Genomic DNA, 57,671 nt, shown 5'->3' with positions numbered 1-57,671 from the left:
CCGCCTTGCCGGGGCGACCGCTCTTCAGCGCCGCCACCAAAGCGCCCGGCTGGATCAGTTCGGCACGGCTGGTGTTCACAAGCAAAGCGGTCGGCTTCATCAAGGCCAGGTCGTCAGGCCCAATCGCGCCGCTGGTCTCGGCATTCAGCCGCAGATGCAAGCTGAGAACATCCGACAGCCTGAACAGGGACGGCTTGTCTTGTGCCACGCTGAAACCCTCGGCCTTAGCGCGATCCAACGAGCCTTGGCGCCCCCAGATCAGCACCTCCATGCCGAAGGCCTTGCCGATCCGCGCCACCATCGAGCCCAACCGGCCGAAACCATAGATGCCGAGGACGCGGCCGCGCAGGCCGAGGCCTATGGTGGTCTGCCAACGGCCTTGCCGCAGCGACGCGCTCTCGAAAGGAATGTTGCGCATCGCCGCAAGAATAAGCCCCCAGGTGAGTTCGACGGTCGAATAGGACGGACGCGACGTCAGAGCGGACGAAACGACGACACCGTGCCTGTCGCAGGCCGCCAGATCGATGTGGGGAATGTGGCCGTTCTGGCTTATGAGCTTCAGCTTGGGAAGGCGGCTCAGCAAAGCTTCGTCGATCTTGGTGCGCTCGCGCATCAGCACCAGGACGTCCGCCTCCGCCAGGCGATCTGCCAGAATGTCGACATCCTCGACGATATCGGTCCAGATCGTGACGTCGTGGCCGTCCAGCCTGGAGAAGCAGTCCAGCGTGCGGACCACGTCCTGGTAGTCGTTGATGATGGCGACGCGAAGCTTTCTCACGGGGTGACCTATCGCCTCATGCATTGCCCGGCAGATCCGCAACGGAGGTACCGGCGTCGATTGCTTCGCACTTGGCCTCTTCAAGCGCCGACTTCCTCAGCGCCTTTGCCAGAACTTCGGCGGCCCGGGCAATCGGGATGAAGCAGACGCCGGTTTCGTCCGCAACGACGATATCGCCTGGAGCAACGCGCACGCCGGCGACTTGGATTTCGCCGTTGATCTCCACGGTCTCGATGCGCCATTTGCCTGTGACAGGCGTTATCTCGGTGGCCCAAAGCGGATATCCGACCCGCCGCGAATGCCCGAGGTCGCGAACGCCTCCGTCCACGATTGCTCCGGCCTCGCCCTGCCGTTTTCCGGTCTGGGCCGAAATTCCGCCCATGTTCGAAACGCCGGCAACGCCCTCGATCACCACAACGTCGCCCGGCAGCGCCAGGTTGTGGGCCTCGAACTCCGCCATCCGGTTGACTTGGTTTTTCGCCGTTTCGTAGACATGCTCGCGTTGCAGGATGTTGCGCACCGTAAGCGCCGGACCGACGATCGACACCGAAGGCAGGGTCGGCTTCAGAACCGATGCGCCAACCGCGCCGGTGATACCGAGCTCATCCATAATGTCCGAGATGACGCTGGTGGCGTCGCCGATCCGCTTGAAGCCGTCGATCAGATCCTTCGGCGGGCGCGGTACCCGCATCAGTCGAATGCGGTCGCGACTGATCTTGCCGGTGAGCTTCGGCAGCACATCCGCGAGAGCTATATCATTCATGCCTTATCCTCCGATCAGCGGCATCAGGATGGCTTGCCGCCATCAATGCGTCCAATTTAGAATCGACCAATGCATCATTTGCTGGGTGAATAACGTGCGCCTTGATCTGAACCTGATTGCCGTCCTTGAGGCCATCATGCTGGAGAGGAATGTGACACGTGCGGCCTCGAGCCTGGCGATGAGCCAGCCGGCGGTGAGCAATGCGTTGCGTCGAGCCCGCCGCCTCACTAAAGATCAACTTTTCCTCAAGACGGCAACGGGGGTCCAGCCCACCGCTCGCATGGTCGCGATGTGGCCCGACCTTCATCGCTCGCTCACGGCAATTCGCGCTTCTTTCGCGCCCGACGAGTTCGATCCCGCGTCGGATGCGACCAGTTTTCGCATTGCCGTCACCGACAGTCTCGCGATGGAAGGCGTCAGCGAAATTACGCTGAAATTGCAGGCCGCGTCGCCGCGCGCCCGCGTTTCCTTCGCGGTGCATACCCATGAAGGCTCGCTGGAAGGAATCGATCGCGGCACCCTTGACTGCGCCGTGGGCATGTTTGCCTCGCTGCCAAGAGAAATGCATGTACGGAGCCTGCGGACGGATCGCTATGTCTGCGTCATGCGCGGCGGACATGACCTGGCCGATTGCCTGACGCTCGATCGATTCACCGCCGCGGCACACGTCTTGGCGACCCCGTCCGGTCTGGAACGCGGCTTGGTGGATGGCTGGCTCAGCCTGACGGGACGGACAAGGACGATCGCCGTTGTGGTCAATCACTTTGCCGACGCACTGAAGATTGCCTCGCGTAGCGACCTCCTCACCTGCGTGCCGCTCGGCTTCTTCAATGGACCGTGGCGAACGATTGCGGATGGACGTGACCTGGTGGTGTGCGAGTTGCCGTTCGAAACCGAGAAGCTGCTCTACAAGCTGATCTGGCACGAACGACTGCAGCAGCACCCCGCCCACCAATGGTTTCGCGCGCTCGTGACGGACGCCTGCGGTTCGTCCTTCGATGGCCAGCTGGTTGGAGAAGCGCCGCTCGTGGGAACGACATGATCTTACGGCGGAAGCGACATCCAGGATGTCACTGGCGCAGATGGATCCGGCTTCCTCGCGGCACCAGTTCTAACCGTTCAGGGGCACATATGAGTAGACGTTCGCGGCGTCGCGCCGGACACGGCCAAGCCCAGGAAACGATATGTGGGCGCCGCCAACGATATAGCCGCTGTCAGCCGCATCGGCGAAGGCGCGCTCGTGCACGCGCTCGGCTTCCGATGCGTCGGCGTCATACTGGATCGTGACGGACGGGTCCTTGAATTGTACCGCGGCGACATGCACGACGTCGCCCCACAGGACGATCTTCTCGCCCTTGCTCTCGACCACATACATTGTATGTCCGGGTGTGTGGCCATAGGCGGTTTGTGCGCGCACGCCAGGCACAAGATCGGTGTTGCCATCGAATACGGCGAGCTTGCCGGCTTGCAGATATGGCCCGATCGATGCCATGGCGGCCTGAAAAAACCGCTTCGCTTCAGCGGGAGCCGCGTGCATGCTTGCCTCGCTCAGCCAGTAGTCGGTGTCGCGCTTTTCGACACGCACGACGGCGTTGGGGAAGGCTCTCTGGCCGTCGACCATGAGACCGCCGACGTGGTCGGTGTGCAGGTGCGTGAGGTAGATCTCATCGATCTGCTCCGGCCGATAGCCTGATGCGCTGAGATTGCTTAGCAGGTGGCCGGTGCCTGGGCCTAACAGGGACCCGGCACCAGCGTCGATCAGCACCAGCCTGGCTCCGGTATTGACGAGAAAGGAATTGTGCGACGTCTCGACGACATCGGTGAGATAGTTGCGTTTGAGTGCTTCCTCGATCCGCGCCGGGTCGCCCTGCAGCAACTTCGTCGCGGGGAGCATATTGCTGCCATCGGACAGCGCCGTTACCTCAAAATCGCCGAGCGTCAAACGATGGAACCGGGGCGCCTGGCTTTTGGCCATGGGCGCGCCAGCGAACAACGGCGTCGCCAGGCCGCAGGCCAGACAAAAGCAGCCGGCGGCCAAAAATGCGCGGCGGCTCGGATTGACGATGTCGCCGCTGGTCAGCCGGGGCTCCGCACCTCCGGTGCCGTCGAACAGGTAATCGAGAATCTTGCAAGGGGCGGTCATCCCAGAGCTCCATGTGCTTTTCGTCGAGGCCGCGACCGGCGTCCGTACGCTCGTTCTCGTCGCGGAGAACGTTTGCGCCGAGGCCGGTTTGCGCGCATAGCGTTCCCGAGACGGGTTACGCCGTCCAATTCAGAGTTCGCCGTCAGCATCATCACCCAGTTGAATAACGACTGATGATCATCATCCACCTAAAGCTCGCGATCGGTCCGTTCCTTCAGCCTCGCGGCTCGGAGCGGTCGCGCTGTTCCGGCATTTGAAATCACATCTCCACGGGCTGGGCGTCGGCCTGATCCTTGTTGAACCGCGGCAGCAGCCCGGTGCACAGGACCAGCATGACGACAATGACGAACTGACATGCGATGACTGTGCCGAAGGCGTGCGAAATGCTCGCCGGCTCCAGTGCCAGGTAGAGCGTGCCCAAGGTTGCGACCCCGAGCGCCAGGCCCGACTGCTGTAGGGTGATGAGGACGCCGCTGCCGACGCCCGCCAGATGCTTGGGGACATCGGCGAGCACGGCCCGGAACAAGCCCGAAAACAACATCGATTGTCCGGCCCCGATCACGACCAGCGGCACGGCAAATTCGAGGAGGCTCACCCTTGGCCAACTGGACACGGTGATTGCGATCAACGTGACCAGTCCAAGCGCCTGCAGGAGACCGCCGGCCGCGAGCGCCCCACGACCGAAGCGGCCGATGATGCGCGGGCTGACCACTGAACCGATGAAGAACATCGCCGCCATCGGCAGGATTGCGAGGCCGCTTTCGAGCGGGTTGGCGCCGAGCCCGTTCTGGACGGTGAGCGCGAAGACGAACATGAAGGCGCCGAAGCCGACGCTGAACAGCGTGATCATGGCCAGGCCGCGCGACATCGAGGGCAGCTTGAGCAGCGACGGCGGCAGCAATGGCATCTCGCCGCGCGCTTCGGCGGCCCTTTCGACGGTGACCGTCGCGACGGCAAGCAAGACGGCTGCAGCCAGCATTGTCCACGTCCATGCCGGCCAGCCGAGCGAGTGACCTTCGGTCAGCGGCACCAGCAGAGCCGTCAGCGTGGCGGCGAAAAGTACAGTGCCGGCGACGTCGATGCCCGAGGGGTGCGGCGAGCGGTTGGCTGGCACGACCGCCCGCGAGGCGAAGAACACGATGACGCCGAGCGGAATGTTGATCAGGAAGATCGGCCGCCAGGAGGTGCCGAACAGATTGGCGCTGACCAGCAGTCCGCCGGCGAGTTGGCCGACAACCGCGGCGATGCCCGAGGTCGCGCCGTAAAGCGCGATGGCCCGGGTCTTGCGTTCGCCTTCCAGGGTGGCCTGGAAGGTCGCAAGCACCTGCGGCACGAGCATCGCCGCCATTGCGCCCTGGACCAGGCGGGCGGCGATAAGGAGATCGATGGTGGGTGCCAGACCGCAGGCGAGAGAGGCGAGGATAAACCCGGAGAGCCCGACCAAGAACAGGCTATGGCGTCCAAAACGATCGCCCAGCCTGCCGCCGAGAACGAGCATGGCGGCGTAAGCCACACCATAGACTGAAACCACCAGCTCAAGTGCGGCCGGCGTCGCCTGCAGCGAGGTGGCGATGGTCGGCAGCGCCACGTTGACGATGAAAAAGTCGGCGATCGGCAGGAAGGCGCCGGCGAGCAGAACGTACACGCCAATCCCGTGCAGCCCGCCGGCGCGGGCCATGGAACGAGGTGTGTGCCAAGCGTGCCCGGCGGCGGTTGTCGAGTTGGTCATCCGAACCTCCAGATGTGTATGAAAACATAGTTATATGATTATAATGATTATGTTCATATACATAGACGTTGGAAGTCTGTAAACTGCGCCCTATGGAAACCGACCAGGAATCGTCCGCTCGCAAAGCTCCCCCGGCTGTTCGCTGGGCGGACCTGGCCGACTTGATTCTCATCATTGCCCGTGAGATTCAATTTCGCGGTTACCGGGACGAAAAAGCGCTGTCGCTGTCGCAATCGGAGGGCATGGTGATGCGCCACCTCGTTGCGCACGCTTCCGCAACGCCCAGCCAGATCGCGACGGCGACCGGGCTGCAGCGCACCAATGTTTCCACCGTGCTGCGCGACCTGGAAGGCAAGGGGCTGATCGAGCGCCATGTCGACCCGCAAGATCGCCGGGGCGTTAGCGTCCACCGCACCCGGCGGGGAGCCCACAATTACGCCCTGGTGCGCAAGGAGTGGGCAACTGCCGTATCCGAGGCCGCCGGCGACGACACACGCAATCTCAATGCCGCGCTTGAGCTTCTCAGATCCATCGAAGCCGGCCTGACCGCAACGCGACCGATAGACAGCGACGGTCCGGGGCGAGGTTCCGCCCGCCGCCGGAACCTCTAGTCGCGGTCAAACGTGGGGTTCGCCTGTTCAGAACCGGGCCGAGCTGAAGGCGGACAGCAATGTGCTGTCCTTTCCGTGAATCACGTCGGCGACTAGTCGGGCAGTAATTGGTGCGAGGGTGAGTCCGAGGTGACCGTGGCCGAAGGCGTAGATCACGTCCGGCGATTTCCTCGAGGGCCCGATCACAGCGCGCGAGTCCGGCAGGGACGGCCGGAAGCCTAGCCATTGCGACGATGGCTGGCTGAGATCGGGGAAGAACTGCCGCACGCCGCGATCGAGCAGCGCCAGCCGGCGCGGATTGGCCGGTGCTTCGAGCCCACCCAGCTCGACGGTGCCGGCAACTCTCAGCCTGCCGTCCATCGGCGTCATGTAGAAACCGAGATCGACCGGGCAGACCGGCCGGTTGAGCAAAGGTGTCGTGGTCGGAAACTCGAGATGATAGCCGCGCTCGGTCTCCAACGGGATCCGGTCACCGGCCTGGGCAGCGAGCGGCCGTGACCGCGCGCCCGCCGCAATCACTACTTTTTGCGCCGTGACGGCGAGGCCCGGGCCGCTCAGCCGCACGCCGCCTGCCCCCGTTGCGAGGCCGGTGACGCTCGCGCGCATGAGTTGAGCACCCCTGGCGGTAGCGGCTGCCGCCAGCCGCGCCATCACCGCCTTGGGATCGCTGACATTGATCGAATCCGGGAAATAGAGGCCGTGGGTCCCAAACGCCGCCAGCCGCGGCTCCAGCGCGCCCACCTGATCGGCGGTCAGAACCTGCTGATGAACGCCGAGCTCGGCGCGCAAAGCCCGTCCACTCTCGGAGGCGGCAAAATCGCTGTCGCGGCGATAGACATAGAGGCAGCCATTGCGACGCATAAGATCCTGAAGTCCGGCCTCCTGCACCATTTCGCCCCAGGCCGGCAGCGCTTCGGCGAGCAAGCCGGCAAGCGCCAGTGCATTGGCGCGGGTTGCCGCCGGCAGCGACTGGCGGACAAAGCGGATGAGCCATGGCGCGAGCTGGAAAAGCGCTGCCCAGCGCAGCGAGAACGGGCTTTCGGGATCGAGCAGCAGCTTCGGCAACGCGTGCAGCAGGCCGGGATTGCCGACCGGCATGCAGGCATATTCGGCAATCGTGCCGGCATTCCCGAACGAAGCGCCCGAGCCGGGCTCGTGCGGGTCGATGAGCAGGACCTCGCGACCCTCGCCGGCAAGGCGCAAAGCGGTCGCCAGCCCGACGACGCCGGCGCCGATGATGGCGATCTCGACTGATTTCGGCGAGGAGGCCATGGTCTCAGACAAAGCCAGGCAGTTGCAGATGGCCGGCGGCGAGCAGCTCGGCCATGGTGGTGAGCGCCGAGCGCAGATCCTCTTGCGATCGCGCCGCGCCGACATTGATGCGCACGCCGTGCTGGACCGGCTCGCGGCCGACGGCGAAGGCATCACCTGGCAGGACGGCGACGCCGCGCTCCAGGCAGGTGCGGGCAAAGCCCGCGCCGCGCCACGGCTCGGGCAGGCGCAGCCAGGCATGGGTCGAGGTCGGCTGGCTCTGGATGTCGAAGCGGCCGAGGATGTCGCTCAGGATAGCCTGACGCTGGCGCAGTTCCTGTTTCTGGATGTCGATGATGCGGGCGGCGGCGCCCTCCTCGAGCAGCCTGGCTCCGATCAGTGCGGTCAGCGGGCTGATGCTCCAGCAGTTGATGCGCAGCGCCGCGGCGACCTGGCCGGCGATCGGGCGCGGGGCGATGACGAAGCCGAGGCGCAGGCCGGGCGCGACGCATTTTGACAGCGCGCCGAGATGGATCGTCAGCTCCGGCTCGAGGCTGGCGAAGGACGGCGGCGGATCGTCGGCCAGCGGCCGGTAGACGTCGTCCTCGATGATCAGCACGTTGTGGCGCCGGGCGACCGAGGCGAGTTCGCGCCGACGCTCCTGGCTCAACGTGATTGTCGTCGGATTGTGCAGCGTCGGCACGAGGAATACCGCGCGCGGGCGAAGCTGCGCGCAAGCCGCCTCGAAGGCGTCCGGCCGCATCCCACCGCGATCCATGGCAACGCCCCTGAGATCAAGCCCGTGCACGCGGCAGAGGGCATTGATGCCCTGGTAGGTCACCTCGTCGGCCAGCACCACCTCGCCCTGCCGGGTGACGGCGCCAAGAACGCAGTCCAGGCCATGCTGGGCGCCGGCGGCGAGCACGACGCGGCCCGGGTCCCCTTCACCGGCGACGGTTTTGAACCAATCGGCGACCGCGACACGACCCCAAAGCGGTCCCTCCGGCGGATGATAATCCTGCAACGAAGCGTAGTGGCGATCCTTGGAAAGACGCGGCATCAGCGTCGCAACGGCGTCGAGATAGGCTGACGTAGGCGGCCGGTTGACCGAGAGGTCGATGACGCCGCTCTGGTCGCTCGGCGCTGACACGAAGCCCGGCCGCTCGACGATGTCGCGGGCGGCAACCGTGGTGCCGCGTCCGGGACGCGCCTCAAGAAGGCCTTGCTCCTGCAGGGTGGACAACGCCCGCGTCACGGTCGTGACATTGATGCCCAGGGCGCGCGCGATCTCGCGCTGCGGCGGCAGCCGGTCGCCGACGGCAAGCGTGCCGGCTGCGATGCGTTCGGCGATCGCGTCGGCAAGGCGGCGATAGACAGGGCTTTCGTCCTCGGTGAGGCGAAGATTTTCGAGCATGCGGATTTCGAACTGCGGCTGGTACTGAGTTGTCGGGCATTTAGCATAAGACAACGATCCCGACAATAGAAGTTGTCCTACACTCAACTTCGGAAAATTATCACACAATGCCGCATTTTACGGCTTGACGGGCAAACTTGTCCGCATCTATGGTCGGTTCCAGCCTAATTGTGTGATCATACAAGTCGGACGGCGCGCGTAGTTCGCGGCCGGTACCGGGAGGACGAGGCATGGATCGCAAGCCATTTGATAAATCGCCCGCTGGCAGCCGGGGTTGAGGGCGATGAGCGCCAGCCAAGCCGCTGCGCCGGCCCACGGAGCTGCCACTGCGCGTCCCGTGCTGGCGAGCGCCGGGCCAGGCTTCGTCGAATTCGCCGAGGTCGAGAAATCCTATGACGGGCGGACCTTCGCGGTGACGCGGATGAACCTCAGCGTTGCGCGCGGCGAGTTCTTGACGCTGCTCGGGCCCTCCGGTTCCGGCAAGACGACGACGCTCAATATGCTCGCCGGCTTCGAGCGGCCGACGCATGGCACGATCACGCTGGAGGGCCAGCCGGTCGACCGATTGCCGCCCTATCAGCGCAACATCGGCATGGTGTTCCAGAACTATGCGCTGTTCCCGCATATGACAGTCGAGGAGAATGTCGGCTTTCCGCTGTCCGTCCGCCAGGTGAGCAAGGCGGACATCGCGGCCCGCGTCGGCCGCGTGCTCGACATGGTGCGGCTGAAGCAATTCGGCGACCGCCGCCCGGCGCAGCTTTCCGGCGGCCAGCAGCAGCGCGTGGCGCTTGCCCGGGCGCTGGTGTTCCAGCCGAGCCTGGTGCTGATGGACGAGCCGCTGGGCGCCCTCGACAAGAAGTTGCGCGAGCACATGCAGCTCGAGATCAAGCAGATCCATACCATGCTCGGCGTCACCATCGTCTATGTTACGCACGACCAGAGCGAGGCGCTGACGATGTCCGACCGCGTCGCGGTCTTCAATCAGGGCGGCATCGCCCAGCTCGGCTCGCCTGACGATCTCTACAACACCCCGCAAAGCTCATTTGTGGCGAGCTTCATTGGCGAGAACAACACGCTGGAAGGCGTGGTCGACCGCGTTTGGGGGGAGCAATGCCGCGTCCAGTTGAACGGCGGCGGCGAGATCGCCGCGCTGGCGGTCGGCGTGACGCAAGGCAGTCCCTGCCACGTCGCCATCAGGCCCGAGCGGCTCAGCCTGTCGGCCGCCGCCGATGGCGGCAACGCACTGGCGGCAACTGTCGATGGGCGCATCTATCTCGGCGACCACCTGCGGCTTCTGGCCAGGCTCGCCAACGACCAGGTGCTGACCGTCAAGCTCGGCCCCGAAGCAACGATGGCGAATGGTGAGACCGTGACGGTCTCCTGCGCGCCCAACGATTGCCGCGCCTTTCCGGCCGATGCCGGAACGGGTGGTACCATTCCAAAACAGGGGAAAACGACATGAAACATCTGAGAACACGTCTGATCGCCCTCGCGGCCGCCACGGCGTGCATGACCATCGCCGGCGCCGCCTTCGCCGAGGAGCTCTCGATTATGGCGAGCGGCGGCGCCTGGCAGGACGCTCAGCGCAAGGCCTGGTTTGAGCCCTTCGCCAAGGAAACCGGCGCCAAGATCCTCGAGCAGGAATATCTCGGCGATCTCGGCAAGGTCAAAGCCATGGTCGAGACGGGCAACGTGCCGATCGACCTGGTGACAGTGGAAACGGCGACCGTGCTGCAGGGTTGCGACGCAGGCATCCTCGAACGGCTCGACTATGCCAAGATCGGGCCGCGCGACAAGTTCATCGAGGGCTCGGCGCTGGATTGCGGTGTCGGTCTCGACGCTTACGGCGACATCCTCGCCTATGATCCGACCGTGCTCAAGGAAGCGCCGACCTCGGTTCTCGACCTCTTTGACACGAAGAAATTCCCGGGCAAGCGCGCCATGCGCAAGTTCCCGGCGCAGAACCTCGAATGGGCGCTGATGGCCGACGGCGTGGCGCCGGCGGACGTCTACAAGGTGCTGGCAACGCCGGAAGGCGTCGACCGGGCCTTCAAGAAGCTCGACACGATCAAGAAGGACATCGTCTGGTGGGATGCCGGCGCGCAGCCGGCGCAGCTTCTCGCCTCCAAGGAAGTGGTGATGACCACCGCCTGGAACGGCCGCATCCAGAACGCCATCGACACCGACAAGAAGCCATTCAAGATCGTCTGGAACAACCAGATCCTCGAATATGACATGATCGCCATTCCGAAGGGCGCGCGCAATCCGGAGTTGGCCTACAAATACCTCGCCTATATCAGCCAGCCCGAGAACAACGCCAAGCTCGCCAGCTACATCACCTACGGGCCGGTGCGCACCGACGCGGCGTCCTTCGTAGCGGCTGACGCCTTGCCCAAACTGCCCAACGCTCCCGACCATCTAGCAGGCGCCTATCTGGTCGCCGACACCGAGTTCTGGGGCGACTATGGCGAGGACCTCGTCAAGCGCTTCAACGCCTGGCTGGCCCAGTAGGAAGGCGAGATGTCGGCGCTCCAGCCCAGCGAACTCGACCGGCCGACGCTGGCCCGCGACCGGTCAGCCGCCGACGCGGATCTCAAATCAGTGTCGGCGGCGCTCCGGCGCGCCGAATTCGGCGATCGGATGCGTTCGCTGCTGCTGGCGGCGCCGCTGCTCGTGCTGCTGGCGCTGAGCTTCGGCATCCCGATCGTGCTGCTGCTGTCACGCGCCGTCTATGATCCCACCATCGCGGATGCCTTGCCCAAGACGACCGTGGCCCTGGCCGGCTGGAGCGGCCAGGGCCTTCCGGGCGACGATGCGTTCGCGGCGCTCGCGGCGGACCTCAAGGACAACCAGGCCAAGGGCACGGCCTATGAACTTGCCAAGAGCCTGAACGCCCGCTTGCCCGGCGCGCGCAGCCAGGTGCTGAAGACGGTGCGCAAGCTCGAAAGCGCCGACGGCCAAGCCGCGCTCGAGGCCATGAAATCGGTGCCGTTCTGGTCGGCGCCGTCGACATGGCCGACGATCCGGAGCGGCACAAACAGCCTCACTTCGTTCTATCTGCTCAGCGCGCTCGACCTGCGCTGGAACGCCGCTGGCGGCATCGAACGGGTGCCGCCGGAGCAGGCGATCTTCATCCAGGTGTTCCTGCGCACCTTCTTCGTCGCGGCGTCAGTGACGCTGGCAACGCTGATCCTCGGCTTTCCGCTCGCCTATCTCATCGCCAACGTGCCGAAGGGATTGGCGGCCATCCTGATCGTCGCCGTGCTTCTGCCTTTCTGGACCTCGATCCTGGTGCGCACCGCAGCCTGGACGGTGCTGTTGCAGAAATTCGGGCTCGTCAATGATTTCCTGCTTTTTATCGGCGTCACCAGCGACCGGCTCGACCTGATGTACAGCCGCATCGGCCTGATCATCGCCATGACCCATATCCAGCTGCCGTTCACGTTGCTGCCGATCTACAGCGTCATGCGCACCATCCCGCCGTCGCAGATGAAGGCCGCCTATTCGCTGGGCGCCAGGCCGTTCACCGCCTTCCGCCGCATCTACATTCCGCAGGTGTTCCCGGGCGTGATGGCCGGATGGATGCTCACCTTCATCCTGTGCCTCGGCTATTACATAACTCCGGCGCTGATCGGCGGGGCGAGCGATCAGCTGATCAGCAATTTCATAGCCAACTACGTCAATGTCGAACTGAACTGGGAGATGGCGGCGGCGCTGTCCTTCATCCTTCTCGTCTTCACGCTGGCGCTGTTCGGCATCTTTGCCCGTATCCTCGGCCTCGACCGCCTTAAGCTGGTGTAACCATGCTTTTGTCCCCCTACCCCACGACCGGCGAACGCATCCGCATCGTCCTGCTCTGGCTGTGGTGCGGGCTTGTAATCCTTTTCCTGCTGGTGCCGATCCTGATCCCGGTGCCGCTTTCCTTCAACAGCGGCTCCTTCTTCATCTTCCCGCTCGAAGGCCTTTCGACGCGCTGGTACGAGGTGGTGCTTGGCACGCAGCGCTGGCAGGCGGCAATCGGCAACAGCCTGATCGTCGCCTTGGGCACGACAGTGATCGCGACGACGCTCGGCACCCTGACGGCGATTGCGCTGTCCGACGAGAAGTTCCCCGGCCGGCGCATTATCATGCCGCTGCTGCTGTCGCCGCTGATCGTGCCGGTTGTGATCACTGCCGTCGGCTCATACCTGTTTTACGCGCGCGTCGGTCTGGCCAGCACCTATGCCGGCATCATCCTGGCGCACACCGCTCTGGCCAGCCCCTTCGTGGTGGTGACGGTGGGCGCCAGCCTCACCGGTTTCGACCGCAATCTGATGCGGGCCGCGGCGATCTCCGGCGCAAAACCCCTGACATCGTTCTTCCGCGTCATGCTGCCGCTGATCCTGCCCGGGGTGCTTTCGGGTGCGGCCTTCGCCTTCGTCACTTCTTTCGACGAAGTTGTCGTCGTGCAGTTCCTGGCCAGCGCCAGCCAGCGCACTATGCCGCTCGAAATGTTCATCGGCTTGCGAGAAAAATTGAGCCCGGCGATCACCGCCGCAGCGACGCTGATGATGGCGCTGTCAATCGTGCTTCTGGTGATCGCCAATCTCCTGGCGCGGCGCGGTCGAACGGCCCGCATTGCATGAAGCGTGGTTACTGTCGCAGCGCAATGAGGGTGAACGGATGCGACTGGACCAATAGCGATCTTCAACAGAGCTGACGCTATTGGCCAACGCTACTGCTGATGCTCAGCGCATGGCAGACATGATCTGCCGTGGCTTCATCGAGCCGTCATGCTCATGCTTCACGTTAGGACAACCGAACACGTTGATCCGATCGTCCCCCAGAAGGCCTCCTGGCCCGGTTCCCGCCAGGCTTTATTTTTCGCTTGCATCCAGCTTCGGTCGTATGGAGCTGATTGCGCTTACGATGGCATCGGCGGCGTGGCAGTCCAAGGCAATATCCAGGATGCCTTCCGTCGTGCGGATCGAAAGGATGCCAAGATTGCCCCCCTCATCGGCAACCGTGTGGACATGGATTTCGGCTGGCACAAAAGGCGATGCCTTTTCCATTGCGCATCCCCCCTTTTCCTGGGGCAACAATCGCGCAGTCCGGCTAAGGATTCAAGCGCGCTTGGGTTGAGCTGGCCTAGCCGCAGACACGGCGAGGCGCCCGCCGCGACCTTGTCGCACTGGTAAGGGATGCTTTGGACTTGGGAAGTGGGAGATCTTCGGGCTGCGAATGCTTAAGAGCGGGCATTCAGGCTGGCGTGGGCATCGTCGTGGTGACCCATTTGGGAACGCTGCCGATTTCTATCTCGACGGCAGGAATTCTGCTGAGCTGCAGCTTTTGAAACTTAGCAACATGCTCAGGTAATACCCCCAACCTATGCAATCCAGGAGCGCCTCACGAAGGTCGAAATCGGGTCTCAGTGGTCGTGCGCACCATGCTCCTGCAGCGAAAGCCCAAAAGTCCGCACCAGGTCGCTGACCTGCTCCGGTGACAGATAGCGGGGGTTGAGGCCGCGCAGAAGCAGATAGAGCTTTGCCGTTTCCTCCAGCTCTTCGGTAGCGAATACCGCCGCCTCAAGCGTCTCGCCCGCGACGACGGGACCATGGTTGGCGAGCAGCACCGAAGAGTAGCGTCCGGCGAGCCCTTTTATTGCATCGGCTACCGCAGGGTCTCCGGGACGGAAATATGGCACCAAAGCCGTCTGTCCGGCGCGCATGAGATAGTATGGCGTCATTGGCGGCAGCACCGACTTGGGATCGATCTCGGGAAGCATGGTGACGGCCACCGCATGGGTGGAGTGCAGGTGCACAATCGCACGCGCTGCTGCCCGCGTCTCGTAAAGGGCGGTGTGCAGGGGGATTTCCTTGGTCGGCGCATCGCCCGCGACGAGTTGCCCTTGCGCGTCGAGCCTGGCAAGGCGAGCCGGATCGAGAAAGCCCAGCGATGCGTTTGTCGGCGTCACAAGCCAGCCGCCGTCATCGAGCCGCAGACTGATATTGCCCGATGATCCCGGTGTCAGCCCGCGCTCGAATAGGGAACGGCCAAAGCGGCATATGTCTTCGCGAAGTTTTGCCTCGCTCATGTTGTGGCTCCCTCGATCAGTTCGAACCCGAGATCGATCTTCGTCGGCGGCCCGTCGGAGCAGACCAGCCGAGCACCGGTCTCTCCGACCGCGACGCGTGGCGTCCGGATGGTGGAAAGCGGTTGTGGCGCCGCGCGTGCGACGTCCAGGCCGTTATAGCCGAAAATCGCCAACCGGCCGGGGATGGCGATGCCGCGGGCAAGGCAATGGAAATAACCGCCAATCGCCATGTCGTCGTTAGAGAAATAGACGGCATCGAGATCGGGGGCGCGCCCGAGCAGCCGGCCGAGACCGTCGCGCCCGGCCTCGATCGACGAAGATGAGGGAATGATTTCTTCCGCGGCGACTTCAAGGCCCCCCTCTGCGAGCGCCGAGCGAAATCCGGCGAAGCGTTTGGCGGCGCGCAGATCGCGGCTGAGATCGTGGCCCACATAGCCGATGCGCCGATAGCCGCGCGAGACCAGGTGACGCGCGCTCGCGCCTCCCGCCTCGCGGTTGGAATAACCGACGACGATGTCGATGCCATCGCCATCCGAATCGAGCAGTTCGGCGACCCTGATGCGGGCGTGCCTGAGCATTGCCACGGTACGCTCGGTGTGTTCGAGCCCGGCCACCATCATGCCTGCCGGACGCCAGCTAAGCAGCGACTCGATGAGGGTTTCCTCGCGGCCCTGTTCGTAGTCCGTCACCGCGACGACAGGTTGGAACCCGGCGCCCACCAGCACCGTGTTGGCGCCGCGCAGCATGTCCGGAAAGACGATGTTGCTGAGCGACGGTATCACGATCCCGACCAGCTTGGAGCCGGTCGAGGCCAGCGTGCCGGCGATGCGGTTCGGCACATAGCCGAGGCTTCTCGCGGCATTGAGGACGCTCTCGCGTGTCTTGGCCGAAAATGAACCGTGCCCGCGCAACACGCGCGAGGCGGTGCTCTCGCCGACGCCGGCCGCGCGTGCGACATCGGTAAGGGTCGTCGTCCCCGTCGGCGTGCCGTCGGCCAGCTCGTCGGCCACTTTCGATCTCCCCGCTGGAGCGCGACGTCGCACTGGACCGTCCTCGCCTCCGCCCATCCTCTTTTGCCATGTCGCGGCAACCTTTTCAAACAATTGTTGGCAGCGCTGCCATTTTTTCGTTGGCAGCGCTGCCAATCCATGTTACCCGGTTACGCAAGCGCTGCCAAAACCGCTACCGGCGGGGCGCGCTGGAACCCATTCACAGTCAAGGGAGGAACCAATGACCGTGCTTACACCTGCGCTACCGGCGCAAGTCGTAGCCGAAATCGAAACGAGGAGGACCGCCTACAGCAAGGTCTTCTGGCGCATCGTGCCGTTCCTGATGCTGTGCTACGTCGTTGCCTATCTCGACCGCGTCAATATCGGCTTCGCCAAGCTGCAGATGTCGGCCGACCTCGGCTTCAGCGAGACCGTCTACGGCCTCGGCGCCGGCATCTTCTTCATCGGCTATTTCCTGTTTGAGGTGCCAAGCAACGTCATTCTTCACAAGGTCGGCGCGCGCATGTGGATCGCGCGCATCATGATCACCTGGGGTTTGATCTCAGCTGGCTTCATGTTCGTCACGTCCGCGCCGACATTCTACCTGTTGCGCTTTCTGCTGGGCGTCGCCGAAGCCGGGTTCTACCCGGGGATCATCCTTTTCCTCACCTACTGGTATCCCTCGCATCGCCGGGCCAAGATCATCGCGGTGTTCATGTCCGCGATCCCGGTCTCGGGCATATTGGGCAATCCTCTTTCCGGCTGGATCATGGATTCGTTCGATGGCGCCCACGGCCTCGCCGGATGGCAATGGATGTTTCTCATCGAGGCGGTTCCAGCCGTCCTTCTCGGCATCGCTGTCTTGTTCTTCCTCGACAACGGCATTCGTCAGGCCAAGTGGCTGAGCGAAACGGAAAAGCAGGCCCTGGAAGAGGAGATCGCACGCGAGGAGCGTCACAAGGAGAGTGGGCATTCGGTAGCCGGTATCTTCCGCGATCGCCGAGTTTGGCTGATGTGCCTGATCTACTTCACCTTCGTGATGGGCCAGTACGGGCTGACTTTCTGGATGCCGACCCTGGTCAAGGCGACCGGCATCACCGGAAACTTCAATATCGGACTGATCAGCGCGATCCCCTTCATCTGTGCCGTCGTGGTCATGAATCTGTTCGGACGCAGCGCTGACAGGCATCGCGAGCGCCGTTGGCACCTGGTCGTTCCGGCACTGCTCGGCGCCGTCGGTTTCGTCGTAGCGGCCGCCAGCTCGAATCTGACGATCGCCATCGCCTTCCTGTCCGTTGCAGCGGCCGGAGCGATCACCTGTGCGCCGCTGTTCTGGTCGCTGCCGACGTCATTTCTCGCCGGGACAGGTGCCGCGGCAGGCATTGCGCTCATCAATTCGGTCGGCAATCTGGCCGGCTTTGTTAGCCCGTATCTCGTCGGCTACCTGAAGGATTTGACCGGCGCAACGCAGGTCGGCATGTATGCGCTCGCCGCAATCCTGGTGCTCGGCGCGGTCCTGGTGCTGACGACGCCACCCAAGCTGGTCAATCGCTAAACCGGATTGCGTTTCGAATAAGGATCTCCGTGATGACCGTTTATGATCGAAGCAAGGAAAACCCCGCCGGAGCAAGGACGAACCGGGCCGCCCTGATCGGCATCGGTTCCATGGGACTTGGCATGGCCATGTCGCTCAGGCGGGCCGGGTTTGAAGTGGCTGGCTTCGACGTGGACGCCGCGGCCGTCGCCCGGCTCGTCGACGCGGGCGGCCGAGGCGCGGCAAACCCCGCCGAGGCCGCTGAAGGTGCCGACGTCGTCGTGTCGGTGGTCGTCAACGCCGCGCAAACGGAGGCCATCCTGTTCGGTACGAACGGCGTCGCCGAAACCATGGCCGAGGGCGCGGTTTTCGTCTCCTCGGCCACGATCGATCCCGATGCGGTGCGCCGCCTTGCCACGCCGCTCGAAGCGACGGGACGGCTCTATCTCGACGCGCCGATCAGCGGCGGGTCGGTGCGCGCCGCCGAGGGTGCGCTCACCATTCTGGCCTCCGGCAGCCCTGCCGCCTTCGCCAGAGCGCGGCCGGCACTGGATGCAATAGCCACCAACGTCTATGAACTCGGTGACGAGCCGGGCGTTGGTGCAGCCTTCAAGATGATCAACCAGTTGCTTGCTGGCGTGCACATAGCGGCGGCCAGCGAAGCCATCGCATTTGCCGCCCGGCAAGGGCTGGACATCCGCAAGGTCTACGAGGTGATAACTGCCTCCGCAGGCAATTCGTGGATGTTCGAGAACCGGGTGCCGCACGTGCTGGACGGCGACTACACACCGCGCAGCGCGGTCGACATCTTCGTCAAGGACCTCGGCATCATTCAGGATATGGCCCGCAGCGCCAAATTCCCGGTGCCGGTGGCCGCAGCCGCGCTACAGATGTTCCTGGCGACCTCGGCGGCTGGAATGGGCAGGGACGACGACGCATCCGTCGCCCGGCTCTACGCAAAGATCACCGGCACCGAACTGCCTAGCCACCCGCAAACCTAGCCAACCGGCCTGACATCGGCCTGAGGAAGACTGGATCGCCCATGCCCCGCTTTGCCGCCAACCTGACAATGATGTTCAGCGAGTGGCCGTTCCTGGATCGGTTCCAGGCGGCCGCCGATGCCGGCTTCCGTGCGGTCGAATTCCTGTTTCCTTACGAGCACACGCCCGAGGCGATCGGCGAGCGCCTTCGCAGATACGGTTTGACCCAGGCTCTGTTCAATTTGCCGCCTGGCGATTGGGCGGCCGGCGAGCGAGGACTGGCCGCCTTGCCCGATCGGTTCGCCGAACTTCAGGCCGCCGTGGCATTTGCCCTTCCCTACGCGGAGGCCACGGGCGTGAAGCGCCTGCATTTGATGTCGGGGCTCGCCGCTCGCGGGGACAGGGCGGCCATGGATGCCTATCGCAAAGCGATCCTCTGGACCGCCGGCAAGCTTGCCGATCGCAGCATCGATCTGGTGATCGAACCGATCAATGGTCGCGACATGCCCGGCTATTTCCTCAATGACTTCGACTTTGCCGAACAGCTCATCGGCGAACTGGCGCTGCCCAACCTCAAGCTGCAGTTCGATGTCTACCACCGCCAGATCCTGCATGGCGATGTCGTCATGGCGTTGCGCCGGCTGCTGCCGATCATTGGCCATGTCCAGATCGCAAGCGTGCCCTCCCGCCACGAGCCGACTTCGGAAGAGCTCAACGACCGGTTCATCTTCGCGGAACTGGACGGGCTGGGCTATGATGGTTTCGTCGGTTGCGAATATCGGCCCGGCGGCAAGACACTTGAGGGGCTCGGCTGGTTCGCCCCCTTTGCCGGCGGGCCCCTCCCCCAGGCTGGCATCGGAGTTTCGCCATGAGCCTCGCCCTCGGCGCAATTGCGGACGACTACACAGGCGCGTCCGACCTGGCCAACACCCTCGCCAAGGAAGGTCTTCGCACGGTTCAAACCATCGGCGTTCCGGCAGCAGGTCTCGATCTTCCCGAGGTCGACGCGGTTGTCGTCTCGGTCAAGATCCGTTCGGTTGCGGCAGCGCAGGCGGTGGAGCGCGCTCGCGCGGCCGACCAATGGCTGCGCGCCCGCGGGGCAGCGCATGTGATGTACAAGATCTGCTCGACCTTCGATTCCACCGATGCCGGCAATATCGGCCCGGTGCTGGACGCCTTGCGTCACGACGTGGATGAGAAATCGGTTTTGGTGACGCCGGCGTTTCCGGAAACCGGCCGGACCGTCTACCAGGGGAATCTTTTCGTCGGCGCGGTGCCGCTCAGCGAGAGTCCGCTCAAGGATCACCCGCTCAATCCCATGCGCGATGCCAATCTGGTGCGCGTACTCGCCCGGCAGAGCATGGCAGCGGTCGGGTCGGTCGACCTCGCGACGGTCGCGCGCGGCGCGGACGCGATCCGCGCGCGCAACGCGGCGATTTCCCAGGATGGGGCCGGAGCGGCGATCGTCGACGCCGTCTTCGAGAGCGATCTTGAAGCGATCGGCGCCGCAGCCTTGGCACAACGCCTGTCGGTCGGAGCGTCCGGCCTGGGATTGGGTCTCGCCCGCGGCCTGGTCGCCGCCGGCACCGCGCAGCGCCATCAACGGACGGTGCTGCGGGATCGGCCGGCCAAGGGGCCTGCGGCGTGCTTGGCCGGCAGCTGTTCGCGGGCGACCCTGACGCAGATTGCCCGCGCCGAAGAGACGATGCCGGTGCTGAGGCTCGATCCGGAAAGGTTGATGAGCGGAGCGGCGGAGACGCACCGTGCGCTCGCATGGGCGGCCGCCCGCTTGGCCGATGGCCCCGTGCTCATCGCCAGCAGTGGATCGCCCGAGGTGGTTTCGGCGCTGCAGGCGCGGCATGGACGTGACGCTGCCGGTCATGTGATCGAGCAGTCGCTGGCGACGATCGCCGAAGGTCTGGTCGAACTCGGCGTGCGCAGGTTGGTCGTGGCAGGCGGCGAGACGTCCGGCGCCGTCGTGGACCAGCTTGCCATTCCCGCCTTCGAGTTGGGCCCCGAAATCGCCGCGGGTGTCCCCGCGCTGCGCGCACTCGGCAGCCCGCACGGCGAGCTGCTGCTTGCCCTGAAGTCAGGCAATTTCGGTGGCGACCGTTTCTTCGCGGACGCCTTGGCCGTTTTGGCATGAGGAGTGACGGGGTCTTGGCTGTCCAAGGATAACTGAGAAGGTCGCGCCAGGGTCGAATGGCAGCGATGGACTGCGAAGAGGCCGCTCCTGCGCCATCAACCGAATGACTGATTTTTGGTCGAAGACGGTGATGCACAATCTCGCGCCCGGCGGACCTGCCGAATGACGGCAGCCGCTACGACCTGCACCGATCGCTGCCGGCAGCGCGCCGGCCGCCGCAGTGGTGCCCTCGAGCGACAATTCGCCCCTTCATAAATCCGTTGTGTCGATTTCGTAGATGAAACAGGGGGGCTTTGTGTAATGCCACTCTCTGGAAAAGGATGGAAAATGTCCAAGATCCCCGGCAAGACCGAAACGATCGACAACGCGGAATCCGCTACTTACGAGCCGTACCGGGTTACCGAGCAGGTTCGCGCTGTCGCCGAACAGGGCGTTGAGCAGGCGAAGGAAGCATTTTCCAAATTGGAATCGAACGCCGAGACGACTCAAAAGGCTCTTGAGTCGACCCTTGAGGTGGCCAAGACCACCCGCAACGAGGTGTCGCTGAAGACGATCGCAGCTCTGCGAGCCAATGCCGAAGCCGGCTTCGCTCACCTCGAAGCACTGGTTGCCGTGAAGTCGCCATCCGAGTTCTTCGAGTTGCAGGCCGCTTTCGTGAACAAACAGATCGACACTTCCGTCGAGCAGGCCAAGACCCTGCAGGCGGTGATGTTGAGAGCCACCGAAGACGTATCCAAGCCGATCAAGGATGCCTTCGAAAAGGCTTTGAAGAACCTCAAGGCCGCTTGACTGCTCAGGCAATCCGAGACCGGAGGTCGCAGACCTCCTCTGCTCGTTACGACATCAAGACCGGCACCTTCGCGCCGGTCTTCTTCCATTCGGCCGGCGTCCTTTGCACGAACCTCATCCATCGGCCAAGCATCGCTTTTCCAAACAGTTGGCTACGGAAAGGCGCGCAGAGACGGAGACGAAGGCCCGAAATCGGGACGAGGACGCCGCTTTGGTCCTGTAGCTACTTGACCGTTGATCGTTGCAGCCCGGTGCCGGCGATTTCTCCGGGGCTGCTTTCGAAGTCGAAGAGCCTTTGGGTCGCAAGCGCCGCGGCGCCAACGCGCCCAGGAATCGTCTGCCCAATCGGGTGCAATCGGCGGCGGGTCCCACATGGCATAACGCTTCAATGCATCGCGCATTGGCCCGAACAGATAGTCGCCAAAGGTGGCAATGGCGGTACGCTGATCCTGTCGGCGTTGAGCGGGACGCGGGACGAGAACAACCACAGCATTCGCGAACAGGCTCCCGGCAAGGCCCTTGCAGCCGTCGTGGGAACGCTGCAAGTCGACCCTTACGGCTGCGCAATAATTCGGTCCTGAACAAATCGAACCAGCGTCCATAGACGCCGAACAGATGCTCTTCGAGGCGAAAAATGCGTTCTTCAATCCGCCGCCACAAGGGATCGCAAAAGCGTTTCCTTGGCGGATGACAAGTGGGCCCCGACTGCCAGCTCGACGCGCGCAAGGTCGTGGCTCAATGGGCGTCGATGTAAGAGATGCTCGATCAAAGCTGCGTGGCTGCGCCGCTTCTCGTCGCTTGTTCCAGGCTGGAGAAGTCATGAAGTCGAGTTGACAGGATAGCGTCGCATCGTCCAACCTAGGCGCCTCACCAGGGGAGTCCCGGCAAGGGGCTGAGATACTGCTATCGCGCGCAGTGACCCGTTGAACCTGATCCAGTTCATACTGGCGTAGGGACGGTGCGAGGCTTCGCGGGTCGGCAATCCGGCTTCGGCATTCGGGCAGTGCCCGCATTCTAAGCGAAGCGTCACTTCCTCCTCATCGCGTGGACTGGGTCTCCGTTGCACTCGAGCAAGGAGGCTCACTCATGAATGCCCACACCCCGACCGTCACCGTCGGCGAACTCCCAGCTTCGAAGAAGGTCCACAAACCCGGTCAGCTTCACCCGGAGCTGCGGGTGCCGATGCGCGAGATCTCGGTCCACCCGAGCGCCGGCGAGCCGCCGGTCACTGTCTACGACTCGTCCGGTCCCTACACGGACGCCACGGTGAAAACCGACATCGAGCGTGGCTTGCCACGGCTGCGCGAGGCATGGATCGAGGCGCGCGGAGACGTGGGGCGCTACGAGGGCCGCACGATCAAGCCGGAAGACAACGGCTTCGTCTCAGCCGATCGCCTGACGCCGGAATTCCCGGTTCGCAACAGACCGTTGCGCGCGGCCGGCGGCCGCGCTGTCACACAGCTCGCCTATGCGCGCGCCGGCATCATCACGCCTGAGATGGAGTTCGTCGCCATCCGCGAGAACCTCGGCCGTGAGCAGTTGCGTTCGAAACTTCAACGCGATGGCCAAAGCTTCGGCGCCGCGATCCCTGACTTCGTCACGCCGGAATTCGTGCGCGACGAGGTGGCGCGCGGCCGCGCCATCATCCCGTCCAACATTAACCACCCGGAAAGCGAGCCGATGATCATCGGCCGCAATTTCCTGGTCAAGATCAACGCCAATATCGGCAACTCCGCCGTCACCTCGTCGATGGCCGAGGAGGTCGAGAAGATGGTGTGGGCGATCCGCTGGGGCGCCGACACGGTGATGGACCTCTCGACCGGACGCAACATCCACAACATCCGCGAATGGATCGTGCGCAATTCGCCGGTGCCGATCGGCACGGTGCCGATCTACCAGGCGCTGGAGAAGGTCGGCGGCGTCGCCGAGGAACTGACCTGGGAGGTGTTCCGCGACACCCTCATCGAGCAGGCCGAGCAGGGCGTGGACTATTTCACGATCCATGCCGGCGTGCGCCTGCCCTATATCCCGCTCACCGTCGACCGCGTCACCGGCATCGTGTCGCGCGGCGGCTCGATCATGGCCAAGTGGTGCCTGCATCACCACCAGGAGAGTTTTCTCTACGAGCATTTCGAGGAGATCTGCGACATCGCCCGGGCCTATGACGTGGCGTTCTCGCTCGGCGACGGCCTTCGCCCCGGCTCGATCGCCGATGCCAATGACGCTGCCCAGTTCGCCGAGCTGGAAACGCTCGGAGAGCTCACCAAGATCGCCTGGTCCAAGGACTGCCAGGTGATGATCGAGGGCCCCGGCCACGTGCCGATGCACAAGATCAAGCAAAACATGGACAAGCAGCTCGCGGTCTGTGGCGAAGCGCCGTTCTACACGCTTGGACCGCTCACCACCGACATCGCGCCCGGCTATGACCACATCACATCGGGCATCGGTGCGGCGATGATCGGCTGGTTCGGAACGGCGATGCTCTGCTACGTCACGCCGAAGGAGCATCTCGGCCTGCCCGACCGCGATGACGTCAAGACCGGCGTCATCACCTACAAGATCGCCGCCCATGCCGCAGATCTGGCCAAGGGCCATCCGGCCGCCCAGGTCAGGGACGACGCGCTGTCGCGAGCGCGCTTCGAGTTCCGGTGGGAGGACCAGTTCAACCTTTCGCTCGATCCCGAGACGGCGCGCGCCTTCCACGACGAAACCCTGCCCAAGGAGGCGCACAAGGTGGCGCATTTCTGCTCGATGTGCGGCCCCAAATTCTGCTCGATGCGGATCTCGCACGACATCCGCGCGGAAGCGCAGAAGGAAGGGCTCGCGGCCATGGCTGCGAAGTACCGCGACGGCGGCGATCTCTACATGCCGGTCGACAGCACCTCCGAGCGCACGGACACGCCATGAAGGTGCTCGTTCGCGGCGCTGGCGTCGCCGGATTGACACTCGCGCACGAGCTGGCGACGCGCGGCGCCGATGTGACCGTGGTCGAGAAACGCCTCGAGATCGCCGGCAATGCCTCCTGGCAGGCCGGCGGCATGCTCGCGCCCTGGTGCGAGCGCGAGAACGCCGAAGAGACCGTGCTGACGCTCGGACGCGGCGCAGCCGACTGGTGGGACGCCGCCTTGCCCGGTCATGTCGCGCGCCGCGGCACGCTGGTGCTGGCGTCTGCCCGCGATGCCGGCGAACTCGACCGCTTCGGCCGCCGCACATCCGGCTTCAGGCAGTTGGACGCCAGCCAAATCGCGGCACTCGAGCCGGCGCTCGAGGGCCGGTTCGGGCGCGGGCTGTTCTTCGCTGAGGAAGCGCATCTCGACCCACGGACGGCTCTGCTTTCCCTGCGCGACAAGCTGCGCAGGATGGGCGCGCGCGTCGAGTTCGGCCGCAGCTCGGCGCCGGCATCTCAGGATATCGAGGTGGACTGCACCGGCAGCGGTGACAGGCGACCGGAACTGCGCGGCGTGCGCGGCGAGATGCTGATCCTGCGAACGCACGAGATCTCGCTGGCCCGCCCGGTGCGGCTGCTGCATCCGCGCGTCTCCGTCTATGTCGTGCCCCGTGCGGAAAACCTGTTCATGGTCGGCGCGACGATGGTCGAATGCGATGCCAGAGGTCCGATCACCGCGCGCTCGACCATGGAGCTGCTCGGCGCCGCCTATGCGTTGCATCCGGCCTTCGGCGAAGCCGAGCTGGTCGAAACCGGCGTCGGCGTGCGTCCCGCATTCACCGACAACTTGCCTCGCGTCGAGCGCGACGGGGGGAATATTCGCATCAACGGCCTCTACCGCCACGGCTTCCTGCTCGCGCCAGCCATGGCGCGGCGGGCAGCCGACCTCATCCTGGGATCCTGGAGCAAAGGAGTTTGCCCTTGAAGCTCACCGTTAACGGCCAAGCCCATGAAGTCGCAGCAGAAACGCTTGCCGCGCTGCTCCGCGAACTCGACTTCCAGGGCAGCTGGCTCGCCACCGCGCTCAACGGCGAAGTCGTGCCAGCCCGGGAGCGCGACCGCTGCCGGCTCAGCAATGGCGATCGCATCGAAATCCTCTCGCCGATGAAGGGAGGCTGATCCCATGCTCGAGTTCTATGGACAGAAACTCGCGTCCCGCCTTCTGCTGGGCACCGCGCTTTACCCCTCGCCTGCCGTCATGGCGGAGGCGGTGAAAGCGTCCGGCACGGAGATCGTCACCGTGTCGCTCCGTCGCGAAACCTCCGGCGGCAAAGCCGGCGGCCAGTTCTGGTCGCTTGTCCAGTCGCTCGGCGTTCGCGTGCTGCCCAACACCGCCGGCTGCCACTCGGTGGTGGAAGCGGTCACCACGGCGCGGATGGCGCGCGAGGTGTTCGGCACGGACTGGATCAAGCTCGAAGTGATCGGCAACCACGACACGCTGCAGCCCGACGTCTTCGGATTGGTCGAAGCCGCAAGGATCCTTGCCTCCGAAGGCTTCGAGGTGTTTCCCTATACGACCGACGACCTCATCGTCGCCGAGCGTCTGCTCGACGCCGGCTGCAGGCTCTTGATGCCCTGGTGCGCGCCGATCGGCTCCGCACGCGGGCCGCAGAACCTCGATGCGCTGCGAAGCCTGCGCGGCCATTTCCCCGGCATTCCGCTGATCGTCGATGCCGGCATCGGCCGGCCCTCGCATGCCGCGGCCGTGATGGAGTTTGGCTACGACGCGGTGTTGCTCAACACGGCCGTCGCCAAGGCAGGCGATCCAGTTGCCATGGCCGCGGCCTTCGGCAAGGCGGTCGAGGCCGGCCGCGAGGCCTATTGCGCCGGCCTGCTCGAGCCGCGCGACATGGCCGTTCCCTCCACCCCCGTCATCGGCATGGCAGCATTCTCATGAAGCTCGATCCGTTCTACCTGATCGTCGATTCCGCCGCCTGGATCGAACGTCTGGTGCCGCTCGGCGTGAGGCTGGTGCAGCTGCGCATCAAGGACCAGGACGAAGCTTCGCTGCGCCGGGAAATTCGCGCCTCGAAGGCAGTCTGTGACCGCCACGGCTGCCAGCTCATCGTCAACGATTACTGGCGTGTTGCGATCGAGGAAGATTGCGATTTCGTTCACCTTGGCCAGGAAGATCTGGCGGAGGCTGATGTGAAGGCGATCCGCAGGGCGGGCGTGAGGCTGGGCCTCAGCACCCACGACGGCGCCGAGCTCGAAACAGCGCTCCAAGCCGAGCCGGACTATGTCGCGCTCGGACCGATCTACCCGACCATTCTCAAGGCGATGAAATGGGCTCCGCAGGAGCTGGACCGCATCGCCGCCTGGAAGCAGCGCGTCGGCGAACTTCCGCTTGTGGCCATCGGCGGGCTCACCGTCGAGCGCGTTGCCGGTGTCTTCGCGCACGGCGCCCAAAGTGCGGCGGTCGTCACCGACATCGCCCGCAACACGCACCCCGAGGCGCGGACGGCTGAATGGCTGGCGGCGACTGCCCAATGGCGTTGACGCCGCATGTGCTGATCGTCGCCGGCTGCGATTCGAGTGGCGGCGCCGGAACAGCCCGAGACGTCGAGACCGTATCCGCCTTTGGGCTGCGCAGTTGCCTCGCCGTCACGGCCGTGACCGTCCAGACGCATTCGGCCGTCGAACACATCGAGCAGATGCCGCCGCAGCTTATCGCCGCCCAAATGCGCGCTGCCTTTGCTGCCAATCCGGTCGCAGCGGTCAAGATCGGCATGCTGGGGACGGCGGCAGCCATTGAGGCGGTCGGCTCTGTCCTGGCGGCCCATCCGAAGGTGCCGGTGGTCCTCGACCCTGTGCTTGCCTCGACCTCGGGACGCGTGTTGCTGCAGGACGATGCCGTCGACGTGTTGCGCCGTGATCTGATGCCGCTCTGCCGGCTCGTGACCCCCAACCTGATTGAGCTCGCAAGGTTGGTGGGATCAGAACCTGCGAAGGACGAAGAAGGCGCTTGCGTTCAAGGCGAGGACCTGTCGGCGACGGTGCGGACCGCCGTGCTCGTCAAGGGCGGGCACGCGCACGGAGATTACGCCAATGACCTTCTCATGCAGCCGGACCGTCGCGCCGTTCGGGTCGAAGCGCCTCGCGTCCATGGGGGGATGCGTGGCACCGGCTGCGTGCTGTCCAGCGCCATCGCCGCATCGTTAGCTCAAGGTCTGCCGTTGGAGGCGGCGGTACAGCACGCCAAGCGCTATGTTCTCCAACTCCTTCGTGGGGCGCGATGACGTTGAACGGACGAGCGCAATGCGCATCTTGACCGATTCCCGGGAGGTCGGAGGCGCATGCCCTCCAGGTCCGAGCCGGCGGTCTAATAAACCTTGGAGATCAAGGACATCAACTCGTTGCCGTCTGCTATTCACCTCGCTTCATAAGATGCTGCCCCAACAATCTGGAGCAGCGGCCGGAAGCGAACGGTAACAAGTGGCGGCCCCGAGTTTGGCCTTCCAGCATGGGCATGCAGCGGCAGTGTAGGCTTGTGTCGTCCGGGCAATGGTGGTTAGTCACTCGATGGTGCTGCGCCTCCAACTTGACGGGAGCAAACGCGGGGATCGCCTTTTGCCCAGCCCGTCAACGGGCCCGGAAGTTTCTGGCCTCGCTCAATTTTCATTAACAAAATCAAAGGTAATGGTGGTGCTGGCAGTCACATGCGAACCAGTCTCTGTCCTATTTTCCCTGCTAGGCGCCCAAAAACAGCGAATTTTCGGTCATTTTCGCCTCCCGAGGGAATTTGAACCTTAAATCCTGCTGCAGTTTCAATGCTTTGATGGATAATTCCCTACTCGGCGTAACAGCGAAATGAAATCAGCCTAACAGGGAAACGTGTTGGCGTCCGGGGCCATAACTGTGCACCCGTCGCTTGACTTTGAGCAGCCTTGCGCCTGGGCTGTCTCCTCCCCACCAAGTCCCCGGTGATATCAAAAATGCAACGCACCGTGGGCGCGCTTCGTGGCAGCATCGATCAGTTCCGACGGTACGACAAACGCGTAGTTTCTACGGTGCCAAGGAGGCCAACAGCCCTCGCCTGCTCGAGGACGAGTTTGTTACGGGGCAACGCAACCTTTGCTTCGTTGTCTGTAGCCGAATCGGTTTGAGCGCACATGCAAACTCCTACGTTGAACATTAAATAGACGTTCAACATCTATACAAGAGCGCATGAGGGAACCCTTCGAATTTCATGCGCGGCCCATGCCAACCGTTTGCGCACTCCTGGCATGCCGACCGCCACAATCAACTGATCGACCCACGGAAGAGTCATCAGAACGCGATCATGCGCTCGCCGCTTTCGTGCCGATGCTCACGTTATGGATTTTCCGCGTTTGCTTGAGTAGATTTGTAAGACAACTGGGAGAATCACGCGGATTTTGCGAATGGGTGCTCCAAACGATGAGCGCATCAAGCTCTCGAAGCGCGTCTATGACGGCTTGCGCCGCCAGATCGACGAAGGTGAGTGGCGCGAAGGCACACGCATGCCTACCGAGACCGAACTGGCGGCAAGCTTTGGTGTTTCGCGCCCCGTTGTGCGCGAGGCGCTGGTGCAACTGCGCAGCGAGGGGATAATCGACTCCCGTCGGGGTTCAGGGAGCGTGGTCATTGCCGCCAACGGGGCACCAAGGCGAAGTTACAGCCCTATCGAGAACGTTGCAGACCTCATCAGCGCGTTCGAGTTCCGGTTAACGATTGAGTGCGATGCTGCGGCATTCAGCGCGTTGCGAGGCAAACCGCAGGATCTGGCCGAAATTATCTCGGCGCATGAGAAGTTCAAAAGCGATCTGAGCGAGAGTGATTTCGGTGATCTTGACCTGGCATTCCACATCGCGATCGCCAAGGGCACTGGGAACAAGCTGTTCGAAGCGACGCTGTCGATGCTCAATCCCCAGATACTTTTGGGTATGCGCCTGGTGGGCGAATTCTCGCTGATCGGCAGCACTACTCGAGCTCAGACTGTTTATCGCGAACACGCCTTGATCGTCGATGCAATCAAGTCCGGTGACGCGCAAGCGGCTTTTGACGCTATGCGGAGCCATCTGCTTCAGTCGCGCCACCGTATCCTGGGATTTGATGTCCCACCTAATTGGCAAAGGCTGGGGCCGGTCAACGCCAGCTCGTCAGCTTTGTGACGGCCATTTCTAGGTGCTAGCCAGAATGGCGTCGGCGTAAGAAAAAATGGCCGGCAGACCGCCGGTATGGATGAACACCACGCGGTCCTTCGCCGTCAGAAGGCCAGACCTTATATCGCCAAGCAAGCCGGAGAGCCCTTTTCCTGAGTACACTGGGTCAACAAGGATACCCTCGGTTCGGGCCAGCAGGGCAGACGCCTCTTGAGCATCCGCCGAGGGCAGGCCGTAGCCGGCACCCACCCAATCGGTGGAGTTGCTAATTTCTTCCAATGGCACCGACAAATCGAACCCGAGGATACGCGCCGCCGCTTCGCACTGACCGGCAATCGCGGAAGGAAATTCATAGGCCTCGTTGCGGCTGTCCATCGGGTTGATGCCGCGGATTTGAGTGGGGTGCCCAAGCAGCATTGCCGCCGCCTGCAAGCCGGCCTGCGTGCTCCCCTGAGATGTCGCATAGATGTGAGTGGGCTGCGCTTCGTCCAGCGCTTCGAACTGAGCAGATATTTCCAGATACGCGTTAACATAGGCGATCGCCGCCAAGCTCAGCGCGGATTGCGATCCCATGCCGAGGATAGCTGGGCTTCGGCCTTCGCGTTTCAGCCTGGCCGCCATATCTTCCTTGGCCTGCTTCAGCGAAGCCGTTGCGTCCACGGGCACGATCTTGGCACCAAAAAGCCGGGATATAAGCTGATTGCCTTGAACATGATCGTAGTGGGCGTCCTTGCGAGGCATCAGGATACAGTCGAGACCAAGCCGCGCCGCGGCTGCGGCGAGTTGGCGCGATTGATTTGATTGAGACGCGGCGCCCTGGATCACCACGTCGACACCGCGACTAACCGCGTCACCGAGGATGAATTCATGTTGCCGAACCTTGTTGCCGCCAAAAGCGACACCGGTGCAGTCATCCCTCTTGATCCAGATCTTTGGCCCTTCAAGCCGCGTTGTCAGGGTGGGGCAGTAGTCGATGGGGGTCGGAAGATGCGCCAGCCGCACACGCGGGAGCGCTGCAATCGCAGAGCTCAGTTCGGCCTGTGAAACGATCGTCATTCGGATTGGATCCTTTGGATGATGCTGCCGGCGCGACCCGGTGGCGCGATCCGCACATGTGAAGCGGTCAGATTTCGATCACTCGACCTGTTGCGGCCGCGGTCCGCGCGGCAAGTGCAAATCGAAGCGAAGCGAGACCGTCTTCGCCGGAGACAAGCGGACGGCCGACGCCCCTGACGGCATCGGCAAAAGCCGCTATGACACGGGGGTAGGCGTTTTCGTGCTCGATCGGGATTTCTTGGCGGTTGCCTTGCACGCTTAGCTCCAGCCTGCCGCCGGGCCGCTGCAACAGCACGTCTTCGGCAAAGACAGAAGCCTTGGTGCCGTGCAATTCGAGGTTTGTTCGCGCATGCTCGATCGCGAAGCTCTCCGTGATCTGGACTGTGAGGCCAGACGCTGTTTGGGCTATCGTTGCTACGCCATCTTCAATCCCTTTGGCGGAGATGCCGTTGTTGGAAGTAAAAGCAGCAACGCGCACAAATTTCTCCCCCAGAATGAAGTGCAGGGTATCTGCGTCATGAACGGTCAGGTCAAAGAAGACGCCTGCTCCGGCGGAAGCGCTATCGGTGCGCCATCCGCGATTGTCCTCGGGCAACAGAACGCCGAACATGGCGCGGGCCGCGACAAGGTCGCCGAGCACGCCACTGTCGACAAGTTCACGTAGCTTGCGGTGGCTATTCATTCCGCGCAAATGATGGTTGATCGCCAACACAAGATCTCTGTCTTTTGCCAACGAAACCATTTCCTCGGCATCTTGTTCGGTCATGGCCATCGGCTTCTCACCCAACACATGCTTGCCAGCATTGAGCGCCGCTATGGCGCACGCGGCATGCTTTTCGTTGGTATTGGAGATGTAGACCGCATCGACACCGGCCGAGAGCAGATCCTCAAGCGACTCGCAGGTAAGCGGGATGTCATTGCCCCGGGCATATTCCCTCACACGCGCCGGGTTGCTGCCCTGGACGGCGACCACTTCGTTTCCTGGCGTCGCCCTGATCCCGGGGATGATCCACTCGGCGGCTATGCGGCTTGCGCCGACAAGTCCCCATCGAAGTTGCTTTGTCATTGCACGGATTCCTGATGAACGAGGGTGGATGTCAGCCGGTAGCGGGCGCGCACTGCTTGGGCTGATATCGTCAATGCGGGATCGACGGCACCGGAAGGCGACAAGAAGGATCCGTCACCGGCATGGAGCCTTCGGAAGTCGTGCGCTCCGCGCATGCGGAATACGGGCACAAGACCGACGGGCTGGCTGGCTCGCACAGTTGCGCGTTGGCGCCACGCACCTGTAATGCCGATCGCATTGGGAGGTGGCGATGGGCACCCGGTGCCGCGCATGATTTGCTGCCATGGTGACAAGGCGACGGATGCGTCCCCAGCCCACGCTGCCATGCGGATATCTGCATCCAGGCTCATTGAAGGCGCTCGCCGGACCCACTGTCGAAGATGCTGATCCGTGATGTATCGACACGCAGCCGCGCCCTGCCGCTCTGGTTCACATGCCCTGCCCGCAGCAGGGCCAGCTGTTCCACGCCGGAATGTTGAAACAAAATGACATCGTCTGATCCCGTCGGCTCAATCAGATTAACGTCGGCCTCGATGTCGACGGTCTTCTCGCTCGCGGCGTTACCCTCTGCCAGGCCATAGTGCTCCGGCCGGATTCCGACCGTGACCCTGCGGCCATCCTGATGCAAAGCCGAGGCGAATTCCTGCGGGGCCGGCAGGATTGTTCCTGACCCCTCTAGCACCACCCTCCCCCCCTTGCTCACCGCCGGCAAAAGGTTGATGCGCGGGCTGCCGATGAAAGTTGCAACAAAGAGATTGGCAGGTCGATTGTAGACCTCGCCTGGGGTTCCAAGTTGCTGGACGACACCTTTGTCCAGGATGGCGATGCGGTTTGCCAGCGTCATGGCTTCGATCTGGTCATGCGTCACGTAGACGGTGGTTCTGCCCATCCGATGGTGCAGCTTCTTCAACTCGGTTCGCATTTCGACACGAAGAAGAGCATCGAGGTTCGATAGCGGCTCGTCAAAAAGGAAAAGGCTTGGCTCTCGCACCAATGCGCGGCCAATTGCTACCCGCTGCCGCTGCCCGCCAGAAAGCTGTCCCGGCTTTCGATCCAGCAAATGGCTGATTTGAAGCAAGTTGGCGACGTCGGAAACCGCTTTGTCACGTTCCGGCTTTGGCAGTTTTCGCATCTCCAGCGGAAAAGCGATGTTCTGCCTGACGGTCATTGAGGGATAGAGCGCATAGGACTGGAACACCATCGCGATATCGCGGTGCTGACAGGGGACTTCGTTCAGGACCCGCTCGCCAAGACGGATTTCGCCGGCGTTGATCCTATGAAGGCCGGCGATTGCATGGAGCAACGTCGACTTGCCACAGCCCGATGGCCCAAGAAGAACGAGAAACTCGCCGGATGCGACGTCAATGTTGATGTTCTTCAAGACGCAAAGGTTGGGTCCGTAATATTTGTAGACGCTATCGATGGACAACGAAGACATAAGCTAACCTCTCACAGGGCCGCCGGATCGGGCGGCGACTGAAATCGCGCTGGAAAACGCGGGCTGGGTGCACAGATTTGCGATCGAGGGGCCACGCCCGCGCGATCGCGGTCGGTAAGAACGCAAGCACGGCTGACGGAGGGCCGCTTCAAATCTGCCCCCTTCTCATCGACGGTTCGGTCCTCGATTTGGGTTGCCAATCACTTGCGATTTCGAAGCCAAGGATCCTGCGCCGTGAGTTCATGAGATGCCGACCCATTGCCAACTGGGCTTGGTCGGCATCTCGCGCCTCAACGGCGTCGACGATCATCTCGTGTTCTTCGAAGATCGCCTCGGACCGGGCTGCCGCTTGTTGTTGAGAGAATTCTCCGACAAGCCGCATCCCGAAGACGATCTGCGTGCGCAGCATGCTGAGCGTGGATTCATACATTGCGTTTCGGCTTGCTCGGGACAGCGCCAGATGGAACCCGAAATCCGCATCGCCGAAGGTCTCCTCGTTCGGCTGGTTTCTGACGACGGCGGAGGCAATGCGAATCTCCTCCAACTCCTCGTCGGTCCGCCTCAGCGCCGCGAAAGCAGCCACATCGCATTCCACGGAGAATCGAAATTCAAACGCCTGGATGAGGTCGGCTATGTTCTCGATTGGCCTGTAGCCACCCGAGTCCAGGCCATTTTTGCCAATCACAAAGTTCCCCGATCCTTTGCGAGATCCGATCAAGCCCTCCATTCTGAGCCTTATCAAAGCCTCCCGGACGACAGGCCGCGAGACGCCATGGTTCTTCGCAAGCTCGGTCTCCGGAGGTATCCGCGTGCCCTCCGGCCACTCACCGCATTCGACGAATTGCCGAAGAGCGCCATAGACCTGGTCTGCCAGTTTGAGCTTCATCGCTCTGCCCGGGCTTGGGATTTGCACATATTTGTAATCTGTCAGCTAATTTGTTTTACAGCAAGCTATTTTTGTGACACATGTCCGACATTTACGGGATAAGTCCAGCAACTCGCCCCGCTTGCAAATCGTAGCGGTGCTCAAAGCCAGACACCGCGGCGTCCCATAGGAGGAACGACAATGACAGGTGGCTTCACCTACAACGGGTACGAGATTCCGGCCTACCAACCGCCCGCTTACGGCTACACTTCGGTTCTGGTGCACGACGGCCAGGCATGGGTCAGCGGCAATGTACCCAAGACCGGCGATGAGGATCTCCACCCGGGCAAGGTCGGATCGGACGTCACGCTCGAACAGGCAAAGGAAGCGGCTGACCTTGCGATGCGCAACGCGCTTGCCTCTCTCGCGCATGCCGTCGGCGGTTTGGACAATGTCGTCCAGATCCTGAAGATCACCGTGTTCGTCGCGTCGGCGCCGGGATTCAATCTCCAGCCCCGGGTGGCCGACGCTGCAAGCCTTTTGTTGCGTGAGGTGCTTGGCGACCGCGGCGATCACGCGCGCTCTGCCGTGGGCGTTGCCGAACTGCCGCGCAACTCCAGCGTCGAGATCGAGCTTGTCGCTGCCGTCAAGTAGCCGTGCGGCCCGAATACTCTTGCTGCATCTCTCGAGCGAGCGTGCGTTGCTGCGGCAACTTGCGCCCTTTCACCGCATCGGCGCCACGTTCGCCGATCATGATTGACGGCGCATTGGTGTTGCCAGAAACCAGCGTCGGCATGATCGAGGCATCGATGACCCGTAGTCCATCGATGCCGCGGACCTTGAGGTCGGTGTCCACAACGGCCATTTCGTCGGAACCCATCTTGCAGGTCCCTGCGGGATGAAAATCGGTCTTGCTCCATTCTCGAACATAGGCCCGCAAATCCTCCTCGCTCGTTCGTTGCGCGCCGGGCAAGTGTTCGGCCTTGTAGATCTTGGCGAAAGCGGGCTGTGACAGAATCTCACGAGCAATCTTGAACCCGTTCACGGTGTGCGCCCAATCGCGCTCATGCGTCATGTATTTCGGATCGATGATTGGCTCGGCCGCCGGATTAGCGGACCCCAGCATCACCTCTCCGCGGCTTTCGGGTCGAAGATAGGCGGTGTTGAGGGTCATTCCGTGGCCCTTGACCTGCACGCGGCCATGATCGATGACGTAGGCGGGGAGGAAGTGCATCTGGATGTCTGGCCAATCGGTTTTCCCTTCAGTCGATACGAAGCCTCCGCCCTCGCAGACATTTGACGTGAGCGGGCCAGTGCCGAAGGCCAGGAATTGCAGCGTATGCCAAGCCGCCATAGGGCCCTTGTCGTGGCCGTTATAGGATACCGGCTCCTTGAGGCTGGCACAGCAATAGACGTCCAGATGATCCTGCAAATTCTTGCCGACGCCTGGCAGATCATGAACCGCCCTCACGCCAGCGCGCTTGAGTTCGGCGGCTGGTCCGACGCCTGAAAGAAGCAGGATTTTCGGAGAATTGATTGCGCCCGCGCACAGGATGACCTCGGACCTGGCCTCGATCCGGCTTGTCTGTCCCTTTATTGCGACCTCGATGCCTCTCGCGCGGCCGTTCTCCACGAACACCCGAAGCACGCGGGCCTCGGTTTGCACGGTCAGGTTCTTGCGATTGGCATTGGGGTAGATAAAGGCCTGCGCAGCGCTCGAGCGGCGTGCCGCGCGCTGAGTGACCTGATAATAACCGACTCCATGTTGTTGAGCGCCGTTGAAATCGGTGTTGTAGGGGTAGCCAGCCTGTTGCGCCGCGCGGATATAGACCCGCGTCAGGTCGATCGGCGAACGCTGGTCGGATACGCCAAGGGGCCCGCCCTGACCGTGGTAGTCGTCAAGATATCGCTCATTGTCCTCGGATTTGCGGAAATAGGGCAACAGATCATCATAGCCCCACCCCTCGTTGCCCAAGTCGCGCCACTGATCGTAGTCGCGACGGTTGCCTCGGATGTAGACCATCGAGTTGACCGAGGAGCCGCCCCCCAGAACCTTGCCCTGCGGGAAAAGCATGCGCCTGTTGTTGAGGGCCGACTGCGGAACCGTTTCCCACTCGTAGCGAAACCTCGGGCCTTGCAGTTTGGCGTAGCCCGCTGGCCAACGAACCAGAGGACCGTCGTTCTTCTTGCCGAACTCAACAAGAAGCACGCGTGAGCCGGCATCCTCGCTCAGGCGTGAAGCCACGACACAGCCGGCCGAGCCGCCGCCAACAACGATAAAGTCATATTCCTTGTCCATCCTCACCCTCCCCTCAGATGGCCTTGCCGATCCAACGCGGCTGATATCCGCCGCTGCGCAATTGGACAGTTTTGATGTCCATGAATTCTTCGCATCCGACGCGACCAACCTCGCGCCCGATCCCGCTCGCGCCGAGGCCGCCGAACGGTAGCTCAGCGGGTCCGTCGAGATAGGTGTTGACCCAAACGGTTCCGGCCTCCAGCTCCCGTGCGGCCCTTAGCGCCGCGGCTGTGTCGCCCGTCCATATGCCGGCCGACAAACCGTAGTCGGTGCCATTGGCGATGGCGAACGCCTCGTCTAGCATCTCGAAAATCTGGATGGTGCAGACTGGACCGAATATTTCCTCCTGGGCTATCCGCATGCTGGGTGCGACCTCGGTGAAAACGGTCGGGTCGATGTAGCGCCCCCCCGCCTCTTCCCGATACGTGCCGCCAAGGGCAAGCGTCGCGCCTTCGGCTTTGCCGATCTCGATGTAGCCTAGAATCTTGCGATATTGCGCTTCGCTGATGATCGGACCCATCAGCACGTCGTCGCGCAGTGTGTCGCCGATGGGGATGGACCGCGCGGCCTCGATGAACTTCCGCGTGAAATCCTTGGCAATGCCGTTCTGAAGCAGGATACGACCGCCTTGATTGCACGATTGGCCGGCGTTGAGAAAGGCTCCATGCAAGGTGGCGTCGAGCGCGGCTCCCAGATCGGCATCATTCATGACGATATGGGCGTTCTTGCCGCCTAGCTCGAGTGAAACCTTCTTCAACATCCGAGCGCCGATTTCCATGGCGTGTTTGCCCACCGCCGTCGATCCGGTGAAGGAGATCATTCGAGCCAGCGGGTGCTTAAGCAAAGCCTCCCCGGTCAGCCTGCCACTGCCGGTCACGATGTTGCACACCCCATCGGGCAGGCCCGCCTGCTTGAGGATAGGACCCAAGAGCAGTGTCGTGGCGGAAGTCAGTTCTGATGGCTTCACGACAGCGGCGCAGCCGGCTGCAAGGCAAACGGCAGCTTCTGGCTGATGATCAAGAACGGAAAGTTCCAGGGCGTCACGATGCCGGCCACGCCGACTGGCGCGCGCAGTGTCAAGGCCAAATAGTCCTTACCTAACCCGCCAAAACTGTCGCCTGTCAGAGAGCGGGCCTGCGTGGCGGCAAATTCCCACAGCATGGCCGATCGCTCGATCTCGAGCCTCGCCTGCTTGTGCGGCTTGCCGCTTTCGGCCATTTCGAACCAGGCCAGTTCATCCACATTTTCGCGAATTAGACTGGCGGTTCGCAGCAACACGCTTGAGCGTTGCTCCCCACTCGAAAGGCGCCATCCGGCCTCAAAGGCAGCGTGAGCGCGCGCACAGGCCTCATCGACCAAGCCTTCCCCCGCCTCATGCAACAGCGAAACCGGCGTGCCATTGGCCGGGTTGACCGACACACTCTGCGCCCCTTGGCTAAACGACCAGGCGCCATCAATCCAGCTTCCAAATTGTCTGACCGCTTTCGGCGGAACAAAGCCAATCGCCATTCCAAATCCCTACATTCCCTGTGCGAGCGTCTTTTGACCCTAGCTGTCGAAGCGGCGTGCCAAAACCCCTGTGCAAAGCGGGCAATAAAATTACTTATTTGTCAACATCCTTTTGCGGGGCCCATATTGCCGGAATCGCCTAACCGAAACTGTCGACTTACATATTTCTCAGGAATCGCAATTGCTGCAGCGGCAGCAGAATCGCTATTGGCCGGCCGCAAACAGCCCCGACCCGATGTCCCGCGCGTCAGTCTGCGCGCGAGATTGATTGACAATCAACCGGAAAACTTACAAATATGAAAACTTCCTGCGATAATGGAGTGGTGATGGTTTCCCGCGTCAACAGAGCGTCCGCCGACATCGGTGGCACTTTCACCGATATCGTCATCGAGATCGGCGGCGTCCGCGCCTCGACCAAAATCCTGACGACCCATCAGGCGCCCGAACGCGCCGTTATCGACGGCGTGCAGGGCCTGCTGGAAACGCAGGGGCTTGGATTCGGTGACCTTGACGTCTTCCTCCACGGCACCACGTTGGCGACGAATGCAATCATCGAACGCCGTGGTGCCAAGACAGCACTGATCACCACGCAAGGCTTCCGCGACACGATCGAAATTGGCTCGGAAAGCCGACATGACCAGTACGACATCTTCATCAAGAAGCCACAGCCGTTGGTGGGCCGTGGCTTGCGCTTCACCATACCAGAGCGGGTCGCCTCCGATGGAAGCGTCCTGCTCGAGCTCGATGACACACATGTCGTCGCACTTGCGCATTCATTGAAGGAGCAAGGCGTTCAATCGATCGCCGTCTCGTTCATCCATGCCTATGCGAATCCATCGCATGAGGTGCGCGTGCGGGAAATCCTGTCGGGCATGTTGCCCGACGTCTATTTTTGTATCTCGTCCGAGACGTGCCCCGAGATTCGTGAGTACGAGCGCACCTCGACCACAGTTGCCAACGCCTATATCCGTCCAATCATGGCCGGTTATCTTGGCCGGCTCAAAGCTGAGTTGGGGCAAAAGGGGCTCAACGCGCCGATCCTGCTTATGACCTCGGGCGGCGGGCTCACGACGGTCGACCAGGCCGCCGATTACCCGATCCGCTTGGTCGAATCCGGCCCGGCCGGTGGGGCAATTCTTGCAGCCAAGATCGCAAAGGAATGCGATCTTGACGCCATCGTCTCATTCGACATGGGGGGGACGACCGCCAAGATCTGTCTGATCGACCATGGCCAGCCGCTGAAATCGCGCAGTTTTGAGGTGGATCGGACCGAGCGGTTCCTCAAGGGTTCGGGCCTGCCGGTCCGGATACCCGTGATCGAAATGGTCGAGATCGGCGCAGGAGGCGGCTCGATCGCCCAGGTCGACAGCATGGGGCGCCTCACGGTCGGTCCTGAGAGTGCTTCTTCGGAGCCGGGGCCGGCTTGTTACGGAATCGGCGGCCATCGACCGACTGTCACCGACGGTGATTTCGTGTTGGGGCGGATCGACACCCGAAAATTCGCGGACGGCCGCATGGTCTTGCGGCGCGACCTGGCAGAGCAAGCGCTATCAAGCGAGGTAGGGGATAAGTTGCGGTTGACGCCTGTCCAGGCGGCCGCCGCGGTCACCGCAATCGTCGAGGAGAACATGTCAAACGCCAGCCGGGTCCATGCCGCCGAGCACGGCAAGGACCTGCGGCGCCGCGCAATGATCGCCTTTGGCGGCGCCGCTCCGATGCACGCAGCGCAACTGTCAAGAAAATTGTCCTTGGTCAATGTGATCGTGCCCAAGGGAGCCGGCGTGGGATCTGCCATCGGCTTTCTGGAGGCGCCTTTGGCCTACGAGGTCGTGCGGAGCCGCCATAGCCGGCTGGACCACGTCAACAATGCCGCCACTGCCGACCTCATCGCACAGATGAAGCAGGAAGCCACCGCCGTGGTTGCTCCGGCAGCGGGGGGCCAACTCGTCAAGGCGCATGTCTCAGCGTTCCTGCGCTATGTCGGGCAGGGCCACGAGCTCGAGGTCGACCTGCCATTCGCGGCAGATGGCGGGATCGACGGCGCGGCTTTGAAGGAGGCATTCGATCGGCGATACAAAGAGGTCTTCGGTCGCTTCCTGCCCAATCACGAGATTGAGGTTCTCACGTGGGCGGTAACCGCGTCTTCCGAACAACCTGTCCTCGCGGCAGATGACGCCTCAAATGGCAGCTGTCGCAAGATCGAACCGTCGGGCGAGACCCCCTTCACCGAAATCGATGGCAGCACCGTCCACGCTCCCGTCTATGAGCGCTCCGAGCTTGGCCCGGGCATCGTCCTGACCGGGCCGCTCGTCATCACCGAGCGTGAGACCAACACAGTCGTTCCGAGGGATTTTTGTGTCGAATGCAATGCATTCGGCCACCTGGTCCTGACCAATCTTGCCGCACAAGCGGCCCGACAGTCCGATCGCAAGGGAGCGACAAATGACCGTCAGCCCTGAAATCCAGCAGATTGGCGAGATCGAGTTCCAGATTATGTGGAACCGCCTCATTGCCGTCGTCGAGGAACAGGCCCAGGCCTTGCGCCGCACGGCGTTCAGCCCGATCGTCCGCGAATCGGGCGATCTTTCTGCCGGCTACTTCCACCCCGACGGCCGCATGATCGCACAGGCGGTTACAGGCACGCCCGGACATGTCAATACGATGGCCGCCTCGGTGCTGCACTTCCTGAACCGCTATCCCGCAGGCACGATGCGCGAGGGTGACGTGTATGTCACCAACGACCCTTGGATGGGAACAGGCCATCTGCATGACTTCGTCGCGGTGACGCCCGCCTTCCATAGAGGCCATCTGGTTGGGCTTTTTGCATCGACTTGTCATTTCATGGACGTCGGAGGCATCGGCTTCGGCCCGGACGGCCGCGATGTCTTCGAGGAGGGTTTTTACGTCCCCCCGCTTGCAATGATCACAGCGGGCGAGATCGATCAGACCCTGATAACCCTCGCGCGCTCGAATTCGCGCTACCCGGCTGAACTCGAAGGCGATCTGATGTCCCTCGCCGCCTGCAATCAGATCGGAGTGAGCCGGCTGGCGGACATGCTGGAGGAGTTTCATCTTACCGATCTGACCGCGCTCTGCGACCAGATTGTCAGGCGCTCACGCGACGCAGCCCTGAAGGCGATCGCCGCAATTCCCAAAGGCACGGCCCAGGCCGAAATGGTGATCGATGGTTACGACCGGCCGGTCACCTTGAAGGCAACGACCCGAATTGCGGACGACCACATCACGGTGGATTTTACTGGCACATCGGGACTTTCAGCGCGCGGCATCAACGTGCCGATCAGCTATGCCCAGGCCTATTCGACCTATGCCGTCGCCTGCGCGCTTTTCCCTGAGGTCCCGAACAATTCGGGCTCGCTTTCCGTCGTGACCGTCACGGCTCCCGAAGCGACGATCGTCAACGCCCAACGCCCTGCCCCGGTATCGTCGCGACACGTCATCGGCCAGATGCTGCCCGACGTGGTCTATGGCTGTCTTGCGCAACTGGTTCCCGAGAACGTTTTGGCCGAGGGCGCATCAGCTCTGTGGAATCTCATCCTTGAAGACGCGCATGACGCGTGCCTCACACAAGGCATCGCAGGGACGCGACGGTTCTCGGCGCTGTCGGTTCAGACCGGCGGCACCGGAGCCCGCTCGCGGCTTGATGGGCTCAATGCGACGGCCTTCCCGTCGGGGGTGTCTGGTGTTCCTGTCGAGATCCTCGAGACCCTGACCCCGCTCATTTTCTGGCGCAAGGAATTGCGTGGCGGTTCGGGCGGAGCTGGGAAATTTCGTGGCGGTCTCGGTCAAAGCATCGAGATCGGTCATCGCGAAGGCCATCCGTTCTATATCTACGCAGCCCTCGACCGCATCGAGAACCCCGCACGCGGCCGCTTCGGCGGCGCAAACGGTGCTCCGGGGAAAGTCGCGCTGAAGTCAGGCAAATTCCTCAAGGGCAAAGGCAAGCAACTGGTACCTGCGGGCGACAGGCTTGTCGTCGAAACGCCCGGCGGCGGCGGCTATGGCCCCGCCGCCGAGCGCGATGCCGGCAGCGTCACGGCCGATCGCCAAAATGGTCTAACCAAGTGAACGAGGAAAGCATGAGCGAACATAGCTTATCTGACGAAACGCGAGCGAAGCTCAAGAAGATATCCACTGCATCCATCGCGACGGCGCTTTACAAGCGAGGGCTGCGCAACCAGTTCATTCAGGGCGTCGTTCCGGTCGCGCCCAAACAGGACAACATGGTCGGCCCGGCATTCACACTGCGCTACATTCCCGCGCGCGAAGATCGCAATCCTATCACCGTTTTCCGGAACCCGGAGCATCCACAGCGCGTGGCGGTGGAGACTTGCCCACCCGGCCATGTCCTCGTGATGGACGCGCGCAAGGACGCCAGGGCAGCGACCGCGGGTTCTATTTTGATCACGAGGCTGGCATTGCGCGGCGCGGCGGGCGTGGTCTCGGATGGCGGCTTCCGCGATGCGGAAGGCATAGGCGCGCTGAACATGCCCGCCTACTACGCCAGGCCGTCTGCGCCAACCAACCTGACACATCATGAAGCGCTGGACATCAACGTGCCCATTTCGTGCGGAGATGCGCCGATCTTCCCTGGCGATATCCTCATCGGGGATAAGGACGGCGTGATGGTGGTCCCGGCTCACCTCGCCGACGAGATTGCGGAGGAATGCACCGGGATGGAAAGCTTCGAGGATTTCGTCCTGGAGGAGGTCCGCGGCGGCGCCTCGATCATCGGGCTCTACCCCTGCACGAAACCGGAAAACCAGGAAAAATATGACGTCTGGCGCAAAAAGGCAGGGCGCTAGACCTAAAGCGGCCTCTTCCTCCCGAGGCCGGCTTGGCGGGCTGCGATCCTCCCTCCGCAGCCCGCCGCCTTTCCGACTTGTGGCGACAGCCAACGGCCGATGCTCCCACAGCGGTCCCTGGTCTTAGTCACCATTCATCTGATCGATCCGAAGCTTGTTGAACGGGTGACCAGCTCCGGTGCCGAAGTTCGACAGATATGTGTCGTGGTGGAATCCCCTGGCCTCCAGGACGATCATAGTCACCACCCATATGATAAGGGCGAGGCCGAGGCCGATAGCTAGGCTCGAGATCCAGTACTGAGACAGGCCGGTCACGACCGCGCCCAACGCCAGGGCCCCGGTGAAGTACCCGACAATCTTATGGTAGGCCTCGAACCATCGGCGTTGCGGGCTCATGTCATAATGGTCGCCCCGATCGACGATGGCGTTCGTGGCGCTCTGGGTGGATGCATCGGGGCCGCCATGGGTCCCGCGAAGGCGCGCGCTCACAAGCTGGAGGATGCCGAGGACCACGGTTGCAATGCCAAATACTGCGTGGATCGTGGCACTCAAGCCTCCGTTCGCCAGCAAGGCGATCGACCCTCCGCAAAGGCTGCTGAAGGCAAGCAAGGAAAGTCCCAGGCGATGAACGGTGAACCAATAGAGCTTGCGACCAAGTCTAGGACTTCCGTTCGGTATGCCTTCGCGAGAGGGCGGCGGCTTGCCGTACCGGGTGAGAAGAACAATGCCGGGCACCAGAACGATCCAGATCGTGAACATCAGCCAGGCGTGATATTCCCAATGCGCCTCGAGTGCGAAGCCAAATGGCAATTGCAAAGTGGTAGGAGCGTCCATGTGTTGGTCATCCGTCTGGCGCGCAGATCTATTGTGCCGCCTGGGCGCCCTTGCTGACGCGCCAGGAGCCAGGAACCCAAAAACTTGCCGGGTCTCCCTACCCCTTCACGGAACCGGCCATTAGGCCGCGAAGGAAGTACTTCCCAGCGAGAACGTAGATGGCAATCGTCGGCAGCGCGGTCAGCACGACTGCCGCCATGTCGACGTTGTAGCGCTTCACACCGGTGGTCGTGTTGACAATATTGTTCAGAGCTACGGTGACCGGAACGTTGTCGCCGGATGTGAATGTCGTGCCAAAGAGGAAGTCATTCCAGATATTGGTGAACTGCCAGATCACCGCAACGACGATACAAGGGATTGAAATGGGCAGGATGACCCTAAAGAAGGTTTGATAAAAACCCGCGCCATCTACCTTTGCGGCCTTGACCAATTCTGCAGGCAAAGAGACGAAATAATTCCTGAAGAAAAGCGTTGTGAAAGGGATCCCATATACCACGTGAACCAATATGAGACCGGGCATAGTGTTCGCCAGGCCAACCGCGCCGAGCGAACGAGCCATTGGAATGAGGATGATCTGAAATGGGATGAATACGCCAAAAAGGAGCAAGGCGAATATAACGTTGGACCCGCGAAACTTCCAATGCGTGAGCGCAAAACCGTTTATGGCTCCGATCGCGGTTGACAACCCGACAGCGGGGACGATCAGGATCATTGAATTGAGAAAGAAGCCCTTCAAACCTGAACATTGAAGGCCAATGCAAGCGTCGGACCAGGCTTGCTGCCAGGCCTCCAAGGTTGGCGCCTTTGGCAGCGAAAGCAAGGAGCCGTTGCGTATCTCGTCGATGTTCTTGAGAGACGTAAATACCACGACAACGAGCGGCAGCAGATAGACAGCCGCGATGAACATCAGGCAGCAATAGATGAATACGCGCCTGAGATGATAGCGCCCTCCCCTTTCGAGAACGATGCTGTCATGCGTCATCGCGTTGTTTCCTCACGTCGGAATAAAGGTATAGTGCCACGACCGCGGTAACTGTCATGAAAATCATCATTGCGCTGGCGGCGCCCACTGCCATCTGGTCTCGACCAAATGTCTGCATGTACATGAACGTGGCAGGAAGATGTGTGCTGTTTCCAGGGCCGCCGGCGGTCAGCGCCACCACCAAGTCGAAGCTTTTCACTGCCTGCTGCGTCAGGATGACGAACACAGTCAAGAAGGCTGGCCCGAGTTGCGGTATGATGATGCGCCGGTAGATTTGAAAGCTGCCGGCCCCATCAAGCCTCGCGGCCTTGGTGATATCCTCGTCAATTCCTCGGAGCGCCGCGAGGAACAGGGCCATAACGAATCCGGATGACTGCCAGACCCCTGCAATGACGAGCGTGTAGATGGCAAACCGAGGGTCCACCAACCAGTCGAACCGGAAGCTGTCCCAGCCCCATAGCCGCACCATTCGCTCGATGCCGAGGCCCGGATTGAGGATCCACTTCCAGGCGGTTCCTGTCACGATGAACGACAGCGCCATCGGGTAGAGATATATCGTTCGGAAGAGGCCCTCGGCGCGGATCTTCTGATCGACCAGGATCGCCAGCGCCATTCCGATGATCGATGCAATCGCGATAAACAGGATCGCGAAAATGAAAATATTGTCGACCGCGATCCGCCATATCGGATTGCTCCAGAGGCGCCAGTATTGGTCGAAGCCGACAAATTCATAGGATGGCAGCATCTTGGATGCTGTGAACGACACCACCCCCGTCCACACCATGAAGCCGTAGACCGCCAGAAGGATGATAGCGACCGATGGAGCCAACGCCAGTTGGGATGCGTTGCGGGCAAGCCAGAGCTTGGCGCCGGAGCCCTCACGCCATTGCCCGCGCTTCGCGGTTTGCTGGACCGGGAAAGTCGTTGACACCAGGAATCCTTTCGTCTCGCGAAGGCCGACGATCGCAGCTTGTTTGGGGCGGCCGCGATCGTCGCCTGACCTCGATCTGGTCCGCTACTGCGCGGATTTAAGGCCGGTTACGAGTTGGTCGATGGCCTGCTGCGAGGTCACGCTGGGCGTCTCGAAGAAAGTTGAAACGACGTCGGTGAAGACGCCCGTTTTCGTTGCGCCGGCCGCGGCATTGTGTGCGAGTGACGGCAGCGATTTCTGGCTCTTTTGGGCTTCGGCCCGATCCGCAAAGGCGGCCTTGCCGCAGAAATCGAACTTGTCCATGGAAACGTCGATCCGCGAAGGGATCGAGCCCTTCTTGATGTTGAAGGCCTCCTGGAAACCTTTGTCCAGTATCGCCGACGCCATGGCAAGCTGGCCGGCCTGTTTGCCCTTGTCCTTGGTCTTGAAGAAGCCGAAATTGTCGGTCAGCCAGACGTAACTTCCCTTGGTGCCCGGGGCGGGCACACAGCCGTAGTCTACGTTGGGCTGCAGGTTGGCGAGCGACAGCTCGCCTTTCGCCCAGTCTCCCATGATCTGCATTCCAGCCTCGCCCTTGATCACCATCTGGGTAGCAAGGTTCCAGTCGCGGCCGGGATAATTGGAATCGATATACTTGTTCATCTTACGCAGCTGGTCGAAAACCTTGACCATCGTGTCGCTGCGAAGCGCGGCTTCGTCCTCATCGATGACAGCCTTGCGGTAGAAGTCGGCGCCCCCGATGCCAAGAACAGCATTCTCGAAGAGATCCAACTCCTGCCAGGGCTGACCTCCCAGGGCCAGCGGCGTCACGCCCTTGGCGAGAAGCTTTTCGGAAACTTCGTTGAATTCGTCCCAGGTTGTCGGCGGCTGCAGGCCGGCGGAATCGAAAACTTTCTTGTTGTACCAGAGCCAGTTCGAACGGTGCACGTTCACCGGAACCGCGACATACGAACCGTCATGAGAAATCAGAGGAACAAGTTCCGGAGCAATCACCTTGGCCCAGTCGTCCTTCTTGGCGAGGTCCGTCAGGTCGGTTAGCACACCCTCGGATGCCCAGGCCTGGACCTGCTGAGCGTGCATCTGCGCTGCGGCTGGCGCGGTATCGGATGCGATGCGGGCGCGCAGCACCTGCACCATGTTCATCCCGGTGCCACCGGCCACCGGCGAGTCGCTCCAGGTGACGCCACGCTCCTCCAGGAGTTTCTTGAGCACATTCAGTCCGGCTGCCTCGCTGCCACTGGTCCAGTAGTGCATAACCTCCACGTTCGGCCCGCCCGCCAGCGCCATCGATGTCGAACCGGACAGCAACAAGGCCGTCGCAAGAACCAGATTCCGATTAAGCATTTCTCATTCCCCTTGGTGAAACTACGGTTGCGATACAAGGATGTTGGTTAGGTCTTTGGGCGTCTCTTTCGCCTCTTCTTGACAACACGCGCGCCGCCTTTCCCGACACCGACACTGCCGCCCTGTGTCCAGAGTTGCCGTCTCAGGCCACCGGCTTCAGATGTCTGACTTATCGTTAGCTTTTATTACATATATGTCAATCTGAAATCAGAGAGGTCACCTAAGCCGGAGGTCAGACAGGCATTCAATACGCGTGCGGAATGGAGCTAACTCGGCATTAAATCACAGTAAAATCGGGAAATGATTGCCTTTGCATGGCGTTTTCCATTCGGCGGCACGTTGACAAATAATAATCCGGTCGGACAAATTATCGAGCAAACGAGGGTCCCGCAGCTCTGCGGGAGTGAAGGAGTACATCGCAATGAACGAGAAAGCGGTCTCTTGGGGCCTGATCGGCGCCAGCACCATCGCACGCGAGTGGATGGTCAATTCCATACGCAAGCACCCGCTGGGCAGGGTTAAAGCTATCGTCAGCAGCGAGTTGAGCCGCGCCCAAGCATTCTCGGATCAGATGGGTATTCCTGACGCCTATGACTCGATTGTGCCGATGTTAAGCGATCGAGAAATCGACGCGGTCTACATCAGCACCAAGAACGATCAGCACCTGTCGCAGGCGCTCGCCGCCATCGAAGCCGGCAAGCACGTGCTTTGTGAAAAACCGCTCGCTTTGGAGCCGAAAGACGCGCAATCAATCGTTGAGGCAGCTGAACGCAAAGGCGTGGTACTCGCTACGAACCATCATCTGCGCAACATGGAGAGCCACCGAGCGATAAAGGGGCTTCTGCGCGAGGGAGCTATAGGAAAAATCAACTCCATCCGAATCTTCCACGCAGGAGCGTTGCCCCAGAGCCTGAAGACTTGGAGGCTATTCGAGAAAAGCGCGGGCGCGGGGGTTATTTACGACATCACCGTGCACAACGGAGATCTTCTTCGATTCTATCTGGACAGAAATCCCACCAGGATCACCGCACTGGCGAGTGCGTCTGGCGAAGGGGCGAACGGCATCGAGGACAGCGTCATGTCAGTATGGGAATTTCCAGGCGACATCTTGGTGCAATGCCATGACAGCTTTGTCGTCGGCCATGGCCCGCGCGGCGTCGAAATCCATGGCTCCGCCGGAAGCATTCTTGGCATCGACGTCATGTCACAGGCCCCTGGCGGGAGCGTCGTGTTGCGAACATCCGACGGTGAGCGAGACATACCTCTTGAACTCAAGGTCACTTATGACCGCGGTGTTTCCGATTTCATGGCCGCTATGCAAGGGAAAGGCCGGCCCTCCTCAACGGGCGAGGACGGTGTTTGGAGTGTAAAGTTGGCAAAGGCCGTGGCGCTATCGGCCGCCACAGGTCGAGCAGTTCTCATCGACCAAGGGTGAAGGGGTGCGCGGCCAATCGGCGATGCTTAGGTCAGTGGCCTCGCCGATGCAATCGATATGGCTTGGTATGGCGTCAAACGGGCCGGCAGCCGAACGGCAACTTCGCTTACCCGAAAGGAACCACCCCCTCCGGCCGATGTGAACCTCTGCAATCCACCGGGCTCTTAGCGCTCGTAATAAGGGCGCCTTTTATTCGTGGATCAAGCCATGGCGGCTGGCTTGTCATCCCGCAATCCGAAATGAGGCCGTCGTTCAAACGATATGTGCAGCCCCAACTCGGACATGAAATGCCGAGCGCGGTCGGTGTCGCGCCTGCCGACGCGCGACACCCATTCTGAAAACAGCCGCACCGCGCGCCGGTTCATGTGCCGCGACGGACAGACCAGCCAGTATCCGGGGAACTCTATGACGTCGAACTCGGTCGAGACGGGCACCAAAGCGCCCGAAACAAGATCCTCGAATGCAATTGACGTGCTTTCCAGAACCACGCCCGCTCCATCCTTCGCCAGCTGAACCGACATCGAGGAGCGGTCGAAACGATAGGGATAGGTCATGCGCGCGCCCTGGACCCCGTTACGCGGCAGCCAGTAATCCCAGCGGAAATAGGCCTTCACGCTGTCGATCAGTCTTGCCTGGCGCAACTGCTCGCGCGGATCGGATGAAAGCCTCTGCAGCTCGGTGAGATACGAAGGCGAGCACATCGGCAAGATCAGGTCGTTGACCACGCAATCCGAATAGAGGCCGGCCCAGCCCCCGTCGCCGTAGCGAAGATCGAGATCGATGATCTCGGTTTCGAAATCAGAGAAATTGGGTGTCGCGTCGACGCGCAGATTCCAAGTCGGATAGTCCTTGCTGAATTCAGCCAAACGTGGCGCCAGCCATTTCTCGCCAAAGGAGGGGCTGACCCGAAGGCTGAGCTGAAAGCTCTCGCGCTGCCGCACGATGGCGTTTCGCACCTCGCGTATGGATTCGAAGGCTTGCGTGGTGGTCTGGTAGAGCCGCTCCCCGTCGATCGTCAGGGAAAGGTGACGCTTTTCGCGCTGGAACAGCCGCACGCCCAGCTGATGCTCGAGCAAGCGCAGTTGCTGGCTGACGGCCGAAGGCGTCACCTGCAATTCCTGCGCCGCTTTTGCCACGCCGCCGAGGCGCGCAACGGCTTCGAAATGCGCCATCGACTTGAACTTGATGTCCGACATATCGTCATCGTCAGTTAAGTTCAGCTACACAAAATGTTAAGAAACGAGAATTGAGCCGAATGTCAATCGGTCGCATCTTTCCTTCGATCTCGGGAGGAGATGCAGGATGGAAACGGCCCAGGGCCTGGGCGTCGCCGACAATGGGAGCGCGGCCGCACAGGCATCGAACAGGACGCCTCTGATCGACGCTGCCAATGTCGAGAAGAGCTACGGCGCAACCCGCGTGCTGCGAGGTGTGAGCTTTCAGGTCCGGGCCGGCGAAATCCATGCGCTGCTGGGCGGCAACGGTGCCGGCAAAAGCACGCTGATCCGCATCATCACAGGCCTCACCCCTCGTGACGCCGGCGACATCGGCTTCGCATCGGCGAAGGTCGGCCCAAGCGGCCCGATCATAGCGGTGGTGCATCAGGAACTGGCGCTGCTGCCCGAACTGTCGGTCGCGGAAAACATCGGCATTGTGCATGCGAAGTCCGGCCTGTCGCAGAGCAGCCACCGCCGCATGCGCGACATCGCACTCAATGCCTTGCGCCTGATCGATGCGGTGATCGGCGACGAGATCGTGGACCTGCCTGCGGGCAAATTGTCCTTGCATGAAAGGCAGATCGTGGAGATCGCCCGCGCGCTTTCAACGGGCGCCGAAGTGCTGCTTCTCGACGAGCCCACCGCCAACCTGACCGCGGGCGAGACGGCCAAGCTTTTCTCCGTGCTGAAGCGTTTGGCGCGCGACGAGGGCATCGGCATCGTATTCGTCTCGCATAGGATGCGCGAAATCCGCGAGCTATGCGATGTCTGCACCGTCCTGCGGGACGGCGTCACCGTGGCGAATGCCACTCCGCTTGCCTCGCTGAGCGATGCCGAGATCGTCCAGCAGATGGGGCAATCGACCCATCGTTCCGGACCCCAGCTCAAGCGGCGGCAACGCAGCCGAGAGGGCGCGCCGCTTGTACTGCTCGGACCGGACGGCGCCAGGTTGGAAATCTGGCCAGGCACCATTCTCGGGCTGGCCGGCGCGCCGGCGGGTCCGACGGGCCTGATCGATCCCCTCGTCGGCGCGGGAAAGGGCGCCGGCTGGCGCCTCTCCGGCGACGGCCTCGGGGACGGCTTCCCCTCCCCGGCCGCGGCGGCGCGCGCGGGTATCGGCTTCGTGTCGGGCGACCGTGCGGCGAAGGGCATCCTTTCGCAGCTTCCGATCGTCGACAACGTGCTTGCCGCGCGCAGGGTACGCGACAAGCGGCGGATCGTCGGCGCCGCCGAACGGCAGGAATGCTCCGATCTGGTTTCGGCGCTGAAGTTGAAGGCGGGTTCGATCTGGGACCTTCCGGTGTCGCTGTCCGGCGGCAACCAGCAGAAGCTCATCGTTGCGCGCTGGCTCGGATTGCCGCTGCGCATGGTGGTGCTGGAAGAGCCGACGCGCGGCGTCGACATCGCCACCAAGCACGACATCTACGCGCTGATCCGCGAGATGGCGGACGCCGGAGCAATCATTGTCTGGTGGTCGACCGAGAACGTCGAACTGCTCGAGCTGTGCGATGTGATCTTCGCCTTCGACACCGAGGGGCGCCCGAAGGGGTTTCTACCGGACGAGCAATTCACCGAAGACGGGCTCGCCGAGCTGACGGGGATGGCAGCATGACCGACGCAACGAACGGCGCCGCGACGGCCAAGAAGGCTCGGACCGCCAGGAGCCGCTCCCCCGGGATTCTTCTGTCCTACCGCACGGAAGCCGCGATTGCCGGCGCGATTGTCGTCCTGTTGCTGGCGGTCGGCATGTTCGTGCCCGCGGCGCTCAGCATGGCCAACGTCCAAAACATCATCCAGGCCGCGGCGCCGCTTATCATCATGTCGCTGGGCGTTTTCCTGGTCGTGGTCACCGGCGGCATTGATCTTTCGGTCGGCTCGGTGTTCTCGCTGACCGGAATGGTCACGGCGCTGGCAATGGCCAATGGAGCGGACGATCTTACCGCCAGCCTGGCAGGCTTGGCCGTGGGGCTGGTATTCGGAGCGATCAACGGGTTTTTCGTCACTGTCGTCAGGCTGGCCCCTTTCGTCGTCACCCTCATCACCTACGCGGTGGCGGGCAGTCTGGCCTTCATCGTCACCAATGGTCGCTCGATGCCGATCGGTGCGCCGGATTTCTGGCTGCTGAATTCCGGCGAGATCGTCCCCGGCATCCCCAATCATCTTCTGTTCTGCATCGTCCTGATGGTGGTGCTGGAATATGTGCTGCGCAGGGTCGTGCTGGGCCGCTGGTTCTATGCCGTCGGGTCGTCGGCGACTGCAGCCCGGCTGCTCGGCATTCCCGTGCTTCGCATCAAATTCGCGGCCTATGTCACTTCCGGCCTGCTCGCCTCGTTCGCCGGGCTGCTGACGGCGAGCTACATCCTCAATGCCGAGGCAACGGCCGGCGCCAGCCTGATGCTGCAGGCGATCGCCGCGGTCGTCATCGGCGGAGCCAGCCTCTTTGGCGGAACCGGCAGCGCGATCGGCGCGGTGCTCGGCGCGCTGATGATCACCTGCATCCAGAACGGCGTGAACCTCATCGGCGTCAACAGCTTCTGGCAAGGTTCCGTCACCGGCGCCGCGATCCTGCTTGCGGTCCTGATCGACCGCTTCAGCAACAAGAACCGACTCTAGATCATCAACGGGAGGAACCAAGATGAAGTTGAAGAGCATCCTGATTGCAGCACTGGCGGCGTCAGCCTTGTCCAGCGCATCATATGCCGAGGACAAGAAGACCGTCGCTTATATCGCGCCCTCGCTGGACATCTCCTACTGGCAATGGGTCGGCTACGGCGTGAAGGAGAAGGCCAAGGAGCTCGGCATGGATTATGTCGAGTACACCTCTGAGAACTCACCCGCCAAGCAGATGGACAATGCGCGGACAGCCGTGACAAAGGGGGTCGCGGCAATCGTGATCGGTCCGGTCAGCTCGACATCGACGCCGCCGCTGCTCGATTATCTGGAGAAGCAAAAGGTGCCGATCGCCTTCGCCGGCATCGGTCCGCAGCCGGGACTGACCAACTACACATCCTCTGTCACCGCAAACAATTATGAGACCGGCAAGGCACAAGGGAAATTCACCTGCGATCTCGCCAAGGAGCGCGGCGGCAACAAGGTAGGCATGCTGTCGCTGCCGCAGGACCGGGAAAATGCGCAGAAGTATCTCAAGGGCGCCAAGGAAGCGTTCGCCGCCGAGGGCTGCGATCTCGCGCAGATGCTGGAAACCCGTGGCCTTACCATCAACGAGGCCGTCACCCAGGCAAACGACCTCTTGACCGCCAATCCCGATATCAAGGCCATCTACGGCATGTATGACGAGGCTGGCAGCGGGGCCGCCAAGGTGGTCGAGACACGGGGCCTCACCGGTAAGATCGGCATCACTGTCGCCGACGGTTCGCCAACGACGATCGCGCTGCTCAAGAAGGGAGCTATCCAGGGCATCTTCTTCCAAGAGGCGGTCGGCCAAGGCATCGACGGAACCCAGCAGGTCTACAACGCTTTGACGGGGGCGAAGGTGACGCAGGATCTGGCCCTGGTCATGCCGCTCGTCACGGCTGACAAGGTCGACAGTGCCGAGGCCAAGAAAGTCATCGCCCGCGTTTTCCCCCCGAGCAACTGACCGTCATTGAACGGACCCGCCGGCGAGGCCGGCGGGTCCAGACCAAGTGCAAGGAAACTGGCCGTGGCCGAACTGCCTTTCATCGATCCGCATCACCACCTTTGGGATCTGGAGACCCACTATTATCCGTGGCTGACCGACGGGGTTAAGCCGGCGGCCTTCGGCGACTATGAGGCGATCCGCAAGAGCTATCTGATCGACGACTATCTGGAAGACGCCAGGAACCAGAACCTGGTGAAATCGGTGCACCTGGACGTCGGGTTCAATCCCGCCGATCCGGTCGGGGAGACGCGCTGGCTGCAAGGCATCGCCAACAAGCGGGGTTTTCCGCACGGCATAGTCGGCTACGCCGACCTTTCAAAACCCGATGTCGGCGAACTCCTCGACCGGCACATGGAGCATCCGAACTTCCGCGGGATCCGGCAGTCGATGAATTATCACCCCGATCGCGCCAAGACCTATCTGGAGCGGCCGGAGGTCAGCCGGACACCCGAATGGCGGCGCGGCTTCCGCGAGCTGGCGAAACGTCGGCTGAGTTTTGACCTGCAGCTCTATTATCCGCAGATGGGCGAGTTTCTCGAGCTGGCGCGCGACTTTCCCGACGTGCAGATCATCCTCAATCACACCGGCATGCAGGTCGACGGCCCCGAGCACTTCGGCGCCTGGAAAAAGGGCATGCGCCAGCTGGCGCAGGCGCCGAACGTCGCCTGCAAGATCTCGGGTCTCGGCATGGGCGACTGGACATGGACCACGGCGTCGATCCGTCCCTACGTGGAGGAGGCGATCGCCGCCTTCGGCATCAACCGCTCGATGTTTGCGACGAACTTCCCGGTCGACAAGCTGTTCTCGAGCTTCGACGCCATCGTGAACGCCTACAAGGAGATCACGCGACAATATCCGCATGAAGAGCGGCTCGCGCTGTTCCATGACAACGCCGCCCGGTTCTACCGGCTCTAGATCATCCGCCAAGAGATTGGAATAGCAGGAGAGTTCGACATGTTGCTGAAGGGCAAGGCCGTGGTCATTTCAGGCGCCGCGAGCCCACGTGGGATAGGCCGCTCCACGGCAACGCTGATGGCCGAACATGGGGCACGCGTCGCGATTCTCGACCTCGATGAGGGGCAAGCGCGTGACGCTGCCGCTTCGCTCGGAGGCGACCATATCGGGCTTGCCTGCAACGTCGCCGACAGGGACGCTTGCAGGAGGGCGGCCGTGCAGGTCACCGAAGCCTTGGGCAAGGTCGATGTGCTTTGTAACAATGCGGGCATCACGCAGCCGGTCAAGACACTGGAGATCAGTCCGGCCGACTGGGACCGGATCCTCGACGTCAATCTGCGCGGCGTCCTTTACCTCAGCCAGGCCTTCATTCCGCATATGCGCGAAAATGGCGGCGGCTCGATCATCTGCATGTCGTCGGTCTCGGCGCAACGCGGCGGCGGCATCTTCGGCGGCCCGCATTACTCCGCCGCCAAGGCAGGTGTGCTCGGCTTGGCAAAAGCGATGGCGCGCGAATTCGGACCCGACCGCATCCGCGTCAACTGCGTCACGCCCGGCCTGATCCAGACCGACATCACCGGCGGCAAGATGACCGACGCCATGCGCGCCGACATCATCAAGGGAATTCCGCTCAGCCGCCTCGGCGAGGCGCTCGACGTGGCGGGCGCCTATCTGTTCCTCGCGTCGGATCTGGCCAGCTACATCACCGGCGCGGTAATCGACGTGAATGGCGGGATGCTGATCCATGGCTGACGGAGCGGCCGAATTGAGGATGCCACGCTCCGGCAGCAATGTCAGTCTTGTCGAACGGGCCTATCGCATCCGCCGGCATGCCGTGCGCATGGGCGAAGTCCAGGGCCAAGGCTATGTCGGGCAGGCGCTCGGCATCGCCGACGTGCTCGCGGTCGCTTACTTCCATGCACTTCGATACCGGCCGGATGACACGCAATGGGAGGGGCGCGACCGCTTCCTATTGTCGATAGGGCATTATGCGATCGCGCTCTATGCGGCGTTGATCGAAGCTGGCGTGCTGCCGGAGGACGAACTCGAAACCTATGGCACCGACGACAGCCGCATGCCGATGTCCGGCATGGCTGCCTACACGCCTGGAATGGAGATCACCGGCGGATCGCTCGGCCATGGGCTCGGCATCGCCGTCGGCATGTGCCTCGGGCTGAAGCGCAAGCAGAGCGACAGTTTCGTCTACAATCTATTGTCCGACGGCGAGCTCGGCGAGGGCTCGACCTGGGAAGCGGCGATGTCGGCCGCCCACCACAAGCTCGATAACCTGATCGCCATCGTCGACTTCAACAACCAGCAGGCCGACGGCCCGTCGACGACGATGCTGTCGTCCGAGCCGGTTACTGACAAGTTCGAGGCCTTCGGCTGGCACGCGCAGCGCGTCGACGGCAATGACATCGAGGCGGTCCGCGCGGCGTTCGACAGCGCCCGCCATCTCGACGAGCCGAGACCGCGCATCATCGTCTGCGACACGCGCATGGCCAAGGGCGTGCCGTTTCTGGAGGCCCGCGACATCACGCATTTCATCCGCGTCGAGCCGCATGAATGGACGCTGGCGCTCGAGGCACTGGAAAAGGCACGTCCGCAGTGAGGCTGTCAAAGTTCGAACCGCGCCTCCCCGTCAACGCAGGCGAGCGCAAGACCACATCGGCGATGATCGCCTCGATCGCCCCGGACGGCGTTCCGACTCGCAGCGCCCCTTTCGGCCACACGCTCGCTAGGCTGGCACGTCACCGGAGCGGGATCGTCGGGCTCACTGCCGATCTTGCGAAATACACTGACCTTCATGTCTTTGCGCAGGAACATCCGGATCGCTTCTACCAGATGGGCATGGCCGAGCAGGTGCTGATGAGCGCTGCCGCCGGACTGGCGCGTGAAGGCTTCACGCCTTTCGCCACGACCTACGCCGTCTTCGCCTCACGACGGGCCTATGATTTCATCTGCATGGCAATTGCGGAGGAAAGGCTGGACGTCAAGATTGTCTGCGCCCTTCCGGGACTGACGACCGGCTACGGCCCGAGCCACCAAGCAACGGAAGACATCGCCATCTTCCGCGGCATGCCGAACCTTACCATCATCGACCCGTGCGACGCGATCGATATCGAGCAGGCTACCGAGGCAATCGCGGGTCACAGAGGACCGGTCTATATGCGGCTCCTGCGCGGCAAGGTGCCGGTCGTGCTCGACAAGTACGATTACAGGTTCGAGATCGGCAAAGCACGGCTGCTGCGTGAAGGCACGGACGTGCTGTTCATTTCGAGCGGCCTGATGACGATGCGTGTGCTTGAGGCGGCAACGGCTCTCGAAGCGGACCGCATCAGTAGCGCAGTGCTACATGTGCCGACGATCAAGCCGCTGGACAATGAGAGAATTCTTGCGGCCGCGCGCCAAGCTGGCCGGCTGGTGGTGGTGGCGGAAAACCACACCGTCATAGGCGGACTGGGTGAAGGTGTCGCATCCTTGCTGATGCGCACGGGCGTGACACCCGCCTTTCGGCAGATCGCCCTTCCCGACGAGTTTCTGAACGCCGGTGCTCTGCCGACACTTCACGATCGGTACGGCATCTCGGCAACTGAGGTCGTGCGCCGTATTCGCGAATGGACGGGTTAGTGAAGCACGATCTCGGCTCTGCTCTTGATGACGGTGATCGGCAGCCGTAACGCCACCAGGAGCGACTTCGATCAGGTCGTCGCATCGATCGGGGACGGCGAAATACCGATTACCAAGCTCGTGACCCACCGGACCACTCTGGCCAAGAGCCCTCACGACATTGCGCGCTGGTCACGCGAAGGCTGGGCTGATGAAGGCTGTCATCGCCGTCCACGACAGGTCCTAACCAGCTGACGTAAGGGCCAGCAGTCTCTTGCGAGCGGCGCCTTACCCATTTGGCGCTGTGCGAACGGCATGTCCCGGTGATCACTTCCGAGACAGTCTTCCAATCTTCAAGCCGGGGAGGCGTCGGGGAGACCAGCGAACTCAGCGCTGTTGCCAAAAATATGCTCAACCTGGTCGGGAAGCAGAACCCCCGCTTCTTCAACGACTTGGCGTAAGGTCCTCTTCCCTGCCAAAGCGCGCTTGGACAATTCGGCTGCTTTGCCGTAGCCGATCAGTTTTGCTAAGGGCGTTGCCAGAACGAGGGATTGATCAAGCAGCGCTCTGCAACGATCAAAATCGACTTCGATCCCGTCCACGCAGCGCTCTTTGAAAATCCGCATTCCTCTCGTCAACAACCGCATGGATTGCAGGATGTTCAAGACGATCACCGGCTCCATTGCATTCAACTGAAGCTGGCCCGCGCTTGCGGCCAGTGTCACGGTAAGGTCGTTGCCAATCACCTGGAAGCTGAGTTGGTTCACCATCTCAGGAATGACGGGATTGATTTTACCCGGCATGATCGAAGAGCCGGCCTGCACGGGTGGCAATCGAATCTCGCCCAGTCCGCCAAGCGGCCCACTGCTAAGCAGGCGCAAATCGTTGCAGATCTTGGTCAGCTTGACTGCGATGCGCTTCAGCATGCCCGAAAAGGAAACGAGGCCGCCGGTGTCCGACGTTGCCTCGATGAAATTACGGGCAGCAACAAGCTGAATGCCTGATATTCGCGACAGATGACCGCAAACGATGCCTGGGAACTCGCGGGGCACGTTAATCGAGGTGCCGATCGCCGAGCCCCCAAGGTTGATTTCCAACAACAATCTCGCGACCGACTGAAGTTGGACGATATCTTCGTCGATGAGTTCAGCAAAGGCTCCGAACTCCTGCCCAACTGTCATGGGCACCGCGTCTTGAAGCTGAGTTCGGCCAACCTTGAGCTCATTCGCGTGCTGGAGCGCCTTGGCGCGAAACGCATCACGCAAATTGACTTGTGCCGATACGAGCCCGCCGCAGGCCCGCAAAACCGTCAGACGGATTGTGACCTTGCCCCTCTGATCTAATCCGGTTTGAAGTTCGTTCTGGCCCATCGAGAGGACCAGGACATGAAGCGCAGCC

At 62.2% G+C, this 57,671-nt stretch carries 50 protein-coding genes, 2 pseudogenes and 1 riboswitch (1 of these 53 running past the window's edge); of the genes and pseudogenes, 31 read left to right on the top strand and 21 right to left on the bottom strand.

What is annotated here, in order from left to right:
• Both CK215_RS16530 and CK215_RS16525 read right to left on the bottom strand, forming a co-directional pair.
• Positions 1-778, bottom strand: partial view of a D-2-hydroxyacid dehydrogenase family protein gene (locus CK215_RS16530; RefSeq protein ID WP_348628603.1) — the 5' portion only. Its footprint begins 209 nt before the window's first position; 778 of the gene's 987 nt are visible here — the first part of the coding sequence; its start codon is at positions 776-778; its stop codon lies beyond the left edge, outside the window.
• Positions 779-794: 16 nt separating this feature from the next.
• Positions 795-1,541 carry an RraA family protein gene (locus tag CK215_RS16525; RefSeq protein ID WP_095831560.1) on the bottom strand — a complete coding sequence of 249 codons (747 nt, stop codon included), beginning with the start codon at positions 1,539-1,541 and terminating at the stop codon, positions 795-797.
• A 94-nt stretch (positions 1,542-1,635) separates the two neighbouring features.
• Here CK215_RS16525 and CK215_RS16520 point away from each other — a divergent pair, with 94 nt between their 5' ends.
• Positions 1,636-2,583 (top strand): LysR family transcriptional regulator, encoded by a 948-nt coding sequence (locus CK215_RS16520; protein WP_245418706.1) that lies wholly within the window; start codon positions 1,636-1,638, stop codon positions 2,581-2,583.
• Positions 2,584-2,652: 69 nt separating this feature from the next.
• Here CK215_RS16520 and CK215_RS16515 read toward each other — a convergent pair whose 3' ends face one another.
• Together CK215_RS16515 and CK215_RS16510 are read right to left on the bottom strand one after the other, a co-directional pair.
• Positions 2,653-3,684, bottom strand: coding sequence for an MBL fold metallo-hydrolase (locus tag CK215_RS16515; protein WP_095831559.1), 1,032 nt, complete (start codon positions 3,682-3,684; stop codon positions 2,653-2,655).
• 259 nt (positions 3,685-3,943) lie between these two features.
• Positions 3,944-5,413, bottom strand: coding sequence for an MFS transporter (locus CK215_RS16510; protein ID WP_245418705.1), 1,470 nt, complete (start codon positions 5,411-5,413; stop codon positions 3,944-3,946).
• Between the two features lie 92 nt (positions 5,414-5,505).
• On the opposite strand from CK215_RS16510, the gene CK215_RS16505 reads away from it, so the two are divergent.
• Complete coding sequence (locus CK215_RS16505; RefSeq protein ID WP_095831557.1) at positions 5,506-6,024, top strand: MarR family transcriptional regulator; 519 nt, start codon at positions 5,506-5,508, stop codon at positions 6,022-6,024.
• A 27-nt stretch (positions 6,025-6,051) separates the two neighbouring features.
• Here CK215_RS16505 and CK215_RS16500 read toward each other — a convergent pair whose 3' ends face one another.
• Together CK215_RS16500 and CK215_RS16495 are read right to left on the bottom strand one after the other, a co-directional pair.
• Positions 6,052-7,296 carry an FAD-dependent oxidoreductase gene (locus tag CK215_RS16500; RefSeq protein WP_095831556.1) on the bottom strand — a complete coding sequence of 415 codons (1,245 nt, stop codon included), beginning with the start codon at positions 7,294-7,296 and terminating at the stop codon, positions 6,052-6,054.
• A gap of 4 nt (positions 7,297-7,300) precedes the next feature.
• Positions 7,301-8,689, bottom strand: a complete 1,389-nt coding sequence (locus CK215_RS16495; protein ID WP_095783888.1) for a PLP-dependent aminotransferase family protein — start codon at positions 8,687-8,689, stop codon at positions 7,301-7,303.
• A gap of 283 nt (positions 8,690-8,972) precedes the next feature.
• On the opposite strand from CK215_RS16495, the gene CK215_RS16490 reads away from it, so the two are divergent.
• The 4 genes from CK215_RS16490 to CK215_RS16475 are packed head-to-tail and all read left to right on the top strand — an operon-like array spanning position 8,973 to position 13,314.
• Entirely contained in the window at positions 8,973-10,151 is a 1,179-nt protein-coding gene (locus CK215_RS16490; RefSeq protein ID WP_095831555.1) for an ABC transporter ATP-binding protein, read from the top strand.
• A complete protein-coding gene (locus CK215_RS16485; RefSeq protein WP_066994707.1) occupies positions 10,148-11,200 on the top strand; it encodes an ABC transporter substrate-binding protein in 1,053 nt (350 codons plus the stop codon). The genes CK215_RS16490 and CK215_RS16485 overlap by 4 nt, the downstream gene beginning before the upstream one ends.
• A 9-nt stretch (positions 11,201-11,209) precedes the next feature.
• Complete coding sequence (locus CK215_RS16480; RefSeq protein WP_095831554.1) at positions 11,210-12,490, top strand: ABC transporter permease; 1,281 nt, start codon at positions 11,210-11,212, stop codon at positions 12,488-12,490.
• A 2-nt stretch (positions 12,491-12,492) separates the two neighbouring features.
• The gene (locus CK215_RS16475) at positions 12,493-13,314 is read left to right on the top strand and encodes an ABC transporter permease (RefSeq protein WP_066994704.1); all 822 of its coding nucleotides are present in this window, start codon (positions 12,493-12,495) and stop codon (positions 13,312-13,314) included.
• Positions 13,315-13,545: 231 nt separating this feature from the next.
• On the opposite strand, the gene CK215_RS16470 is transcribed toward CK215_RS16475, so the two are convergent.
• The 3 genes from CK215_RS16470 to CK215_RS16460 form a co-directional block, all read right to left on the bottom strand.
• A complete protein-coding gene (locus CK215_RS16470) occupies positions 13,546-13,740 on the bottom strand; it encodes a hypothetical protein (RefSeq protein WP_066994701.1) in 195 nt (64 codons plus the stop codon).
• 356 nt (positions 13,741-14,096) lie between these two features.
• Complete coding sequence (locus tag CK215_RS16465) at positions 14,097-14,762, bottom strand: aldolase (RefSeq protein ID WP_095827638.1); 666 nt, start codon at positions 14,760-14,762, stop codon at positions 14,097-14,099.
• Positions 14,759-15,772 carry a LacI family DNA-binding transcriptional regulator gene (locus CK215_RS16460; protein ID WP_245418704.1) on the bottom strand — a complete coding sequence of 338 codons (1,014 nt, stop codon included), beginning with the start codon at positions 15,770-15,772 and terminating at the stop codon, positions 14,759-14,761. Before CK215_RS16460 ends, CK215_RS16465 begins: the two co-directional genes overlap by 4 nt.
• Before the next feature lie 220 nt (positions 15,773-15,992).
• Between CK215_RS16460 and CK215_RS16455 the strand changes: the two genes are divergently transcribed.
• From CK215_RS16455 to CK215_RS16400, 12 genes are all read left to right on the top strand, one after another.
• Positions 15,993-17,306: an MFS transporter gene (locus CK215_RS16455; protein WP_095831552.1), complete on the top strand. Its 1,314-nt coding sequence runs from the start codon at positions 15,993-15,995 to the stop codon at positions 17,304-17,306.
• A gap of 32 nt (positions 17,307-17,338) precedes the next feature.
• The gene (ltnD, locus tag CK215_RS16450) at positions 17,339-18,286 is read left to right on the top strand and encodes an L-threonate dehydrogenase (protein WP_095831551.1); all 948 of its coding nucleotides are present in this window, start codon (positions 17,339-17,341) and stop codon (positions 18,284-18,286) included.
• Between the two features lie 41 nt (positions 18,287-18,327).
• Positions 18,328-19,137 carry a 2-oxo-tetronate isomerase gene (gene otnI, locus CK215_RS16445; RefSeq protein WP_095831550.1) on the top strand — a complete coding sequence of 270 codons (810 nt, stop codon included), beginning with the start codon at positions 18,328-18,330 and terminating at the stop codon, positions 19,135-19,137.
• Positions 19,134-20,411 (top strand): 3-oxo-tetronate kinase, encoded by a 1,278-nt coding sequence (gene otnK / locus CK215_RS16440; RefSeq protein ID WP_095831549.1) that lies wholly within the window; start codon positions 19,134-19,136, stop codon positions 20,409-20,411. The genes otnI and otnK overlap by 4 nt, the downstream gene beginning before the upstream one ends.
• A 327-nt stretch (positions 20,412-20,738) precedes the next feature.
• Complete coding sequence (locus CK215_RS16435) at positions 20,739-21,200, top strand: phasin (RefSeq protein ID WP_066994680.1); 462 nt, start codon at positions 20,739-20,741, stop codon at positions 21,198-21,200.
• An 862-nt stretch (positions 21,201-22,062) separates the two neighbouring features.
• Positions 22,063-22,174, top strand: a riboswitch (TPP riboswitch).
• Between the two features lie 112 nt (positions 22,175-22,286).
• Positions 22,287-24,107, top strand: a complete 1,821-nt coding sequence (thiC, locus tag CK215_RS16430; protein ID WP_095831548.1) for a phosphomethylpyrimidine synthase ThiC — start codon at positions 22,287-22,289, stop codon at positions 24,105-24,107.
• Positions 24,104-25,072: a glycine oxidase ThiO gene (thiO, locus tag CK215_RS16425; RefSeq protein WP_095831547.1), complete on the top strand. Its 969-nt coding sequence runs from the start codon at positions 24,104-24,106 to the stop codon at positions 25,070-25,072. The genes thiC and thiO overlap by 4 nt, the downstream gene beginning before the upstream one ends.
• Positions 25,069-25,266, top strand: coding sequence for a sulfur carrier protein ThiS (gene thiS / locus CK215_RS16420; RefSeq protein ID WP_095831546.1), 198 nt, complete (start codon positions 25,069-25,071; stop codon positions 25,264-25,266). Before thiO ends, thiS begins: the two co-directional genes overlap by 4 nt.
• 4 nt (positions 25,267-25,270) lie before the next feature.
• Positions 25,271-26,044, top strand: a complete 774-nt coding sequence (locus tag CK215_RS16415) for a thiazole synthase (protein ID WP_095831545.1) — start codon at positions 25,271-25,273, stop codon at positions 26,042-26,044.
• A complete protein-coding gene (locus tag CK215_RS16410; RefSeq protein WP_095831544.1) occupies positions 26,041-26,646 on the top strand; it encodes a thiamine phosphate synthase in 606 nt (201 codons plus the stop codon). The genes CK215_RS16415 and CK215_RS16410 overlap by 4 nt, the downstream gene beginning before the upstream one ends.
• Positions 26,637-27,386, top strand: a complete 750-nt coding sequence (locus CK215_RS16405) for a hydroxymethylpyrimidine/phosphomethylpyrimidine kinase (RefSeq protein WP_095831543.1) — start codon at positions 26,637-26,639, stop codon at positions 27,384-27,386. The genes CK215_RS16410 and CK215_RS16405 overlap by 10 nt, the downstream gene beginning before the upstream one ends.
• A 1,143-nt stretch (positions 27,387-28,529) precedes the next feature.
• Positions 28,530-29,279, top strand: coding sequence for a FadR/GntR family transcriptional regulator (locus CK215_RS16400; RefSeq protein ID WP_095831542.1), 750 nt, complete (start codon positions 28,530-28,532; stop codon positions 29,277-29,279).
• A gap of 9 nt (positions 29,280-29,288) precedes the next feature.
• Here CK215_RS16400 and CK215_RS16395 read toward each other — a convergent pair whose 3' ends face one another.
• From CK215_RS16395 to CK215_RS16380, 4 genes are all read right to left on the bottom strand, one after another.
• Positions 29,289-30,326: a pyridoxal-phosphate dependent enzyme gene (locus CK215_RS16395; protein WP_095831541.1), complete on the bottom strand. Its 1,038-nt coding sequence runs from the start codon at positions 30,324-30,326 to the stop codon at positions 29,289-29,291.
• Positions 30,327-30,393: 67 nt separating this feature from the next.
• Entirely contained in the window at positions 30,394-31,392 is a 999-nt protein-coding gene (locus CK215_RS16390) for a Gfo/Idh/MocA family oxidoreductase (protein ID WP_095831540.1), read from the bottom strand.
• A gap of 346 nt (positions 31,393-31,738) precedes the next feature.
• A complete protein-coding gene (locus CK215_RS16385) occupies positions 31,739-32,830 on the bottom strand; it encodes an ABC transporter ATP-binding protein (protein ID WP_095831539.1) in 1,092 nt (363 codons plus the stop codon).
• Between the two features lie 148 nt (positions 32,831-32,978).
• Positions 32,979-33,716, bottom strand: coding sequence for a FadR/GntR family transcriptional regulator (locus tag CK215_RS16380; protein ID WP_095831538.1), 738 nt, complete (start codon positions 33,714-33,716; stop codon positions 32,979-32,981).
• Between the two features lie 180 nt (positions 33,717-33,896).
• Between CK215_RS16380 and CK215_RS16375 the strand changes: the two genes are divergently transcribed.
• Complete coding sequence (locus CK215_RS16375) at positions 33,897-34,349, top strand: RidA family protein (protein ID WP_095831537.1); 453 nt, start codon at positions 33,897-33,899, stop codon at positions 34,347-34,349.
• Here the strand turns inward: CK215_RS16375 and CK215_RS16370 are convergent.
• Entirely contained in the window at positions 34,342-35,994 is a 1,653-nt protein-coding gene (locus CK215_RS16370; RefSeq protein WP_095831536.1) for a choline dehydrogenase, read from the bottom strand. The two genes, CK215_RS16375 and CK215_RS16370, sit on opposite strands and share 8 nt — an antisense overlap.
• Positions 35,995-36,007: 13 nt before the next feature.
• Positions 36,008-37,503 (bottom strand): annotated as a pseudogene (locus CK215_RS31805) (aldehyde dehydrogenase family protein).
• Positions 37,504-37,829: 326 nt separating this feature from the next.
• Between CK215_RS31805 and CK215_RS16360 the strand changes: the two are divergent.
• Genes CK215_RS16360 through CK215_RS16350 form a run of 3 tightly spaced genes read left to right on the top strand, consistent with a single transcriptional unit; the run spans position 37,830 to position 42,326 of the window.
• Positions 37,830-39,962, top strand: coding sequence for a hydantoinase/oxoprolinase family protein (locus tag CK215_RS16360; RefSeq protein WP_095831672.1), 2,133 nt, complete (start codon positions 37,830-37,832; stop codon positions 39,960-39,962).
• Positions 39,946-41,589, top strand: coding sequence for a hydantoinase B/oxoprolinase family protein (locus CK215_RS16355; protein ID WP_095831535.1), 1,644 nt, complete (start codon positions 39,946-39,948; stop codon positions 41,587-41,589). The genes CK215_RS16360 and CK215_RS16355 overlap by 17 nt, the downstream gene beginning before the upstream one ends.
• A gap of 11 nt (positions 41,590-41,600) precedes the next feature.
• Positions 41,601-42,326 (top strand): ribonuclease activity regulator RraA, encoded by a 726-nt coding sequence (locus CK215_RS16350; RefSeq protein ID WP_095831671.1) that lies wholly within the window; start codon positions 41,601-41,603, stop codon positions 42,324-42,326.
• Between the two features lie 123 nt (positions 42,327-42,449).
• On the opposite strand, the gene CK215_RS16345 is transcribed toward CK215_RS16350, so the two are convergent.
• The 4 genes from CK215_RS16345 to CK215_RS16330 form a co-directional block, all read right to left on the bottom strand.
• Positions 42,450-43,160 (bottom strand): cytochrome b561 domain-containing protein, encoded by a 711-nt coding sequence (locus CK215_RS16345; protein ID WP_095831534.1) that lies wholly within the window; start codon positions 43,158-43,160, stop codon positions 42,450-42,452.
• Positions 43,161-43,257: 97 nt separating this feature from the next.
• Entirely contained in the window at positions 43,258-44,142 is an 885-nt protein-coding gene (locus tag CK215_RS16340; protein WP_095831533.1) for a carbohydrate ABC transporter permease, read from the bottom strand.
• Complete coding sequence (locus CK215_RS16335) at positions 44,132-44,977, bottom strand: sugar ABC transporter permease (protein ID WP_245418723.1); 846 nt, start codon at positions 44,975-44,977, stop codon at positions 44,132-44,134. Before CK215_RS16335 ends, CK215_RS16340 begins: the two co-directional genes overlap by 11 nt.
• Positions 44,978-45,157: 180 nt before the next feature.
• Positions 45,158-46,417 carry an ABC transporter substrate-binding protein gene (locus tag CK215_RS16330; protein ID WP_095831532.1) on the bottom strand — a complete coding sequence of 420 codons (1,260 nt, stop codon included), beginning with the start codon at positions 46,415-46,417 and terminating at the stop codon, positions 45,158-45,160.
• 421 nt (positions 46,418-46,838) lie between these two features.
• On the opposite strand from CK215_RS16330, the gene CK215_RS16325 reads away from it, so the two are divergent.
• On the top strand, positions 46,839-47,852 hold the full coding sequence (locus tag CK215_RS16325) for a Gfo/Idh/MocA family oxidoreductase (protein WP_095831669.1): 1,014 nt from the start codon (positions 46,839-46,841) through the stop codon (positions 47,850-47,852).
• A 200-nt stretch (positions 47,853-48,052) separates the two neighbouring features.
• Here CK215_RS16325 and CK215_RS16320 read toward each other — a convergent pair whose 3' ends face one another.
• Complete coding sequence (locus CK215_RS16320; RefSeq protein WP_095831531.1) at positions 48,053-49,048, bottom strand: LysR substrate-binding domain-containing protein; 996 nt, start codon at positions 49,046-49,048, stop codon at positions 48,053-48,055.
• Positions 49,049-49,154: 106 nt separating this feature from the next.
• On the opposite strand from CK215_RS16320, the gene CK215_RS16315 reads away from it, so the two are divergent.
• From CK215_RS16315 to CK215_RS31800, 8 genes and pseudogenes are all read left to right on the top strand, one after another.
• Positions 49,155-50,681 carry a sugar ABC transporter ATP-binding protein gene (locus tag CK215_RS16315; RefSeq protein ID WP_095831530.1) on the top strand — a complete coding sequence of 509 codons (1,527 nt, stop codon included), beginning with the start codon at positions 49,155-49,157 and terminating at the stop codon, positions 50,679-50,681.
• On the top strand, positions 50,678-51,682 hold the full coding sequence (locus CK215_RS16310) for an ABC transporter permease (protein ID WP_095831529.1): 1,005 nt from the start codon (positions 50,678-50,680) through the stop codon (positions 51,680-51,682). The genes CK215_RS16315 and CK215_RS16310 overlap by 4 nt, the downstream gene beginning before the upstream one ends.
• 22 nt (positions 51,683-51,704) lie before the next feature.
• Positions 51,705-52,667: a substrate-binding domain-containing protein gene (locus tag CK215_RS16305; RefSeq protein WP_095831528.1), complete on the top strand. Its 963-nt coding sequence runs from the start codon at positions 51,705-51,707 to the stop codon at positions 52,665-52,667.
• A 63-nt stretch (positions 52,668-52,730) separates the two neighbouring features.
• Complete coding sequence (locus CK215_RS16300) at positions 52,731-53,624, top strand: amidohydrolase (protein WP_095831668.1); 894 nt, start codon at positions 52,731-52,733, stop codon at positions 53,622-53,624.
• A gap of 39 nt (positions 53,625-53,663) precedes the next feature.
• Positions 53,664-54,416, top strand: coding sequence for an SDR family NAD(P)-dependent oxidoreductase (locus CK215_RS16295; protein WP_095831527.1), 753 nt, complete (start codon positions 53,664-53,666; stop codon positions 54,414-54,416).
• Positions 54,417-54,435: 19 nt separating this feature from the next.
• On the top strand, positions 54,436-55,275 hold the full coding sequence (locus CK215_RS16290; protein ID WP_095831526.1) for a transketolase: 840 nt from the start codon (positions 54,436-54,438) through the stop codon (positions 55,273-55,275).
• Positions 55,272-56,294 carry a transketolase family protein gene (locus CK215_RS16285; RefSeq protein WP_245418703.1) on the top strand — a complete coding sequence of 341 codons (1,023 nt, stop codon included), beginning with the start codon at positions 55,272-55,274 and terminating at the stop codon, positions 56,292-56,294. Before CK215_RS16290 ends, CK215_RS16285 begins: the two co-directional genes overlap by 4 nt.
• A gap of 27 nt (positions 56,295-56,321) precedes the next feature.
• Positions 56,322-56,520 (top strand): annotated as a pseudogene (locus tag CK215_RS31800) (dehydrogenase); the annotation flags it as partial.
• A gap of 106 nt (positions 56,521-56,626) precedes the next feature.
• Here CK215_RS31800 and CK215_RS16280 read toward each other — a convergent pair.
• Positions 56,627-57,671: lyase family protein (locus CK215_RS16280; RefSeq protein WP_141245487.1), on the bottom strand; the 1,045-nt coding region annotated here is incomplete at its 5' end.

This window comes from Mesorhizobium sp. WSM3864, assembly GCF_002294955.1.
GTDB lineage: Bacteria > Pseudomonadota > Alphaproteobacteria > Rhizobiales > Rhizobiaceae > Mesorhizobium.
This window is presented reverse-complemented; position numbering and strand designations above follow the sequence as displayed.

Bases quoted from the DNA above. Each gene is read 5' to 3' on its own strand.
- CK215_RS16495 (WP_095783888.1), bottom strand. From the start codon at position 8,689: ATGCTCGAAAATCTTCGCCTCACCGAGGACGAAAGCCCTGTCTATCGC.
- otnK (WP_095831549.1), top strand. From the start codon at position 19,134: ATGAGCCTCGCCCTCGGCGCAATTGCGGACGACTACACAGGCGCGTCC.
- CK215_RS16490 (WP_095831555.1), top strand. From the start codon at position 8,973: ATGAGCGCCAGCCAAGCCGCTGCGCCGGCCCACGGAGCTGCCACTGCG.
- CK215_RS16315 (WP_095831530.1), top strand. From the start codon at position 49,155: ATGGAAACGGCCCAGGGCCTGGGCGTCGCCGACAATGGGAGCGCGGCC.
- CK215_RS16455 (WP_095831552.1), top strand. From the start codon at position 15,993: ATGACCGTGCTTACACCTGCGCTACCGGCGCAAGTCGTAGCCGAAATC.
- CK215_RS16500 (WP_095831556.1), bottom strand. From the start codon at position 7,296: ATGGCCTCCTCGCCGAAATCAGTCGAGATCGCCATCATCGGCGCCGGC.
- ltnD (WP_095831551.1), top strand. From the start codon at position 17,339: ATGACCGTTTATGATCGAAGCAAGGAAAACCCCGCCGGAGCAAGGACG.
- CK215_RS16525 (WP_095831560.1), bottom strand. From the start codon at position 1,541: ATGAATGATATAGCTCTCGCGGATGTGCTGCCGAAGCTCACCGGCAAG.
- CK215_RS16320 (WP_095831531.1), bottom strand. From the start codon at position 49,048: ATGTCGGACATCAAGTTCAAGTCGATGGCGCATTTCGAAGCCGTTGCG.
- CK215_RS16405 (WP_095831543.1), top strand. From the start codon at position 26,637: ATGGCGTTGACGCCGCATGTGCTGATCGTCGCCGGCTGCGATTCGAGT.
- CK215_RS16400 (WP_095831542.1), top strand. From the start codon at position 28,530: ATGGGTGCTCCAAACGATGAGCGCATCAAGCTCTCGAAGCGCGTCTAT.
- CK215_RS16465 (WP_095827638.1), bottom strand. From the start codon at position 14,762: ATGAGCGAGGCAAAACTTCGCGAAGACATATGCCGCTTTGGCCGTTCC.
- CK215_RS16350 (WP_095831671.1), top strand. From the start codon at position 41,601: ATGAGCGAACATAGCTTATCTGACGAAACGCGAGCGAAGCTCAAGAAG.
- CK215_RS16475 (WP_066994704.1), top strand. From the start codon at position 12,493: ATGCTTTTGTCCCCCTACCCCACGACCGGCGAACGCATCCGCATCGTC.
- CK215_RS16370 (WP_095831536.1), bottom strand. From the start codon at position 35,994: ATGGACAAGGAATATGACTTTATCGTTGTTGGCGGCGGCTCGGCCGGC.
- CK215_RS16360 (WP_095831672.1), top strand. From the start codon at position 37,830: ATGGTTTCCCGCGTCAACAGAGCGTCCGCCGACATCGGTGGCACTTTC.
- CK215_RS16305 (WP_095831528.1), top strand. From the start codon at position 51,705: ATGAAGTTGAAGAGCATCCTGATTGCAGCACTGGCGGCGTCAGCCTTG.
- CK215_RS16310 (WP_095831529.1), top strand. From the start codon at position 50,678: ATGACCGACGCAACGAACGGCGCCGCGACGGCCAAGAAGGCTCGGACC.
- CK215_RS16415 (WP_095831545.1), top strand. From the start codon at position 25,271: ATGCTCGAGTTCTATGGACAGAAACTCGCGTCCCGCCTTCTGCTGGGC.
- CK215_RS16480 (WP_095831554.1), top strand. From the start codon at position 11,210: ATGTCGGCGCTCCAGCCCAGCGAACTCGACCGGCCGACGCTGGCCCGC.
- CK215_RS16345 (WP_095831534.1), bottom strand. From the start codon at position 43,160: ATGGACGCTCCTACCACTTTGCAATTGCCATTTGGCTTCGCACTCGAG.
- CK215_RS16295 (WP_095831527.1), top strand. From the start codon at position 53,664: ATGTTGCTGAAGGGCAAGGCCGTGGTCATTTCAGGCGCCGCGAGCCCA.
- CK215_RS16510 (WP_245418705.1), bottom strand. From the start codon at position 5,413: ATGACCAACTCGACAACCGCCGCCGGGCACGCTTGGCACACACCTCGT.
- CK215_RS16380 (WP_095831538.1), bottom strand. From the start codon at position 33,716: ATGAAGCTCAAACTGGCAGACCAGGTCTATGGCGCTCTTCGGCAATTC.
- CK215_RS16390 (WP_095831540.1), bottom strand. From the start codon at position 31,392: ATGACAAAGCAACTTCGATGGGGACTTGTCGGCGCAAGCCGCATAGCC.
- CK215_RS16355 (WP_095831535.1), top strand. From the start codon at position 39,946: ATGACCGTCAGCCCTGAAATCCAGCAGATTGGCGAGATCGAGTTCCAG.
- CK215_RS16290 (WP_095831526.1), top strand. From the start codon at position 54,436: ATGCCACGCTCCGGCAGCAATGTCAGTCTTGTCGAACGGGCCTATCGC.
- CK215_RS16505 (WP_095831557.1), top strand. From the start codon at position 5,506: ATGGAAACCGACCAGGAATCGTCCGCTCGCAAAGCTCCCCCGGCTGTT.
- CK215_RS16325 (WP_095831669.1), top strand. From the start codon at position 46,839: ATGAACGAGAAAGCGGTCTCTTGGGGCCTGATCGGCGCCAGCACCATC.
- CK215_RS16330 (WP_095831532.1), bottom strand. From the start codon at position 46,417: ATGCTTAATCGGAATCTGGTTCTTGCGACGGCCTTGTTGCTGTCCGGT.
- CK215_RS16470 (WP_066994701.1), bottom strand. From the start codon at position 13,740: ATGGAAAAGGCATCGCCTTTTGTGCCAGCCGAAATCCATGTCCACACG.
- CK215_RS16435 (WP_066994680.1), top strand. From the start codon at position 20,739: ATGTCCAAGATCCCCGGCAAGACCGAAACGATCGACAACGCGGAATCC.
- CK215_RS16485 (WP_066994707.1), top strand. From the start codon at position 10,148: ATGAAACATCTGAGAACACGTCTGATCGCCCTCGCGGCCGCCACGGCG.
- otnI (WP_095831550.1), top strand. From the start codon at position 18,328: ATGCCCCGCTTTGCCGCCAACCTGACAATGATGTTCAGCGAGTGGCCG.
- CK215_RS16395 (WP_095831541.1), bottom strand. From the start codon at position 30,326: ATGACGATCGTTTCACAGGCCGAACTGAGCTCTGCGATTGCAGCGCTC.
- thiC (WP_095831548.1), top strand. From the start codon at position 22,287: ATGAATGCCCACACCCCGACCGTCACCGTCGGCGAACTCCCAGCTTCG.
- CK215_RS16410 (WP_095831544.1), top strand. From the start codon at position 26,041: ATGAAGCTCGATCCGTTCTACCTGATCGTCGATTCCGCCGCCTGGATC.
- thiO (WP_095831547.1), top strand. From the start codon at position 24,104: ATGAAGGTGCTCGTTCGCGGCGCTGGCGTCGCCGGATTGACACTCGCG.
- CK215_RS16340 (WP_095831533.1), bottom strand. From the start codon at position 44,142: ATGACGCATGACAGCATCGTTCTCGAAAGGGGAGGGCGCTATCATCTC.
- CK215_RS16515 (WP_095831559.1), bottom strand. From the start codon at position 3,684: ATGACCGCCCCTTGCAAGATTCTCGATTACCTGTTCGACGGCACCGGA.
- CK215_RS16375 (WP_095831537.1), top strand. From the start codon at position 33,897: ATGACAGGTGGCTTCACCTACAACGGGTACGAGATTCCGGCCTACCAA.
- CK215_RS16385 (WP_095831539.1), bottom strand. From the start codon at position 32,830: ATGTCTTCGTTGTCCATCGATAGCGTCTACAAATATTACGGACCCAAC.